The 56,011-nt window shown below is 70.2% G+C and carries 54 protein-coding genes and 1 pseudogene (1 of these 55 cut by a window edge); 31 read left to right on the top strand and 24 right to left on the bottom strand.

The features are described 5' to 3' along the window. Both ACWGLC_RS15695 and ACWGLC_RS15690 read right to left on the bottom strand, forming a co-directional pair. Positions 1-154: the 5' end (the start) of a hypothetical protein gene (locus ACWGLC_RS15695; protein ID WP_452100756.1), read on the bottom strand. The gene continues 848 nt to the left of window position 1, outside the view; only the first 154 of its 1,002 coding nucleotides appear in the window; its start codon is at positions 152-154; its stop codon lies off the left edge, out of view. An 11-nt stretch (positions 155-165) separates the two neighbouring features. Next, on the bottom strand, positions 166-660 hold the full coding sequence (locus ACWGLC_RS15690) for a hypothetical protein (protein WP_452100755.1): 495 nt from the start codon (positions 658-660) through the stop codon (positions 166-168). Between the two features lie 25 nt (positions 661-685). Between ACWGLC_RS15690 and ACWGLC_RS15685 the strand changes: the two are divergent. Beyond that, positions 686-799, top strand: a pseudogene (locus ACWGLC_RS15685) (carboxymuconolactone decarboxylase family protein); the annotation flags it as partial. Positions 800-901: 102 nt separating this feature from the next. On the opposite strand, the gene ACWGLC_RS15680 reads toward ACWGLC_RS15685, so the two are convergent. The 4 genes from ACWGLC_RS15680 to ACWGLC_RS15665 all read right to left on the bottom strand — a co-directional run bounded on the left by ACWGLC_RS15680 (position 902) and on the right by ACWGLC_RS15665 (position 7,370). Beyond that, positions 902-3,136: an NADP-dependent isocitrate dehydrogenase gene (locus tag ACWGLC_RS15680; RefSeq protein ID WP_452100754.1), complete on the bottom strand. Its 2,235-nt coding sequence runs from the start codon at positions 3,134-3,136 to the stop codon at positions 902-904. Positions 3,137-3,410: 274 nt separating this feature from the next. Beyond that, positions 3,411-5,294: an ABC transporter ATP-binding protein gene (locus tag ACWGLC_RS15675; protein ID WP_452100753.1), complete on the bottom strand. Its 1,884-nt coding sequence runs from the start codon at positions 5,292-5,294 to the stop codon at positions 3,411-3,413. Then, a complete protein-coding gene (locus ACWGLC_RS15670; protein WP_452100752.1) occupies positions 5,291-6,880 on the bottom strand; it encodes an ABC transporter transmembrane domain-containing protein in 1,590 nt (529 codons plus the stop codon). Before ACWGLC_RS15670 ends, ACWGLC_RS15675 begins: the two co-directional genes overlap by 4 nt. 49 nt (positions 6,881-6,929) lie before the next feature. Then, a complete protein-coding gene (locus tag ACWGLC_RS15665; protein WP_452100751.1) occupies positions 6,930-7,370 on the bottom strand; it encodes a hypothetical protein in 441 nt (146 codons plus the stop codon). A 206-nt stretch (positions 7,371-7,576) separates the two neighbouring features. On the opposite strand from ACWGLC_RS15665, the gene ACWGLC_RS15660 reads away from it, so the two are divergent. Continuing rightward, positions 7,577-7,738, top strand: coding sequence for a hypothetical protein (locus ACWGLC_RS15660; protein ID WP_452100750.1), 162 nt, complete (start codon positions 7,577-7,579; stop codon positions 7,736-7,738). 88 nt (positions 7,739-7,826) lie between these two features. After that, entirely contained in the window at positions 7,827-8,609 is a 783-nt protein-coding gene (locus ACWGLC_RS15655) for an isocitrate lyase/PEP mutase family protein (RefSeq protein WP_452100749.1), read from the top strand. A gap of 42 nt (positions 8,610-8,651) precedes the next feature. On the opposite strand, the gene ACWGLC_RS15650 is transcribed toward ACWGLC_RS15655, so the two are convergent. After that, entirely contained in the window at positions 8,652-10,130 is a 1,479-nt protein-coding gene (locus ACWGLC_RS15650; RefSeq protein ID WP_452100748.1) for an MFS transporter, read from the bottom strand. Between the two features lie 142 nt (positions 10,131-10,272). Between ACWGLC_RS15650 and ACWGLC_RS15645 the strand changes: the two genes are divergently transcribed. Continuing rightward, complete coding sequence (locus ACWGLC_RS15645; protein ID WP_452100747.1) at positions 10,273-10,737, top strand: MarR family winged helix-turn-helix transcriptional regulator; 465 nt, start codon at positions 10,273-10,275, stop codon at positions 10,735-10,737. A gap of 82 nt (positions 10,738-10,819) precedes the next feature. Next, on the top strand, positions 10,820-11,347 hold the full coding sequence (locus ACWGLC_RS15640) for a DinB family protein (protein WP_452100746.1): 528 nt from the start codon (positions 10,820-10,822) through the stop codon (positions 11,345-11,347). A 68-nt stretch (positions 11,348-11,415) separates the two neighbouring features. On the opposite strand, the gene ACWGLC_RS15635 is transcribed toward ACWGLC_RS15640, so the two are convergent. Then, entirely contained in the window at positions 11,416-12,387 is a 972-nt protein-coding gene (locus tag ACWGLC_RS15635) for a pseudouridine synthase (protein WP_452100745.1), read from the bottom strand. A 189-nt stretch (positions 12,388-12,576) separates the two neighbouring features. Between ACWGLC_RS15635 and ACWGLC_RS15630 the strand changes: the two genes are divergently transcribed. Together ACWGLC_RS15630 and ACWGLC_RS15625 are read left to right on the top strand one after the other, a co-directional pair. After that, on the top strand, positions 12,577-13,479 hold the full coding sequence (locus tag ACWGLC_RS15630) for an endonuclease/exonuclease/phosphatase family protein (RefSeq protein WP_452100744.1): 903 nt from the start codon (positions 12,577-12,579) through the stop codon (positions 13,477-13,479). Further along, positions 13,476-14,087, top strand: coding sequence for a hypothetical protein (locus ACWGLC_RS15625; RefSeq protein WP_452100743.1), 612 nt, complete (start codon positions 13,476-13,478; stop codon positions 14,085-14,087). Before ACWGLC_RS15630 ends, ACWGLC_RS15625 begins: the two co-directional genes overlap by 4 nt. Here the strand turns inward: ACWGLC_RS15625 and ACWGLC_RS15620 are convergent. Then, the gene (locus ACWGLC_RS15620) at positions 14,065-15,432 is read right to left on the bottom strand and encodes a cation:proton antiporter (RefSeq protein WP_452100742.1); all 1,368 of its coding nucleotides are present in this window, start codon (positions 15,430-15,432) and stop codon (positions 14,065-14,067) included. The two genes, ACWGLC_RS15625 and ACWGLC_RS15620, sit on opposite strands and share 23 nt — an antisense overlap. A 51-nt stretch (positions 15,433-15,483) precedes the next feature. Between ACWGLC_RS15620 and ACWGLC_RS15615 the strand changes: the two genes are divergently transcribed. Together ACWGLC_RS15615 and ilvD are read left to right on the top strand one after the other, a co-directional pair. Next, positions 15,484-16,488: an LLM class oxidoreductase gene (locus tag ACWGLC_RS15615; RefSeq protein ID WP_452100741.1), complete on the top strand. Its 1,005-nt coding sequence runs from the start codon at positions 15,484-15,486 to the stop codon at positions 16,486-16,488. A 55-nt stretch (positions 16,489-16,543) separates the two neighbouring features. Beyond that, positions 16,544-18,277 carry a dihydroxy-acid dehydratase gene (ilvD, locus tag ACWGLC_RS15610; RefSeq protein WP_452100740.1) on the top strand — a complete coding sequence of 578 codons (1,734 nt, stop codon included), beginning with the start codon at positions 16,544-16,546 and terminating at the stop codon, positions 18,275-18,277. Positions 18,278-18,353: 76 nt separating this feature from the next. On the opposite strand, the gene ACWGLC_RS15605 is transcribed toward ilvD, so the two are convergent. Further along, entirely contained in the window at positions 18,354-19,040 is a 687-nt protein-coding gene (locus ACWGLC_RS15605; protein ID WP_452100739.1) for a phosphate signaling complex PhoU family protein, read from the bottom strand. A 159-nt stretch (positions 19,041-19,199) separates the two neighbouring features. Between ACWGLC_RS15605 and ACWGLC_RS15600 the strand changes: the two genes are divergently transcribed. The 5 genes from ACWGLC_RS15600 to ACWGLC_RS15580 all read left to right on the top strand — a co-directional run bounded on the left by ACWGLC_RS15600 (position 19,200) and on the right by ACWGLC_RS15580 (position 23,680). Continuing rightward, on the top strand, positions 19,200-19,742 hold the full coding sequence (locus ACWGLC_RS15600; RefSeq protein WP_452100738.1) for a DUF4242 domain-containing protein: 543 nt from the start codon (positions 19,200-19,202) through the stop codon (positions 19,740-19,742). Continuing rightward, the gene (locus ACWGLC_RS15595; RefSeq protein WP_452100737.1) at positions 19,739-20,857 is read left to right on the top strand and encodes an acyl-CoA dehydrogenase family protein; all 1,119 of its coding nucleotides are present in this window, start codon (positions 19,739-19,741) and stop codon (positions 20,855-20,857) included. Before ACWGLC_RS15600 ends, ACWGLC_RS15595 begins: the two co-directional genes overlap by 4 nt. A gap of 74 nt (positions 20,858-20,931) precedes the next feature. Further along, the gene (locus ACWGLC_RS15590) at positions 20,932-21,603 is read left to right on the top strand and encodes an ABC transporter ATP-binding protein (RefSeq protein ID WP_452100760.1); all 672 of its coding nucleotides are present in this window, start codon (positions 20,932-20,934) and stop codon (positions 21,601-21,603) included. Between the two features lie 8 nt (positions 21,604-21,611). Continuing rightward, the gene (locus tag ACWGLC_RS15585) at positions 21,612-22,802 is read left to right on the top strand and encodes an ABC transporter substrate-binding protein (RefSeq protein ID WP_452100736.1); all 1,191 of its coding nucleotides are present in this window, start codon (positions 21,612-21,614) and stop codon (positions 22,800-22,802) included. Beyond that, positions 22,799-23,680: an ABC transporter permease gene (locus ACWGLC_RS15580; RefSeq protein WP_452100735.1), complete on the top strand. Its 882-nt coding sequence runs from the start codon at positions 22,799-22,801 to the stop codon at positions 23,678-23,680. Before ACWGLC_RS15585 ends, ACWGLC_RS15580 begins: the two co-directional genes overlap by 4 nt. Positions 23,681-23,733: 53 nt before the next feature. On the opposite strand, the gene ACWGLC_RS15575 is transcribed toward ACWGLC_RS15580, so the two are convergent. The 4 genes from ACWGLC_RS15575 to ACWGLC_RS15560 all read right to left on the bottom strand — a co-directional run bounded on the left by ACWGLC_RS15575 (position 23,734) and on the right by ACWGLC_RS15560 (position 26,759). Next, positions 23,734-24,216 (bottom strand): FABP family protein, encoded by a 483-nt coding sequence (locus tag ACWGLC_RS15575; RefSeq protein ID WP_452100734.1) that lies wholly within the window; start codon positions 24,214-24,216, stop codon positions 23,734-23,736. A 49-nt stretch (positions 24,217-24,265) separates the two neighbouring features. After that, on the bottom strand, positions 24,266-24,793 hold the full coding sequence (locus tag ACWGLC_RS15570; protein WP_452100733.1) for a DUF488 domain-containing protein: 528 nt from the start codon (positions 24,791-24,793) through the stop codon (positions 24,266-24,268). After that, on the bottom strand, positions 24,793-25,734 hold the full coding sequence (locus ACWGLC_RS15565; protein WP_452100732.1) for a DUF808 domain-containing protein: 942 nt from the start codon (positions 25,732-25,734) through the stop codon (positions 24,793-24,795). The genes ACWGLC_RS15570 and ACWGLC_RS15565 overlap by 1 nt, the downstream gene beginning before the upstream one ends. 134 nt (positions 25,735-25,868) lie before the next feature. Beyond that, entirely contained in the window at positions 25,869-26,759 is an 891-nt protein-coding gene (locus ACWGLC_RS15560) for an oxygenase MpaB family protein (RefSeq protein WP_452100731.1), read from the bottom strand. Positions 26,760-26,842: 83 nt separating this feature from the next. Between ACWGLC_RS15560 and ACWGLC_RS15555 the strand changes: the two genes are divergently transcribed. Beyond that, positions 26,843-27,580, top strand: a complete 738-nt coding sequence (locus ACWGLC_RS15555; protein WP_452100730.1) for a CPBP family intramembrane glutamic endopeptidase — start codon at positions 26,843-26,845, stop codon at positions 27,578-27,580. Here ACWGLC_RS15555 and ACWGLC_RS15550 read toward each other — a convergent pair. Then, positions 27,555-28,814, bottom strand: a complete 1,260-nt coding sequence (locus ACWGLC_RS15550; RefSeq protein ID WP_452100729.1) for a multidrug effflux MFS transporter — start codon at positions 28,812-28,814, stop codon at positions 27,555-27,557. The genes ACWGLC_RS15555 and ACWGLC_RS15550 overlap by 26 nt on opposite strands. 103 nt (positions 28,815-28,917) lie before the next feature. Next, positions 28,918-29,433: an LGFP repeat-containing protein gene (locus ACWGLC_RS15545; protein WP_452100728.1), complete on the bottom strand. Its 516-nt coding sequence runs from the start codon at positions 29,431-29,433 to the stop codon at positions 28,918-28,920. Between the two features lie 96 nt (positions 29,434-29,529). On the opposite strand from ACWGLC_RS15545, the gene ACWGLC_RS15540 reads away from it, so the two are divergent. Next, positions 29,530-30,060 (top strand): VOC family protein, encoded by a 531-nt coding sequence (locus ACWGLC_RS15540; protein WP_452100726.1) that lies wholly within the window; start codon positions 29,530-29,532, stop codon positions 30,058-30,060. 25 nt (positions 30,061-30,085) lie between these two features. On the opposite strand, the gene ACWGLC_RS15535 is transcribed toward ACWGLC_RS15540, so the two are convergent. From ACWGLC_RS15535 to ACWGLC_RS15525, 3 genes are all read right to left on the bottom strand, one after another. Continuing rightward, on the bottom strand, positions 30,086-31,783 hold the full coding sequence (locus ACWGLC_RS15535) for a fumarate hydratase (protein WP_452100725.1): 1,698 nt from the start codon (positions 31,781-31,783) through the stop codon (positions 30,086-30,088). 63 nt (positions 31,784-31,846) lie between these two features. Then, positions 31,847-32,413 (bottom strand): protein-L-isoaspartate O-methyltransferase family protein, encoded by a 567-nt coding sequence (locus ACWGLC_RS15530; protein WP_452100724.1) that lies wholly within the window; start codon positions 32,411-32,413, stop codon positions 31,847-31,849. 63 nt (positions 32,414-32,476) lie between these two features. Then, positions 32,477-32,797 carry a hypothetical protein gene (locus ACWGLC_RS15525; protein WP_452100723.1) on the bottom strand — a complete coding sequence of 107 codons (321 nt, stop codon included), beginning with the start codon at positions 32,795-32,797 and terminating at the stop codon, positions 32,477-32,479. Between the two features lie 169 nt (positions 32,798-32,966). Between ACWGLC_RS15525 and ACWGLC_RS15520 the strand changes: the two genes are divergently transcribed. The 8 genes from ACWGLC_RS15520 to ACWGLC_RS15485 all read left to right on the top strand — a co-directional run bounded on the left by ACWGLC_RS15520 (position 32,967) and on the right by ACWGLC_RS15485 (position 41,269). Further along, entirely contained in the window at positions 32,967-33,881 is a 915-nt protein-coding gene (locus ACWGLC_RS15520; RefSeq protein ID WP_452100722.1) for a siderophore ABC transporter substrate-binding protein, read from the top strand. A 20-nt stretch (positions 33,882-33,901) separates the two neighbouring features. Beyond that, the gene (locus ACWGLC_RS15515; protein WP_452100721.1) at positions 33,902-34,924 is read left to right on the top strand and encodes an ABC transporter permease; all 1,023 of its coding nucleotides are present in this window, start codon (positions 33,902-33,904) and stop codon (positions 34,922-34,924) included. Further along, positions 34,917-35,966, top strand: a complete 1,050-nt coding sequence (locus ACWGLC_RS15510; RefSeq protein ID WP_452100719.1) for an iron chelate uptake ABC transporter family permease subunit — start codon at positions 34,917-34,919, stop codon at positions 35,964-35,966. The genes ACWGLC_RS15515 and ACWGLC_RS15510 overlap by 8 nt, the downstream gene beginning before the upstream one ends. Positions 35,967-35,980: 14 nt before the next feature. After that, positions 35,981-36,847: an iron ABC transporter ATP-binding protein gene (locus ACWGLC_RS15505; protein WP_452100718.1), complete on the top strand. Its 867-nt coding sequence runs from the start codon at positions 35,981-35,983 to the stop codon at positions 36,845-36,847. Between the two features lie 96 nt (positions 36,848-36,943). Continuing rightward, on the top strand, positions 36,944-38,173 hold the full coding sequence (locus tag ACWGLC_RS15500) for a glucose-1-phosphate adenylyltransferase family protein (RefSeq protein ID WP_452100717.1): 1,230 nt from the start codon (positions 36,944-36,946) through the stop codon (positions 38,171-38,173). Positions 38,174-38,263: 90 nt separating this feature from the next. After that, on the top strand, positions 38,264-39,250 hold the full coding sequence (locus ACWGLC_RS15495) for an LLM class F420-dependent oxidoreductase (RefSeq protein WP_452100716.1): 987 nt from the start codon (positions 38,264-38,266) through the stop codon (positions 39,248-39,250). Between the two features lie 41 nt (positions 39,251-39,291). Then, positions 39,292-40,584 (top strand): acetyl-CoA hydrolase/transferase family protein, encoded by a 1,293-nt coding sequence (locus ACWGLC_RS15490; protein WP_452100714.1) that lies wholly within the window; start codon positions 39,292-39,294, stop codon positions 40,582-40,584. Positions 40,585-40,702: 118 nt separating this feature from the next. After that, positions 40,703-41,269 (top strand): hypothetical protein, encoded by a 567-nt coding sequence (locus tag ACWGLC_RS15485; RefSeq protein ID WP_452100713.1) that lies wholly within the window; start codon positions 40,703-40,705, stop codon positions 41,267-41,269. 61 nt (positions 41,270-41,330) lie between these two features. Here ACWGLC_RS15485 and aqpZ read toward each other — a convergent pair whose 3' ends face one another. From aqpZ to ACWGLC_RS15470, 3 genes are all read right to left on the bottom strand, one after another. Beyond that, positions 41,331-42,092, bottom strand: a complete 762-nt coding sequence (gene aqpZ, locus ACWGLC_RS15480) for an aquaporin Z (protein ID WP_452100712.1) — start codon at positions 42,090-42,092, stop codon at positions 41,331-41,333. A gap of 176 nt (positions 42,093-42,268) precedes the next feature. Further along, entirely contained in the window at positions 42,269-43,039 is a 771-nt protein-coding gene (locus ACWGLC_RS15475) for an SIR2 family NAD-dependent protein deacylase (RefSeq protein ID WP_452100710.1), read from the bottom strand. Positions 43,040-43,085: 46 nt separating this feature from the next. Next, complete coding sequence (locus ACWGLC_RS15470; protein WP_452100759.1) at positions 43,086-43,766, bottom strand: Rv1157c family protein; 681 nt, start codon at positions 43,764-43,766, stop codon at positions 43,086-43,088. A 402-nt stretch (positions 43,767-44,168) separates the two neighbouring features. Here ACWGLC_RS15470 and typA point away from each other — a divergent pair, with 402 nt between their 5' ends. The 4 genes from typA to ACWGLC_RS15450 are packed head-to-tail and all read left to right on the top strand — an operon-like array spanning position 44,169 to position 49,291. Beyond that, a complete protein-coding gene (gene typA / locus ACWGLC_RS15465; RefSeq protein WP_452100709.1) occupies positions 44,169-46,079 on the top strand; it encodes a translational GTPase TypA in 1,911 nt (636 codons plus the stop codon). Between the two features lie 22 nt (positions 46,080-46,101). Continuing rightward, entirely contained in the window at positions 46,102-47,997 is a 1,896-nt protein-coding gene (locus ACWGLC_RS15460; protein WP_452100708.1) for an ABC transporter substrate-binding protein, read from the top strand. After that, on the top strand, positions 47,994-48,887 hold the full coding sequence (mshB, locus tag ACWGLC_RS15455; RefSeq protein WP_452100707.1) for an N-acetyl-1-D-myo-inositol-2-amino-2-deoxy-alpha-D-glucopyranoside deacetylase: 894 nt from the start codon (positions 47,994-47,996) through the stop codon (positions 48,885-48,887). Before ACWGLC_RS15460 ends, mshB begins: the two co-directional genes overlap by 4 nt. After that, on the top strand, positions 48,884-49,291 hold the full coding sequence (locus ACWGLC_RS15450; protein WP_452100706.1) for a hypothetical protein: 408 nt from the start codon (positions 48,884-48,886) through the stop codon (positions 49,289-49,291). The genes mshB and ACWGLC_RS15450 overlap by 4 nt, the downstream gene beginning before the upstream one ends. On the opposite strand, the gene ACWGLC_RS15445 is transcribed toward ACWGLC_RS15450, so the two are convergent. Beyond that, on the bottom strand, positions 49,262-50,983 hold the full coding sequence (locus ACWGLC_RS15445) for a PH domain-containing protein (RefSeq protein WP_452100705.1): 1,722 nt from the start codon (positions 50,981-50,983) through the stop codon (positions 49,262-49,264). The two genes, ACWGLC_RS15450 and ACWGLC_RS15445, sit on opposite strands and share 30 nt — an antisense overlap. Further along, the gene (locus ACWGLC_RS15440) at positions 50,980-51,624 is read right to left on the bottom strand and encodes a PH domain-containing protein (protein ID WP_452100704.1); all 645 of its coding nucleotides are present in this window, start codon (positions 51,622-51,624) and stop codon (positions 50,980-50,982) included. Before ACWGLC_RS15440 ends, ACWGLC_RS15445 begins: the two co-directional genes overlap by 4 nt. A 98-nt stretch (positions 51,625-51,722) precedes the next feature. Here ACWGLC_RS15440 and ACWGLC_RS15435 point away from each other — a divergent pair, with 98 nt between their 5' ends. The 3 genes from ACWGLC_RS15435 (at position 51,723) to dapC (ending at position 55,829) form a co-directional block, all read left to right on the top strand. After that, a complete protein-coding gene (locus ACWGLC_RS15435) occupies positions 51,723-54,302 on the top strand; it encodes a bifunctional FO biosynthesis protein CofGH (protein WP_452100703.1) in 2,580 nt (859 codons plus the stop codon). A gap of 85 nt (positions 54,303-54,387) precedes the next feature. After that, on the top strand, positions 54,388-54,711 hold the full coding sequence (fdxA, locus tag ACWGLC_RS15430) for a ferredoxin (protein ID WP_063972054.1): 324 nt from the start codon (positions 54,388-54,390) through the stop codon (positions 54,709-54,711). Between the two features lie 5 nt (positions 54,712-54,716). After that, positions 54,717-55,829, top strand: a complete 1,113-nt coding sequence (dapC, locus tag ACWGLC_RS15425; RefSeq protein WP_452100702.1) for a succinyldiaminopimelate transaminase — start codon at positions 54,717-54,719, stop codon at positions 55,827-55,829. The last annotated feature ends 182 nt before the right edge of the window (positions 55,830-56,011 follow it).

The following is a 56,011-nucleotide window of genomic DNA, read 5'->3' as shown; positions in this document are numbered from 1 at the left end:
AGGGGGAGGCCGCGGTGACGGTCGTGGTGAGGGTGGGACTAGCGGATGAACTCGGGATCTGGCTGGTGGGCTGTTCGCTCTGATCACCGGCCTGCCCGGCCGCGCAGCCCCCGGCCAGGAGTGCTGCGCCGATCATCACCAGCGTTCTGGCCATGCCGGCACCTTTCACGCGTCGGACCATTGTGCTGCCTCCCATCCGGGAGGCGGGGTGATGTCGAATGCTCCGCACCGCCACCCGTTGTGGAACTCATCGAAAGCGGAAGGCGGCGAGCCGAGGGCTTCCGCCTGTCGGCACATCCCGGTGAACCAACCGCAATACTCCCGGTCGTTGAAGTAACCGGCCCCTGTGAGAGGGCCGAGTTCGCGGAGGATCTCGTCCGCAACCTGGTCCACGGTCGTGGAGGGCAGGATCTCGAGCTCACCCACACGCGGGAAGGCTCCTTCCGTTGCCCGGAAGACGGCATTCTCGTCGCGTGCCGGCAGGTTCACGCCAGAGCGCAGATTCGCTGCGGTGGTGATCTCAATCCGCCACCAGCCGACGGCACCTATGGAGGGGACAACCCGAAGGCCGGTCAGCCCACGCTCATAAAGCAGTTGCACCGCGGCGAGCAGCAGACGCCAGCACAGGCCGGAGTCGAGATCGGGCTGGGTTCGGGGCATGGCCTCTCCTCGGTTTGATGGCGCAGCCGGGATGAGCAAGGAAGAGGTCGCCGAGTGTTTCGTGCACCTCATGCCGTACATCGGCGTGCCCAAGACCCTGGCTGCGATGCGGTGCCTGAGCGCAGCGTTCGGCGAGTGACATGAGCTGAGTCGTCGTCGTATTCCTCGTCCCACGACACACCGCGCCCCCGTCGGATCACTCCGGCGGGGGCGCGGTGGGTAGTGAGGGTTCAGCGGGAGATCAGGCGAAGGCGCTGTCGAGGTGGTCGTTGAGCGTCTTGCTCGGACGCATCGCGGACTTCAGCTTCTCGGTGTCGGGCTGGTAGTAACCGCCGAGATCGACCGCGTGGCCCTGGACGACCGTCAGCTCCTCGAGGATCGTGTCCTTGTCGGCGTCCAGCTTCTCGGCGAGCGGGGCGAACCGCGCTGCGAGCTCGGCGTCCTCGGTCTGCGCCGCCAGCTCCTGCGCCCAGTACAACGCCAGCCAGAACTGGCTGCCCCGGTTGTCGAGCTCGCCGGTCACGCGCGAGGGCGACTTGCCGTTTTCCAGCAGCTTGCCGGTCGCGGTGTCCAGCGCTTGGGCGAGGATGGTGGCCTTCGGGTTGTCGTATTTGCGACCGAGGTCGTCGAGGCTCGCACCGATCGCGAGGAACTCCCCGAGCGAATCCCAGCGCAAGTGGTTCTCCTCTACCAGCTGCTGGACGTGCTTCGGCGCGGAACCGCCGGCGCCCGTCTCGTAGAGCCCACCGCCGGCCATGAGCGGCACGATCGAGAGCATCTTGGCACTGGTGCCCAGCTCGAGGATCGGGAACAGGTCCGTGAGGTAGTCGCGCAGGATATTGCCGGTCACCGAGATGGTGTCCAGGCCGCGCCACGCGCGCTCGAGGGTGTAGCGCATGGCGCGCACCTGCGACATGATCTGGATGTCCAGGCCCTCGGTGTCGTGATCCTGGAGGTACTTGTTGACCAGCGTGATCAGGTTGTTCTCGTGCGGCCGGTACGGGTCGAGCCAGAAGACGGCGGGCATGCCGGAGGCGCGGGCACGGTCCACGGCGAGCTTGACCCAGTCACGGATCGGCGCGTCGTTGACAGTGCACATGCGCCAGATGTCGCCGGCCTCGACCTCCTGAGAGACCAGGACCTCACCGGTCGCGGCGTCGACGATGTTGGCCACGCCGCCGGTCTCGACCTCGAAGGTCTTGTCGTGGCTGCCGTACTCCTCGGCCTTCTGCGCCATGAGTCCGACGTTTGGCACGGTGCCCATAGTGGTGGGGTCGAACGCGCCGTTGGTCTTGCAGAAGTTGATGATCTCCTGGTAAATCCGCGCGAACGTGGACTCCGGGATGACCGCCTTGGTGTCCTTCTTGCGGCCGTCGGCGCCGTACATTTTGCCACCGATGCGGATCATCGCGGGCATGGAAGCGTCGACGATCACATCCGAGGGGGAGTGAAAGTTGGAGATGCCGCGGGCCGAGTCGACCATCGCGAGCTCCGGCCGCTGCTCGTGGCAGCGGTGCAGCTCCTCGATGATCTCTTCCTTCGTGGCCGAGGGCAGGGTGTCGATCTTGGCGTACAGGTCGCCCATGCCGTTGTTGACGTTGATGCCGAGCTCGTCGAACAGCTCGCCGTACTTTTCGAAGGCGTCCTTGTAGAACACGCGGACGGCGTGCCCGAACACGATCGGGTGGCTCACCTTCATCATGGTGGCCTTGACGTGCAGCGAGAACATGACGCCGGTCTCCTTGGCGTCATTGAGCTGCTCCTCGTAGAACTCCAGCAGAGCCTTCTTGCTCATGAACATGGAGTCCACGACGGTGCCCTCCCGCAGCGGCACGGTCTTGAGGACCTCGGTCTTCCCGTCGGGCGTCACTACCTCCATGCGGGCGTCGCAGTCGCGGTCGAGAATGATCGACTTCTCGCCGGCGTAGAAGTCGCCGTGGGTCATGTGCGCGACGTGGGTCTGCGAGGCCATGGACCACTTGCCCATGGAGTGCGGGTTGGCCTTGGCGTACTCCTTGACGGCCTTCGGCGCGCGACGGTCGGAGTTGCCCTGACGAAGAACCGGGTTGACCGCACTTCCGAGGATGCCGGCGTACCGCTCGGCGGTCTCCTTCTCCTCGTCGGTCTGCGGGTCCCACGGGAAGTCGGGAATGTCGTAACCCTGCGACTGCAACTCTGCGATCGCCTTGGTGAGCTGCGGGACGGAGGCGCTGATGTTGGGCAGCTTGATGATGTTGGTGTCCGGGTCCTGGGTCAGACGACCGAGCGCGGCCAGGTTGTCCTGCACCTTCTGCTCATCGGTGAGTCGCTCGGGGAACGCACCGAGGATGCGCGCGGCCACCGAGATGTCGCTGGTGGTGACATCGATTCCGGCGGCATCGGCGAAGGTGCTGACGACGGGCAGGAACGCCTCGGTCGCCAGGCGGGGGGCCTCATCCGTGAGGGTGTAGATGATCGTCTGTCTGCCATCGGTCATAGGTATCGACTCTTTCGTTTTGTGCTGATCTTGTTCTTGTGGAACGTCGTCATCTCGCGGCACCATCATCCCCCGTATCGCGACGTTGTGGCAGACGCCACCCGGCGACCCGGAGGACTCGGTCGACATCGCTGTTGGTCGCGGTCGTCTCGGTACCCCGTCCAGTGTGGTCTACTCCACGCCCGCGTGCGTCGAAACGTCGCGCGGCCACCCCGTATGTGTCTGATTTCCCGCCCGTGAGCACGCGAACGACCGCGATGTGGACGAGTGCTGATTAGCCTGGATCGATTCGTCGTCCGACGTCGGTGCGCGTCGTCGAGGGCGCCGTCGTGGTGGACGGCGGGGGCGCGTCCCGGGAGTGCGCAGCGCGGCGGCCGGCAGACCACGCGCCCCACAGACGGTGATAGATGCCGTCCCGGGCGAGGAGCTGGTCGTGCGTGCCGGCCTCGACGATACGTCCGGAATCCATGACGAGGATCCGGTCGGCCCGCGAGGCCTGGTCGAGGCGGTGGGCGACCACCACCGCGGACCTGTCGCGGGTCACCTCGTCCGCGGCGTCCTCGAGGGCCCCGGCGCCGGCCGAACCGGCCTCCGCGGTGGCCTCGTCCATCACGACGATCGCCGGGTCGAGGAGGAGAACCCGGGCCAGGGCGACCTGCTGGGCGGCCACCGGGTCGAGCTGGATCCCGCGAGCGCCGACGACGGTGTCGAGACCATCGGGCAGCCGGTCGTACCACCCCCGGGCGTGGACGCGGTCCAGGGCGGTGAGCAGCTCGTCGTCGCCCGCCTCGGGCCTGGCCAGGGTGAGGTCCTGGCGGAGGGTTCCGGAGAACACGTGGACCTCCTGGCTGACGGTGGCCAGGCGCGCGATCCGCTCGCGGTCGGACAGTGTCGAGACCGGATAGCCGTCGACCAGGACCTGGCCCTCGTCCGGGACGAGCAGCCCGGCGAGAAGCGCGGCGACGGTCGTCTTTCCCGCCCCGGAGGCGCCGACGATCGCCACGGTCGTTCCGGGTTCGACGGCGAAGTCGATGTCCCGGACCGCCCACTGCCCGCCGTAGCTGAAGCTGACACCGCGAAGTTCCACCCTGCCGATCGGGGCGCCGACCCCGACATCAGGGAGCGGGACCGGCGGATCGGCCACGACGCCGACGATGCGGGACAGCGAGGCGTACCCGGACTGGACCACATCGAGCACCCGCATGACCATATTCAACGGCCCGCGCAGGCGGATGATCATGAGCACCGCGCCGGTGAGCGCGCCCACGGTGAGCGCCCCGGCCCCGACGAGGTGGTATCCCAGGAGAAGCGCGATCGAGAGCATGAGGAACTCGGCGACGAGCATCCACACGTTGAGGATGAGCATCGTGGTGCGCGCCCGGATGCCCTTGGTGACCACGCTCCAGGAGGCGTTCGCGATCTCGTGATGCATGCGCTCCTCCATCGAGAACGCGCGCACGGTGGCCCGGCCCCGGATGGCCTCGAGGACGCGGTGGGCGCGGTCGGCCATCGCCGCCCGTTCGTCGGCGTAGCGTCCCGGTGCCTTACGGAGGTACAAGCGGGCGGCCAGGACGTAGACGGGCGCGACCACCACCGGGATGAGGATGAACTGCCAGTCCAGCGTGAACAGCGCGATCACCGTCGCCGCCAACGTGAACACCGAGCTGGTGAGGATCGGGATGGTCTCGGTCACCGCGGACGACAGCTCGGAGACGTCGTCCGTGGAACGGCTGACGAGGTCGCCGGAGCCGGCGTCCTCGACGCGGTGGGTGGGGAGGCCGAGTGCGGTACCGACCATGTCCTGACGCAGGTTGGCGATCACCCGTTCGGCGACCCGCGAGACCAGGTAGAAGCCGCAGGCGCTGAGTACCGCACCGGCGACCGCCGCGCCGAAGAGGACGGCCCCGAGTTGCCAGAACGGTCGGGATGACGCGCCGGTGACCAGGTCCACGATCTGGCCCATCACCCGGGGCACCGTGACGGTGGCCCAGGCTCCGAGGCTGAGCAGGATCAGCGCGGCCAGCAGCGCCGGACGCGCATGCCTGACACGGCGGAGCTGGGCCCCCATCTCACGGCGGACCTGACCGGCGGTCGCCAGCGGGAATCGCAGGGCGGTGTCGCCCTTGGCCCGGGGAGGCGGAACATTCGCGACGCTCATCGGGCGACCTCCGTCAGGGCGCCGATGAGCCCGGTCAGGTCCTCCGTGGTCATGTGCGTCGTCGCGACGGCGCTCCAGGCCGGCGCCTCGCTGAACACGAGCGTGATCGCCTCCGTGCGATGCCGGGCCACCTGGTCGGCGATCGTCTGCTCGGTCACCGAGTCGACCGCGGTGGTCGGGTCCTGCAGCACCAGCACCTCGGAGGCGGCGGCCAGGGCGCGCGCCAGGGCGACCCGCTGGCGCTGACCACCGGACAGCATGCGGCCGTTCTCGCCCACGCGTTTGTCGGGGCCTTCGGGAATGTCGTCGCAGGCGGCGATGTGGAGCGCCTGCTCGGCCAGGGACCGGTCCGGGTGGACGTTGTCGGAGACGGTGCCGTCGAACAGGTCCGCGGCGTGCGGGGCGACGATCACGCGGGTGCGGGGCAGGGCCTCGAGGTCGTGCACCAGGGCGGGGTACGAGCCGTGGACGACGGTGATGCCCGTGGGCAGGGCGCCGATAACGTGATCGGCGCGTCCGCTCTCGATCCCCGAGGGACGCTCGAATCCCGCACCGAGGACCTCACGGATCCGCTGGCCCGATGCCTCCGCCGAGGCCCACCTCGAGGCGAGGTTGCGACCGAACATGGTCATGGGGACGACGAGGAACTGCGTCAGGCCCACCACGGTGATCAGTTCGCCGACGGTGATGTGCTCGCCCAGCGCGAGAATGCCGGCCCCCAGGCCGAGGCTGGAGACGAACAGCGCGCCCGCGGCGTCGGTGGCCCCGTTGAGTCGGGCTTCGGCGCCATTGGCGTGAACGGTCTTGGAGTATGCGGAGTCCGACACCGCGTCGTAGCGCCCCCGGACGGTCACGATCGCACCCAGTCCCTTGAGGATGCGTAGGCCCTGCACCACGTCGGTGGCGGTGGCGGCGGCCTCGGCGATCGCCTGCTGCCGGGCGACCGACCGCGTCTGCAGCGGCCGCGCTACGCGGAGCGCCACGACGGCCAGCAGTGGACCGCCGACGAGCGTGGCCAGACTCAGCCACGGGTTGATGGTGAACATCACTGCCGCGCCGTAGACGATGGCGGCGAGCTCGGCCACCGGCATGACGGTCATCATCACGATGTCGCCGACCCGGGTGGTGTCCGAGGAGGCGATGGACAGCAGCCCGCCGGGCGTGCGCTCCCGTCCGGCGAACCCGCGCGGGTCCTGGATGCGGTCGGTCACCAGCGTGCGCAGGTCGTGGCTCACCAGTTGCTGGCTGCGCACGAGCATGAAGCGCGCGGTCCAGTTCGCGGCGATCGCCACCGCGAACACACACGCCAGCATGCCGATCCAGAACCACAGGCTGGCCAGCGACGCGGTCGCCACGGCGTCGTCCACGGCGAGGCCCACGACCACCGGGGTGATGCCGTTGCAGACGAACGCCACGGCCATCGCCCCGGAGGCGAGGAAGCTCCACGGCCGCTGGGAGAGTGCGACCTTGAGAGTCCACCAGCGCGCGTCGACGGGCGGGATGAGCGACCTGTGCCCGCCCGGGCCGGGGAGCGCCGCGTAGTCGACGGTGTTCGCGCGCCCGGTGTCGGAAGAGTTGTCGGGCATGACCGACGATGTTACCGCCGCGCGCCGGGACGCCTGCTCCCGCGAGCGCCTACCCGGCCTTCGCGCCGAGACTGCCGTTGTGTGCCGCGCGACCGCCCACGATCTCGACCCCGCCCAGAAACGCGACACCGAACGCGAGCAGCGACTGCCCGGAGGCGTCGAGGGTGTCCTCGACCGATCTCAACCACCCCCGTACGAGCGGGTCGGGCAGTCGGTGCCGCGCCGAGAGCGCGATGACGAAGCTCGGGGCCGGGATCTCGGGGAGGATCCTCATGGACTCCTGGCGGTCGCAGGCGGGTTCGGACCAGTCCGCGTCCGCGGCCAGCAGGGGCGCGGGCAGGCCGACGTCGTACTCGTCGCACGGGAGGATGAGCAGGGAGTTGCGTAGCCGATCTCGGTAACCCACCACCAGGTCTATGACACCGGCGGCGAGCGGCCCGTCGTCCAGGGGCATCGTGTTCCAGTTCTCGGGAAGCTCTTCGAATCTCATGCGATCGAGTCTTCATCCGATGAACAGGCGGGAACACCCCTGTAAGCCGATCAGTGGATTTCGCGATCTCGCCTGTGGAAGCCGCGATCCACGGGAACCACGAGCTGCGCTCGCGCGTCGTCGCCCCCGGTCTCGCCTGCCGGTTCCGAGGGTGACTCCATCGCGCAGCCCGACGCCGACTGGTTCAGCCGTTCAGCCTCGTTCTCATGCCCACGGCGGACGCCGAGGGGCACACGCCCCCGCTGTTCCAATCCTCAGCCGACGCGGAGCCCGCCCCCGTCGAGTTCGCGTTCCGGTCCGCAGAGCCGCTCTCCGACGGCAGTGTCTGGTTGCGCTATGACGTGGTGGGCGAGATCGAAGCGTCCTGAATCGAGACTTTTTTCGCCGTTGTCCAGCGGGTCGGTCCCGTAGGGTCTGCCCCAGAGTGCAGACGCGGACACCGCGAGGAGGATTGCGATGACGGATGTAGCGGCGCGCGCGAGGGCGCTGGCGGAATGGCACGGCTCGGGGGAGCTGGTGGTGTTACCCACGGTGTGGGACACCTGGAGTGCGCAGGTCGCGGTTGATGCGGGCGCCGTCGGACTGACCGTGGGCAGCCACCCCGTCGCCGACGCGATCGGCAGCTCCGATGGCGAGAACATGGACTTCTCGGAGTACCTGTCGGTGGTCAGCGGTATCTCCGCGGCGGCCGGGGTTCCCGTGAGCGTGGACGTCGAGTCGGGCTATGGCCTGGACCCGGCCGAACTCATCACGCGGCTGCTCGAGGCCGGTGCGGCCGGCGCGAACATCGAGGACGTCGTGCACGGCGAGGGCAAGCGAGTGCGTGACCGGCGGGAGCATGCCGACTACATCGCCGCGGCCCGTGCGACTGCCGACGAGGCCGGCGTGGACTTCGTCATCAACGGCAGGACGGACGCGGTGAAGCTCGGCACCGGCACCTTCGACGATCCGGTGGGCGAGGCGGAAGCCCGCATCACGATGATGGAGGACGCCGGAGCCCGCGCGGTCTACCCGGTGGGGTTGTCGACCGCCGACGAGGTGAGCCGTCTCGTGCAGGCGGTGACGGTACCGCTGAACGTGACCGCGCACCCCGTCAACGGGCACGGTGCCGGGGACCTCGAGGCGTTGCGTGGACTCGGCGTGCGACGAGTGTCTTTCGGCCCGCTGTGGCAGAAGTGGCTCGGCGAGGTGTCGGCCGGTGAGCTCGCGGGATGGGCGCCGGGAGACAGGAGGAGCTGACGCCCCCCGCAGCTCAGATCCCCCGGCGGGCGCCGGGAGACGTCAGCGGACCCGGGCGAGTGCCTCCTGCCCGGTGCCCTCCGCGGACGTCGGTGAGGCGACCGGCTCGGCGCCCGTGCCGGACGGCCGATGCCCGCTCTTGATCAGCAGCACGATGACGGCGCCCGCGACGGCCGCACCGGCACCGATGAAGAAGCACAGTCGGAACATCTCCTGGGTGGGAGCCTGGACGCCCGCGCCGATGTCGGTCATCCGGCTGGTGAGGACGATGGCCATCACCGATCCGGCGATGGTGGTGCCCATGGAGCGCATCAACGAGTTCAGACCGACCCCCGCCCCGGCCTCGGAGGCGGGGGAGTTCTCGAGGATCAGAGTCGGCATGGCCGCATAACCGATGCCGACACCGGCGGAGGCGATGCACGTCGAGACGAGCAGCTGCCACGGGGCATGCGCGGAGAAGGCGGCGACGAGGTATCCCGCCGCGATCACCGCCGCCCCCAGGGCGAGCGTGGTGCGGCCGCCGAACCGGGTGAGCATCCGGCTGGAGATCGGGGTGAACGCGAGCATCATCAGCCCGCCCGGGGCCATCCACAGGCCGGCCTGGAGCATCGTCTGACCGAGTCCGTATCCGGTGGATTCGGGGAGTTGGAGGAGTTGGGGAACGACTATCGACTGCGCCATCATGCCGAACCCGATGAGGAGCGCGGCGATATTGGTGAGAAGGATCGGCCGCCGGGCCGTTGTCCGGAGGTCGACGAGCGGCTGGTCGTGGCGGGTCTCGTAGAAGCCCCACGCGAGGAGGATCGCGGCGCCACCGATGATCGCGCACAAGGTGGCCGGCGAGGTCCATCCCCAGTCGCCGCCCTTGGAGATGCCGCCGAGGATCGCCACGATGCCGATTGCCAACCCGATGGCGCCGACGGAGTCGAACCGGGCCCGGTCCACCGGTCGCCGGTGCGGCAACACGACCAGCGAGAGCACGGCCATGACCGCGGCGAGCGCGCTGGAGACCCAGAACAGGGCGTGCCAGTCGTGGTCTTGTGCGATCCACGCGGCGAGGGGGAGTCCGAGTGCGCCGCCGACGCCGAGCGTCGCGCTGATCCCGGCGACCGCCGAGTTCTGCATGGCGGGCGGGGCGATCTCGCGGACGAAGCTGATCGCGACGGGGACGTACCCCATCGCGAGTCCCTGGAGGGCGCGACCGATGAGGACCGGCACGAGCGAGGTCGACAGGGCGCAGATGAGCGAGCCCACCAACAGGATGAGCGCGGAGGCCACGAGGACCGGCTTGCGCCCACGGATGTCGGCGAGTCGGCCGGCCACCGGCATCGCGACACCCCCGGCCAGCAGGGTCGCGGTCACCACCCACGCGGCATTGTCCGGTGCGGTGTCCAGGAGCCTCGGTAGTTCAGGCTGGATGGGGATCACCAGCGACTGCATGAGCGAGGCGCACATGCTTGAGAAGCCGAGGACCAGGATGACGGCCAGCGGCGCCGCCGCGCGGTCGCGGGAGAGATTCATCAGTTCCTTTCAGGGGTTCGCGCCCGAATATGTATGTTACATACATATTCCGACCTGTGTAGGCTACATATCGCATACGGGCACGGCAAGCAGGCGGTCAGCCGTCCCTCGTCGAGGGCGCGTCCGCGAAGGAGGACTGCAGGTGACGGCATCGCGTGAGCACTGGTTGGGGCCTGACGCGCCCGCGGAACGTCGGCTCGCTGCCATCCTCAGCCGACTCGACGGTCAACGCCGTGCCATGGAGGGCGCCATGCGGCTCGGCACCGCGGATCTGCGGTTGCTGTGGCTGCTCGCCGATGGCCGTGCGCGAACCCTGAGGGAGATCGCCGACGAGCTCCGGTTGGAGCAGTCCACGATCAATCGCCAGGTCAACGCAGCTCTGGCCTCGGGGTACGTGGAACGCCGGCGGCGAGATGGCGGCAGCGCCCACGAGTTCGAGCGCACAGACGAGGGCCGCCGGGTGTTCGACGCGGACACGGCCCGTTCTCTCGGCGCCTACGCGTCCGCGCTCTCGCATATGGGGCCGCAGGGCTCCGAGACCTTCCTGGGCCTCGCGCACGAGTTCCTCGACCACTATCAGCGCGAGGTCGAGAACGCCGCCGGCTGAACCGACGCCACGCAGGGCCGCGTGACAAGTGACCGGCCCGCTATGCCTGCACGCGCGTTGACCCGGTGGAAGAGTGACGCCCATGGATGTTGAACCCGAACCGGGCATGCCGGACAACCGCGATTGGACCACCGTGCTCGACGGCGGATGCGATGAATGTGGGTACCGACCGCACGATCCGCTGACCACCGACGAGAGGCTGGCCGCCGTGGCCGAGCGGTGGGCCGTGGTGCTCGCCCGGCCGGACGTCGCCACCCGACCGGCCCCGCGGGTGTGGTCGCCGCTGGAGTACGCGGGCCACAGTCGCGACCTCATCGAGGTACTGGGAGACCGGCTCGCGGCGATGCTCGAGGCCGACAACCCCACATATGCGGACTTCGACGGCGAGGCCGCCGTCCGCGAGCGTGAGTACTGGCGAGCCCGGGCCGCGTCGATCGCCGAGCAGTTGGTCCGTGACACCGGCCGGACGCGCGGGATCCTCGGACGCGTCGGCGACGCCGACTGGGATCGCACCGGGCGTAGGGGTGACGGGTACGTCTTCACCGTCGCAACGCTGTGTCAGTACATCGTCCATGACGTGGAGCATCACCTCCACGACGTCGACGGTTGACGTTCGACGACGGCGTTCGAGGTGACGCGGTGTGCTGAGCCGGCGGTCGCCCGGTTCGTGCGTACCCGTCACACGCCGACCGGTACCTCCGACAGTGTGCGCCGACTCCGGAAGCGCCGGATCTCGCCGCTGACCGGGTCGGTGAACTCGAGCTCGCGGGCGAGGAGCTGGAGGGGGAGTGAGCCGTCGTCGGCTGCCTCGGGCAACAGCTCGGGATAGCGCCGGTCGCCGAGGATCGGGATAGCGAGCGCGGCGAGCTGCACGCGCAGCTGATGTAGCTTTCCGGTGCGCGGTCGTAGCAGCGTGTGCAGCACGGGCCGCCCGGTGGCGCTGGTCCCGTGACCCAGTACGTCCACGACGGTCTCGGCGTTGGGCTCGAGCCCCTGCCGTATGACGGTCCGCTGCGGGCCACCGGGGGAGTGGAGGTGGTCGCGGCGCACCAGCGGCATCGGTTGCCCGTGGAGGGTGCCGGCGTCCGGGTCCCAGCCGACGGGCAGCGCGGACACCGCCTCGTAGACCTTGGTCACGCGCCGCTGCTCGAACAGCGATTGGTACGCGCCGCGCATCTCGGGCCGGGCGGTGAACATGACCAACCCCGCGGTGGGCCGGTCGAGTCGGTGCACCGGCGTGATGTCCGGGTTGCCCAGGCGCACCCGCAGCCGGACGAGGGCGGTCTCGCGTAGGTAGCGGCCGGACGGGGTGGTGGGGAGGAAATGCGGTTTGTCGACGACGACGAGGTCGTCCTCCGCGAACAGGATCGTCTCCTGATAGGGCAGTGGCCGCTCATCGGGCAGCTGCCGGTGGTACCAGACGAACTCGTGGCTGCCCGGCGTGGTGTGGCGATCGATCGGCCGACCGTCCCCGCCCACGATCTCCCCAGCGTCGATCCGGCGGAACAGCTCATCCGGGTCCAGGTGCGCGAATCTCGACACCATGTACTCGGCGATCGTCGTCCACGGTCCCGACACAGGGATGCGGAGCCTGGTGGGTCCGACACCGTGTCGTACCGGGAGTGGCGGGGGTGTGGGCACGGACCACATCGTCTCATCCCGCGCCGGGCGGTCTGTGACTTCCGCGCGCAGGGCGTACGCGCACGGTGCTGACACCTAAGGTGGCAGGAAGGAGCGGCGTCGCGAGCTACCGGGCCGGACGGGGCCGTCACACGGGTGGTGGGCCGGGGGCGGGGCCGACGCCGCGCCCGGCGACGAAGAAGGGCGGTGACTCCGGCGATGACCGAGCGGGACTCGGAGACCCACCGCACGACGCGGGCGGTGATCGGGCCGGCGCGGGCGCCCGAGCTCCACATCATGAGCTGGAACATCCGGCGGCGGATGCCGCGCTTTCTGGCGCGGTCGGCCGATCGGTGGTGCCGCCGCGCTCCCGGGATCACCGCTCTGCTCACCACGGAGCGTCCGACGGTGCTCTGCGCCCAGGAGGTGCTCCCGGATCAACTGGGGGCGCTCTACGAGGGACTCGGTCGCGGGTACCACCACGTCGGCTTCGGTCGGTCAGCCGACGGCGGCGGCGAGGCGTGCCCGATCATGTACGACGCGGACAGGCTCGAACTCGAAGGGTGGGAGCAATCCGCGCTGTCGGACACCCCGCGGCTCCCCGGTTCGACGTCGTGGGGCAACCCGTTCCCCAGGATTCTGGTCGGTGCACGATTCCGGGACCGGGCCACGAGTCGGCGGATCCACGTGATGAATACTCATCTGGATCCGTTCTCGGCGAGGTCGCGGCTCCGCGCGGCCGTAGCGATCGGGGATCTGGTCGGTCCCGGCGAGCCGCCGACGGTGCTGGCCGGGGATCTCAACGCCGGGCCGTCGAGCGATGCCGTGCGGGCCCTGTTCGCGGCCGGACTGGTGGACAGCTGGGACGGTGCGCGCTCTCGTGCGACCGGGGAGTGGGGCACCTACGGTCGCTACCGTCGTCCGCGTCGGCATGGCGATCGGATCGACTGGATTCTCACCTCATCCCGTCTCCGGGTGACCCAAGCCGCGATCAATCCGTTCCGTCATGACGGGGGCTGGCCTTCCGATCACCTGCCGGTGCAGGCCGTGGTGAGAACAGAGAGTCCATCAGGTCCATCAGGTCCATCAGGCCCTGTCGTGGCCGGGGCAGGACCGCTGTGATCGACAATTTCCTGCGTCCTGCCGGTACCCGCGGACAGGTCGTCGCGGATGCGGTCCGGCTCCTCGGCGTGCTGAGTGTGGTGCTGGCGCTGGCGGTGTCCGGGGTCACCGACGCGGCGATCGTGGCGTTCTGCACGCCAGGGCTCATGCTGCCATGGTTCCTCGGAATGCGGCCGGGGGCCGACGCCGCGGTGTGCGTGGTGCTGCTCGTCGCGGCGTGGAGCAACGTACTCGATCTCTATCGAGCAGTCTGGTGGTGGGACATCCCCGTCCACGTGGCGACGGCCGGCGCCCTCGCGGTCATGGGGTACCTGGTGCTCGCCCGCCGGGACATCGTGCCGCCGCCGGCCTCGCCACGATTCACCGCCATCGGAGCCGTGGTGCTCACCACCGCGCTGGGGCTGGCCCTCGGCGCGCTCTGGGAGATGGTCGAATGGTTCGGATATGCCGCGATCACCGCCGACATCCACGTGACCTACCACGACACGATCGGCGACATGGCCGCCGGCGCGTCAGGGGCGCTGCTCGGGGGCCTGCTGATGGCCCGCACGCCTCAGCTGCTGGTCCCGTCGATCGCTGTCACGGTCACGGGGTGCGAGTCCCGGTGATGTCACTGGTCGTGATGCCGCCGCCGTTGTCGTCGTCGCCATCGGAGACACTGCCGGGCGGCGACGCGCCCGCCCTCGGCGCCCCCGCACCGACGCCCGGGGCGTGCACCACGTCGGCGAGCAGTGGGAACAGCAACACCGTCACCGCCCCGGCCGCCACCAGGACCGCGGCTTCCTCGGCGCGCATCAGATCGCCGGTCACGGCCACGTCCGTCACCGCCACGATGATCGGCAGACCCGTCGCCGCGTACAAACCGACCCGGGCGCGGTCGCGCGTCGTCGCCAGGCCGGGGCTGACCCGCAGCCACGTCTCCGAGAGCCACACGCCACCGCCACGCAGGATCAACATGCTCGCCACCCCGGCGACCAGCAGCCACGGGGCCGCCGCGACCGCATCCACGCTGATCCCCATCCCCGACACCACGAAGAACACCGGGATGAACAAGGAGTATCCGACGGTATCCAGGCGGCCGAGCAGCTCGCCGAGCAGGTCGCGGGGCGGCGCGTGGGGAGCTGCGGAATCCGACCGGACGGCCACGAGTTGCCTGCCGTACGCCTCGACGAGGCTGCGCAAGATCATGCCCGCCGCGAACGCACCCAGCACCACGTCCAGTCCGAACACCGACGCCACGGCCATCATCGCGGCCAGCAGCAGGAACACCGTCCGCACCACGAGCTGTCCGGTCGAGGTGTTGCCCTGCGCCAGTGCGCGCCCCATCGCGGGGACGTAGAGCAGGCGCCGCGGTACCGCGAACAGGAACAGGGCGGCCAGCAGGAACAGGGCGACCGCCACCGCGGACGAGCCGATGTCCCGGGTGCCGAGCAGTAACGCCATGGCCAGGACGGGGCCGAGTTCTCCGACCGCGCCGTGGGTGAGCACCGCGCGGCCGACCGGGGTGGTGTCGTGGCCGCCTCCCTTGAGGATCGGCAGCAGCGTGCCGATCGCGGTGGAGGTGAGCAGCAGGCCGATCGCCACGGCGGTCTCCCAGCGGTCCGAGACCAGGTACCCGACGCCGGTCGCCAGGATCAGGCTCACCACCCAAGTGCCCGTCGCGCCCGCGCCCCGACGGCCGGCGAGCGTGGACGTCCGGAGTTCTGCGCCCGCGAGCAGGAACAGCATGCCGAGTCCGATCTCCGACAGCATCGCCACGCCGCCGCTCTCCTCGGCCAGGCCGATCCCGTTCGGGCCGATGAGCATGCCGCCGACCAGCAGCAGGACGACCGCGGGGATGAACGACCGGGCCATCCAGGACAGCACCGGCGCGACGCAGATGACCAACACGATCCAGAACAGCGAGAGTAGTTCCGTCGACGAGGTCCCCAAAGCCAGGAGGGTGGTGGTCACGTCCGGCCTTTCGTCGGAGGGATGAGCGTGAGCCTAGTGCAAGGTGGGTGCATGACGACCCCGCTCTGCACGCGCTCCGACGACGACCCGCACCACCTCCCGGGCTTCCGTCGCACCTTCGCGCCCGGGCATCTCACGCTCGGCCTGGGGTTCCCACTACGAAGCCGGGGCGACGACGCGCCGGTCGGGGATCTCGCCGCGCAGATCGAGGCCGCTCGCGCCGCCGAGGCCGGGGGCTTCGCCGCCCTCTACGTCCGTGACATACCGCTGCGGGTGCCGTCGTTCGGAGACCTCGGGCAGGTGTACGACCCGTGGATCCATCTGTCCCACATCGCGGCGCACACCTCGCGGATCGCGCTGGGGACCGCCGGCATCGTCCTGTCGATCCGACACCCGCTGCACGTGGCCAAGTCCGCCGCCAGCCTCGACCGGATCACCGGTGGTCGCTTCCTGTTGGGGCTGGCCTCGGGCGACCGGCCCGAGGAGTTCCGTGCGTTCGGACTCGAGCAGGGGGAACGCGGCGAGCGGTTCCGCGAGAACCTGCGCGTACTCCGACACGCGCTCAGCACGGAGATGCGCGGCATCCGCTGGCCGGGGGGCTGGATGCACAGTGCGGACGTGGTGCCCAAGCCCACCGCGGCGTCCGTGCCGATCCTCATGATCGGTTCGTGTCAGCAGAGCGTCACCTACCTCGCCGAGCACGGGGACGGCTGGATGACCTACCCGCGCGACTTCGACGCCCAGCGCCGCACCGCCGCGCGATGGAGGGAGCTCGTCGAGGCGGCAGGAGTCGCGGACGCCCCCTTCAAGCCCTTCGCGCAGTCGCTGCAGGTCGATCTGTCCGAGGACCCGGACGAGACGGCGTCGCCGATCAACTTCGGGTTCCGGCTCGGCCGGCGTGCGCTGGTACAGCACCTCGACGATCTCCGACAGATCGGTGTGAACCACGTTCTGCTGGGTGTGGGCGCGAGCACGCGACCGATCCGCGAGGTGATCGACGAACTCTCCGAGCACGTGGTGCACCGGTTCCCCGCTCTGGGTTCGTCGTCGGGCTGACCCCGTCCGCCTCGTCCGGCGGCGCGGGTCCGGCCCGAGTACCTAGGCTGGCCCCATGAACTCCGGAACCGATACCCCCCGATCCGAGAACCCGACGACGGAAGTCGACATCAAGCCACGCAGCCGCGACGTGACCGACGGCCTGGAGAAGACCGCCGCGCGCGGGATGCTGCGAGCGGTGGGGATGGGCGACGACGACTGGGTCAAGCCCCAGATCGGCGTGGCGTCGTCGTGGAACGAGATCACCCCGTGCAACCTCCCGCTGGACCGGCTGGCCAAGGCGGTCAAGGAGGGCACCCACGCAGGCGGGGGGTACCCGCTCGAGTTCGGCACCATCTCGGTCTCCGACGGCATCTCGATGGGCCACGAGGGTATGCACTTCTCGCTGGTGTCCCGCGAGGTCATCGCGGACAGCGTGGAGACGGTCATGAGTGCCGAGCGGCTCGACGGTTCGGTGCTGCTCGCCGGGTGCGACAAGTCGCTGCCCGGCATGCTCATGGCCGCCGCGCGTCTCGACCTGGCCAGCGTCTTCCTCTACGCCGGGTCGATCATGCCCGGTTTCGCCAGGATGTCGGACGGGACCGAGCGCCAGGTCACGATCATCGACGCGTTCGAGGCGGTCGGGGCCTGCTCGCGGGGACTGATGAGCCGCGAGGACGTGGACAGTATCGAGCGCGCCATCTGTCCCGGCGAAGGCGCCTGTGGCGGCATGTACACCGCCAACACGATGGCCAGCGCCGCCGAGGCCATGGGGATGTCCCTCCCCGGCAGTGCCGCGCCGCCGGCGCCGGACCGTCGTCGCGACGGGTTCGCCAAGGCCAGCGGCGAAGCCGTGGTGGAGATGCTGCGGCGCGGGATCACCGCCCGCGACATCATGACCAAGGAGGCGTTCGAGAACGCCATCGCCGTGGTCATGGCATTCGGTGGCTCGACAAACGCGGTGCTGCACCTTCTGGCGATCGCCAACGAGGCGGAGGTGGAGCTGAGCCTCGACGACTTCGCCCGCATCGGAGCCAAGGTCCCGCACCTAGCCGACGTCAAGCCGTTCGGTGCACACGTGATGAACGACGTCGACAAGATCGGCGGCGTGCCCGTCGTGATGAAGGCACTACTCGATGCCGGGTTGCTGCACGGTGACTGCCTGACGGTCACCGGCAGGACCGTCGCCGAGAACCTGGCGCACATCTCGCCGCCGGACCCGGACGGCCTGGTGCTGCGTGCGATGAACGAGCCGATCCACCCGACCGGTGGCATCACCATCCTGCGCGGCTCCCTCGCCCCGGAGGGTGCGGTGGTCAAGTCCGCGGGCTTCGACTCGGATGTCTTCGAGGGCACCGCGCGGGTCTTCGAGCGAGAGCGCGCCGCGATGGACGCGCTCGAGGACGGGACGATCACCGCCGGCGATGTCGTCGTCATCCGTTACGAGGGGCCCAAGGGTGGTCCCGGAATGCGCGAGATGCTGGCCATCACCGGGGCGATCAAGGGCGCGGGGCTGGGCAAGGACGTGCTGCTCATGACCGACGGCCGCTTCTCCGGAGGGACGACCGGCCTGTGCGTCGGGCATATCGCGCCGGAGGCAGTCGACGGCGGTCCGATCGCGTTCGTACGCGACGGGGACCGGATCCGCCTGGACGTCTCGAACGGCACACTCGAGCTCCTGGTCGACGAGACGGTGCTGGAGGGACGCAAGGACGGATGGGAGCCGTTGCCGCCCCGCTACACCCGTGGCGTCCTCGCCAAGTACTCGAAGCTGGTCCAGTCCGCCTCCGAGGGCGCGATCTGCCGCTGAGGGTGCATCGATCAGACGACTCGCCCCGCCGGCTGATGATCAGCCGGCGGGGCGAGTCGGTGGCGGCGGCGGGGGATCAGTCGAGGACCGTGCCGTCGTCGAGGTGGGACAGCGAACCGTTGTCGGGCAGCTCGCCGGTGGCGAGGTAGACGAGACGGTTCGCGATGCTCACGGTGTGATCGGCGAAGCGCTCGTAGTAGCGGGCCAGCAGCGCCAGGTCCACCGCCGCGACCGAGCCATAGGGCCAGTCCTCGTTGGAGAGCTGCTGCATCAGCGTGGCGTGGAGCCCGTCCACGGCATCGTCCTGGGAATCCAGGAGCAGGGCCTTGTTCACGTCGCGGTCGCTGAACAGGTCGGTGAGCTGACGGGACATCGCGATATCGCGCTCGGCGAGCTCCCGGATGAGGGGGACGACCTGCTCCGGGACCACGGCTTCGGGGTGGCGGCGACGGGCCACGCGGGCGATGTGGCCGGCGAGGGCGGCCATCCGTGTGAAGTGCTCGACGATATAGATCCCCGAGACGACCTGACGGAGATCCCGCGCGACCGGCGCCTCCAGGAGGAGCAGCTCGAACGCGTGCTGTTCGCTGACCTCGCGGAGCTCTTCGAGCTGGGTGGCGCCGTCGATGACCTCGGTCGCCGCCACCTCGTCGCGCTCCAGGAGCGCCACGGTCGCGCGTTCGAGGAGCGTGGTGTTGGTCTCGCAATAGCGGACAAGCTGGTCGGAGAACTCGTCGAGCTTGGAACGGAAGACAGTACGCATGCCTCCGACCGTAGTTATCACGGCGGCCCCGGGCAGCGCCGTTCTCCCAGTGTTCACCCACCTGACCCGCAAACGGGGGCGATCGGGCGCGCTAGTAGACAGAACGGTCTGTCCCTGCCTACCCTGGCCGACACGAGAAGTCCCCGGAAAGGACACGACATGACCCTCTTCCTGTACGAGACCACCCCGTCCCAGGAGCAGCAGGCCGATCCCTCTGCGCTTATCGACGCCATCGCCGCCACGCTGACCGAGGCGGGCGTCGAGGTCATCGAGACCCAGATCACCAAGGGTGCCGCCCGGATCTTCACCATCGTGGAGTTGGCCGACGGCCCGGGCGGCGCCTGCGCCACCGAGGCCCCCGCACTGGACGCCGCGAAGCTCGGCGTCGCCGAGGTCACGGAGCCCGCCCAGGTCCGCCTCGTGGGCACCGACCTCGAGACCATCAAGGCCGCCCGCCCCGAGGCCGGCTACCTGGTCGAGTGGGACATCCCGGCCGAGATCGACATGGACACCTACCTCACCCGCAAGAAGGAGAAGTCCCCGAAGTACGCCGAAATCCCCGAGGTCTCATTCCTGCGCACCTACGTCCGTGAGGACACGGACAAGTGCCTGTGCTTCTACAACGCCCCCGACACCGACGCGGTCGTCCGGGCGCGTGAGATCGTGTCCACCCCGATTTCGCGTCTACACGAGCTGGCATGAGCGCACCCACGGCCAGCACTCTCACCCCGGATCTCGGCGCCCCGCGGGCGCGTCTGATCGCCGGCGATTTGGGTTCCGTCGACGCGACGGAGCTCCTCGCGGTGATCGACTCGATCGCCGCGCGGGCCTCCGCCCTGGACCGCGCTGACGCGGACCTGCGGGAGGACATCGCCGCACTCGCCGGTCTCGGACTCTTCGACGTCGACCGCACGCCGGTCCCCGTCGCCGCGACGATCATCGAAGCCGTGGCGACGGAGAGTCTGGCCGTGGCGTTCGGCGCCTGGGCGCAGCGGATGACCGCGGCCTACCTCCGACATGCCGCTGACCGATCCGAGGCCGCTCAACAGAGCTACCGGGCGGTCGCCGACGGCGTCCGGCCGGGGGTGACCGGCATGGCCGCCGCGCAGCGGCAGGTCGTCGGACTCGGCAACGTGCCCATCACCGCCACCCCGGTCGACGGTGGCTACCGGATCGACGGACCGATCGCGTGGGCGTCCAACGTGTACCCGGACAGCACCATCGTGCTGGCGGCCAACACCGAGGACGGCCGCAGCCTCGTCCTGACCTTCGGGGCCTCGACCCCCGGCGTCGAGATCCGTACGGCTCCCGACCTGCTCGCGCTCAACGCGACGGCCTCCACGATGATCGGACTCGACGGCGTCGTGGTGCCCGATCAGCAGGTGTTGGGCGAGGACCTCGGCGACTTCCTGTCTGGCGTGCGACCGCAGTTCCTCGTCCTCCAGGCGGCCTTCTGTTCCGGCGTGGGCGCCCGCTCGCTCACCGAGGCCGAGGGGCGGCTCGAGGGACTCGGGGCCTTCTACTCGGACGAGCACGAAGCGCTGGCGGGCCGGCACGAGCACATGCACTCCGAGCTCCACCGCCTCGCGGCCGCGCAGCACAGGGCGTCGCTCACCGACCTGTTGCTGCTGCGTCTGGATGGCGCGGAGATCGCACCCGCCGCGACCCGGCTCGAGGCGATCCTCTGCGGCGGGATGGGCTACGCGCAGGGGGCTCCGGCCAACCGCCGTATGCGCGAGGCGGCCTTCCTTCCGGTGCAGTCGCCGTCGCAGTCCCAGCTCCGCTGGGAGCTGGACCGCCTCGGGGTGGTCGCGTGAGTTCAGCGGTCCTCGAGCGACCGGTCGCCGTGAGCGTGACCGGTCTGCAGCACCGGCTCCCCGGCGGGCGGACCCTGTTCGACGACCTCGAGCTCCGGGTCCGCGCCGGTGAGTCGCTGGTGCTGCTCGGGCCCTCCGGCGTCGGCAAATCGACCCTGCTGCGCATGCTGGCCGGCCTCGAGGAGCCGGCGGGCGGTGCCCTGCGGGTGGGCTCGCAGTCCATGGCGGACGGCAACGAGCACTCCTATGCCGTGGTCTTCCAGAAGCCGCTGCTCTACCCGTGGTTGTCGGTACGCGAGAACGTCGCCCTGGGCGCCCGGTTCCGTGCCCTCCGCGGACGGGTGACCTCCGGGCATGTCGACGAGCTGCTCGAGAACTTCGGGATCGCGGAACTGGCTGATTCACGACCGGACCAGATCTCCGGTGGTCAGGCACAGCGCGTCGCCGTCGTCCGGGCCGCGGCGACGCGTCCGGAGATCCTTCTCCTCGACGAGCCGTTCAGCGCGCTCGACCCGGTGACCCGGGCCGACTCCCAACGCTGGCTGGTCGGTGTGACCGCAGACCTCGGCGTCACCACGGTCATGGTGACCCACGACGTGGACGAGGCGTTGGTGGTCGGCTCCCGCATCGCCCTGCTGGGCTCGTCCGGTCGGGTGCAGCGGGAGTGGACCAACACCTCCCACGGCGCCACCGACTCGGACCCGGCGCTGCGTGGGGAGATCCTGGCCGCGTACCGGACGGCCTGACAACGGCGATGAAGAATGATCCGGGGGCGCGCGGCCCCGTACTCGACCGACGCTCGCTGCTGCGTACCGGCGGCGCACTCGCGGTGGGGGCCGGAGCCCTCGGCGGCGCGGCGACGTTGGGCAACCTCGTCTCCGCGGCGACCGCCCCGCGCGGGGTCGCGACAGAAGAGCTGCGGATCGGCTACCTGCCGATCACCGACGCCGCGCCACTACTCGTCGCACACGGGGACGGATACTTCGAGCAGCAGAAGCTCATCGTCGGGCGACCGGTGCTCTTCCGCTCCTGGTCGTCGCTCATGGAGGCCTTCCTCACCAAGCAGGTGGATCTGATCCATCTGCTCATGCCGTCGGCGGTGCAGCTGCGCTACGTCCTCGGCGCCGACGTGAAGATGGTGAGCTGGAACCACACCGGCGGCGGCGCGATCACCGTCGCGCCGCATATCAACGATGTCTCGGAGCTCGCCGGCACGCAGGTCGCGATCCCGGGCTGGTGGTCGATCCACAACATGCTCCTGCAGCGGGTGCTGCGGGCGAATGGCCTGACCCCCGTCGCGCGAACGGCTCCGAGCCGTGGGGACGGAACCGTCGAGCTCGTGGTGATGGGGCCCGCCGACATGATCCCGGCGTTGGCCACCGGGTCGATCTCGGCGTTCACCGTGGCGGACCCGTTCAACGCCGGCGCGGTCGCCAGGGGAGTCGGCTCCCTGCACATGCTCCTGGATGAGGTGTGGCGCGATCACGCCTGTTGCGTGACGGTCGTGCACGAGGATCTCATCGACAACCGCCCGGACACGGTCCAGGCGTTGGTCGACTCGGCGGTCGCCGCGCAATTGGGGATCCGGGCCGATCGCTCGGCCGCCGCCGCGATCCTGTCCGGTAAGGGGTACCTCCCGCAGCCCCCGGCGGCCGTGGAGGTCGCCATGGCCGGGACGGTCGCCGATCCCGCGGGAGGCCCCGACAGGCCCCGGATCGACTTCCACCCGTACCCGTTCCCGAGCTTCACCGAGGAGCTGGTCCGCCAGATGCGCCAGACGGTCGTCGACGGCGAGACCCGATTCCTGGACGGCCTCGACCCGGCGAGGGTTCACCGCGAACTCGTCGACGACAGGTTCGTCCGCGCCTCGATCGAACGACACGGCGGACCGGCCGCCCTCGGACTCCCCACCTCGCTCACCCGACACGAACGGTTGCTCTCATGACCCGCACGCACACGACCTCCCACCCGGGCGGGGGCCCGGACACGGATGGGCTCGCGGCGTCGAGCCCCCGCGAGGCACGCCGCCGTCGCGGCGATCGCTCCAAGGGTGGTCCCACGACGGCCGGCTCGGCCCTCGCTGCGCGGTGGGGGGCGGGACTCCTGGGCCTGGTGCTGGGGCTCGGCGTGTGGGCGCTGCTCACCTCCGGGCTGGTCACCGACGACCCGGTGATCAGCGGCATGTCACCCGCCCGCACCTGGTTCGGCCTCGGCGATCTGCTCGATCGAGGGGTGCTGCTCTCCGACGCCTCGGTCAGCCTCTACCGGCTCGTCGCCGGCCTCGCGGCGGCAGCACTCCTCGGCGTCCCGCTCGGACTGTGGTTGGGGCTTCGGCGCCGCGCGGAGGCGGTCGCGGGCCCGCTCGTGCAGTTCCTCCGCATGATCTCGCCACTGTCATGGGCACCGGTCGCCATCGCGGTGTTCGGCATCGGGAACGAGCCGGTGATCTTCCTCGTCGCCGCCGCCGCGATCTGGCCGATCATTCTCTCGACCTCCGCCGGCGTCCAGGCCATGGACCCCGGATACCTCGACGTGGCCCGGACGATGGGAGCGAGTGGCTGGGAGCGGCTCACCCGCGTCGTGATCCCCGCCGTTCGGCCGTCGATCCTCGGCGGCATCCGACTGGCACTGGGTACCGCCTGGATCGTCCTGGTGCCGGCGGAGATGCTGGGCGTGCGTTCGGGACTGGGTTACCAGATCCTCAATGCCCGTGACCAGCTGGCGTACGACCAGGTGATGGCGGTGATCCTCGTGATCGGCGTCCTCGGCTTCGCGCTCGACTCCCTGTCCCGACTGCTACTGCGGGGCGGCACCGCGCGCTAGCGCCATCAGCGCGGCCCGGCCGGGGCGCGCTGGATGCGACCCGGCGGTGACGGTCAGGATCGGCGCATCTCGGAGCGCAGATGGTGCGTCATCGGTTGCCCGACGGCGGCCATGGCGAACGTGGTGGTGACCGCGTCGCCGACGAACTCGTAGCGCCGCCGGGTCGAGGTCACCTGTTTGGCGGTGGCGCTGTTGAGCAGGCTCGCGGCGAACTCGAGGACCACGGAGCCCGCTTCGGCATGCACGGTGCCCTCACAGAGTTCGGCCTGCCCGGTGGGTTGGGCGATCACGAACTCGGCGGTCCCGTCTCCGGGGATCCGCAGAAACCCTGTTTCGGTGTGCATCGGGTTCCCTGCGGGGCCCCGGGTCTTCTGGACGTAGTGCAGGAACGGCTTGCCGACGTCGGTGAAGGTGATCTCCTCGGTATAGGAGAAGTCGTCGATCGTCGGGTAGGAGCCCGCCCCCTGTCCTGTCCAGGTTCCGAGGATCATGCGCACGGGGGCCAGGTTGGGGGCGAGGGACGCGGGGGAGTTCATGCCTTCAGAGGGTAGGCCACCCCGGCGCCGCCCATTTAGGGCGGCGGTGTCACCTGTCCCAGACCGGCTCAGCGCCCTCGTCCAGCCGCAACCCTTCGCTGGGGGTGTGCGTGTTGATCCGGCCGGAGTGCATGAGGTGGCCGACGGGCAACTCGTGCACCGTCGAGACCACGTCGGCGACGATCCGCCGGTGGCACCGCCACCACACGGATTCGGAACACATCACGACGGTGCGTCGCGTGCGGGCGTCGGCCACCACCCGGTCGAGGGCGGACCGGAACGCCGGGTCGCGGGTCCACGCGCTGTAGGCGCGGAACGCCTCGACCCGCCACCATGTGTCCGGGGAGGCCCGGCGCTGGGCGGCGGTGAGGGTCCGCCGACCGCCGAGATCCTCCTCCCACCGGTAGTCGATCCCGGCGTCTGCGGTGATCTTCGGGACCGCGCCTCTGGCCGCCGCGGAGTTGGCACGGCTCCCGGGGAAGCGCCGGATGTCCACCAGCAGCTCGATTCCGGCGCCGGTGAGGAGCGCGGCGAGCTCGTCGTGCTCGAGGCGCCCGTGTCCGACGGTGAGCAACATCAGGCGGCGGGGTCCGGCTCGCCGCCCCGGCGCGGGACGAGATGGGTGACGGCGACGATCACGGCGCCCACGATCAGGCCGAAGACCGCCGAGCACACGGTGCTGACGAGCCAGCTCAGGAATGCCCCGACCCCGGCGATCCCGGCGGCGGGATCCGCCAGGACGTGAACCAGGTGGTAGGGGCCGGTGACCCCGAGCTCGTCGAGGCCCACGAGGAGGATGTGCCCGCCGACCCAGAGCATGGCGAGCATGCCCACGAACCCGATTACGTTGAGGATGGTGGGCATGGACCTGACGAGGCCGTGGCCGAACTTCTGCACACCGGGGGAGTCCTTGCCCGCGAGATGCAGCCCGAGGTCGTCCATCTTCACGATCACGGCGACCACACCGTAGACGAGGGCGGTGATAGCCAGGCCCACCACGACAAGGATGACCGCCCGCGACCAGAACGCCTCGCCGGCGATCTCGTTGAGGGCGATCACCATGATCTCGGCGCTGAGGATGAAGTCGGTGGTCACCGCGCTGCGGATCAGCTTCTTCTCCGCATCGGGCCCCCTCTCGACCACCGGGGTCTCATCCTGATGGTGGCCGGAGACGCGCTCCCACACCTTCTCCGCGCCCTCGAAGCTCAGGTAGAGACCGCCGAGCATGAGGATCGGGGTAAGCAGCCACGGAACGAACTGGCTGAGCAACAGCGCGAAGACGATGATGACCGCCTTGTTGCCCAACGACCCGGTCGCGATGCGGCGGATGATCGGCAGCTCCCGCGACGGCTCGACGCCCCGGACGTACTGCGGGGTCACCGCGGTGTCGTCCACCACGACGCCGGCCGCCTTGACCGATGCGCGGCCGGCGGCGGCCGCGACATCGTCGACACTGGCCGCGGCCATGCGGGCGAGTACCGCGACGTCGTCGAGCAGTGCTGCGAGTCCTCCGGCCATCATGTCCTCACTGATCTGGGCGGGGCCACCCCGCTGTGGTGCCCGGCCTGTGAAAAACAGGCGGACCGTCACAGGGTATCGCCGCGATGCGACATCCGCTGCCGGCCACTGTGCGACGCGGCGGATGACCGACGTCAGTCGTCGACCGCGTCCAGTACCCATCGCAGGGTGGAGACCCCTGTCCGGCCGAGTGCCACGCCCAGGCGGTGCGACCCCCGCGGGCCGTCCGGCAGCTCGAGCATCCGTCGGGCCCACTGCGGCAACGCGGCCACCGCGCCGTGGCGCAGCAGGGTGTACACCGGCTTGTCGGTCCATCCGACGGGCGGTTCGTCGAGGATGAAGTGCCGGGCATCCAGCGCGGCGGGGGAGGACTCGAGCTCGGGGAGATATCCCGACAGCGCCCGGTCGAGTTCGTGTGCGGTGGTCGGGACGTCGCGGGCGCCCAGCATCAGCCCGGTCCGTGCGGACTGGCGGACGTAGTCGTCCCGCAGCCCGGGGGTGAGCCGTTCCCGCCCGTACAGGCGGTGGCATTCGAGGAAGCTCCAGATCTCGGCCACGTGCACCCACCGCAGCAGGTGCGGGTCCCGTGCGTCATACGGTCGCCCGCGGTGGTCGACGCCCACCACCGAGCGGTGCACCCCGTTGATGGTGCGGATGAGCTCGGAGGCGTCGGCGATCGTGCCGAACGTCGTGGTGGCGATGAAGCCGGACGTCCGCTGCAGTCGCCCCCACGGATCCCCCCGGTAGTCGCTGTGATCGGCCACTCCGGCCATCGCCAGTGGATGCAGCGACTGGAGCAGGAGCGCGGTCAGGCCCGCCGCGAACATGGACGCGTCGCCGTTGACCCGGCAGATCGCGTCCCCGGGGTCGTTCCATCTCGCACCCTCGGAGTGCCAGATGCGCTGCCGACCGGCCGCCGCGTCGTCGCCCGCGATCCGCGACCGCACCACGAGACCCACCTGTCGCCGGGCACCGGTCAGCGCGCCGCTCAGCGCACGCGACGCGGTCGTCGTCACCGTCGTCATATCTGGAATCCCGTCTCACCGAAGGACGTCGTGTGGGTCACGATACCCGCGGTATGGACGTCGGGAGCGGTATGGTCGCGCTGATGAGCTCGCCGCACCCGCTCCCGTCCCGCCGCCTCCGCCTCCGGGGGGTGGCCGGGGTCGTCGGGGTCCTCGGCGCGTTGGCGGCGATCAACCTCACCGCGAACCTCGCCGATCTCGCCCACCGCGAGTGGGTCATCCCGATCTCGGTCCTCGCGCTCGTGGCAGTGGTCAAGGCGCGCGGGATGCACTGGTCGGAGCTCGGTCTGTCTCTTCGGCACATGCCCCGCGGGCTGGCGTACGGCGTCGCGGCGACCGCCGCCGTCGCCGCGGTGGTCACGGCGGGCTGTCTCATCCCCGCGACGAGCCCGTTCTTCCTGTCGGAGCGCTACTCGGACCTGCGGATGGCGGTATTCTCCGCGCTCGTGCTCATCCCGCTCATGACCGTCCTGCCGGAGGAGTTCGCGTTCCGCGGCGTGCTGCAGGGAGCGCTCGAGCGCACGTTCGGCACCAAGGGTGTCTTCGTGGTGGGGTCGATCGCGTTCGGCCTGTGGCACGTCACCACGTCGCTGGGGCTGACCTCGGGCAACGCCGGCCTGTCAGGACTGTTGGGCACCGGCCTGGGCGGTCAGCTCGCGGGAATCGCCCTGGCCGTGGTCGCGACCTCGGTCGCAGGTGCCGGCTTCATCTGGTTCCGCCGTCGCAGTCGGAGCCTGCTGGCCCCCATCGGCCTGCACTGGGCGTTCAACGCCGTCGGTGCGCTCGCTGCCGCGCTCACGTGGCGCGCAGTGGCCGGCTGATCATCGCGCGCACCGCCAGCAGGACGAGCGCGGCGCTGACTCCCATCACGAGGAGCATGGGGATCGCCGAGTGCGGTCCGGCGAGGCCGGTGAGCGGCGAGACGATCGCGGCGAGGAGGAACTGGGCGGCGCCGAGCAGCGCCGATCCGGTGCCCGAGCGCCCGACGGTGGCCTGCATGGACAGGGCCGCGGCGTTGGGGAGGACGGCCCCGATCGACAGGGTGAGCAGGATGAACCCCGCAGTGACCGGTACCAGCCCCAGGGTGCCGGCGGGGGAGAGGGCCACGACGACGACGAGGTAGACGATCGCCGTGACCATTCCGACCACGCCGGTGTACAGGATCTTCTCGGCGGCGAACCGACCGGCCAGTCGCGCACTGGCGATGTTCGACACGAGGATGCCCAGGGAGTTGACGGTGAACGCCACCGAGTACGCACTGGGAGACAGGCCTGCCATGTCCTGATAGATGAACGGGCTGGCCGAGATGTAGGCGAACAGCACGCCGAAGGTGAACACGAAGGTCGACACCCGGGCGAGGAAAGGGCCGAACGTGGCCACCTCGCGCATGTCGGCCAGAGTCGACCTGAGGTCACCGGCCCGGCGGTCCTCGACGCTCAGCGACTCCGGGATGGCGGCGATCACGCCGACGAGCGTGATGGCGGACAGCCCGGCGAGCAACCAGAACACCCCGCGCCAGCCGCCGAAGGGGACCACGGCCCCGCCGAACAGCGGCGCGATCACCGGCGCCACCGACTGGATGGCCATGAGCGTGGCGAAGGCCTTGGTCACCCCCGGCCCGCGGCCCACGTCCACCACGATGGCCTTGCCCAGCACGATGCCGGCGGCGCCGAAGAAGCCCTGGGCGACCCGGGCGAGAACGAGGACCCAGATCGACGGGGCGAGCGCGCACGCCACCGCTGCGAGGAGGGTGCCGACGGATCCCGCGATGAGTAGCCCGCGGCGACCCAGCCGGTCCGACAGCGGGCCGATCACCAGCTGACCCACGGCCAGCGCCACCATGAATGCGGTGAGCGTGAGCTGCGCAGTGGAGGCCGTGACGTCGAACTCCTCGACGATCAGCGGTAGCGCCGGCAGATAGGTGTCGGTCGCAAACGGCCCGATCGCGCCGGCGAGGGCCAGGGCGACGAGCATCGTTCCGGGCAGCGTGCGCGTGGCAGTGGGTTCTGCGGAGCGGTCGGGCCGGGCGGGGTCGGGCGAGGGGGTCGAGGTCACGAGGGGGCACGTTACCGCCGTGGCACCCCATCCGGGACGCCGCGCCAACCCGGCCCCACCCCCGGCCGGGCGCGTGTCCCCGGACAGGCGACTGTGCGGCGGATCAGTTCAGTTCAACCTCGGCGACGCCGTCGAGATAGGTGATCACGCCGCCGTCGAACGTGGAGATCCAGCCGCCATCGGTCGTGGCCTCATCCGCTGTCGGGAAGCCGAGCTCACCGCCGGGGCCGCCGGCCTCGAGGTAGGCGGTGAGGATCTCGCCCTGGACCAGGAAGGCCCTGCCCGAGGGCGTCTGGACGAGCGCGCCCCGTTCGAACCCGGTGATCGATCCGCCGTCGACATCCTCGGCGGGGCCGGTGGCGCCACCGAGTTCGCCCTCGACGCCGCCGAGCTCCGCCCAGCGCTCGGCGACAGCGCCCGGGACGCGTACCTCGTCCCCGGCAGGTCCGGGCACTGTGGCCGAACCGCCCGGCGGCGTTGTCGTCGTCGTACTCATCGCCGCCGTCTCCGACGCGGCGGTGTCACCTGATCCCCCATCGCCACCCGCACAGGCGCTGAGGCCCGCACCGGCGACCGCGGCGAGGGAGAGGGCGGCGAGGACGCGCGTGATCCTGTCCATACCCGCCGATCTTAGTCGCCCGGCCCCCACCGGGTCTGTGGCCGGATCGCAACCGGTACCCCCTTCCCGGCGTCGACCCCGCGGAGCAGACTGGGGGTGTCGGAGCGCCGCCGGGTCCGCGCGGCGGCCGGGGAGGAGAAGACCCCGATGGCCGAGATGACGACATGCCTCTGGTTCGACGGCACGGCACGCGAGGCGGCCGAATTCTACTGCTCCGTGTTCCCCCGCTCGCGGGTGACGTTCGTGGACACCAGCCCCGTCGACACGCCGGGGCAGAAGGCCGGGGAGGTGGCGCTCGTCGAGTTCGAGTTGGACGGCCGGCCGTTTATCGGACTCGACGGCGGGCCGGGGGTCGAGTACACCAACGCGATGTCGCTCGAGATCCGGTGCACCGACCAGTCCGAGATCGATCACTACTGGAACGGCCTGCTGGCCGGCGGTAGGCGGGCACTCCAGTGTGGATGGCTGATCGACCGCTACGGGGTGCGCTGGCAGGTCGTCCCGGTGTTCCTCTATGACGTGTGGCGCTCGGGCGACGGTGAGGCCGCGCGCCGCGCGTTCGCCACCATGATGGACATGGTCAAGCTGGACCTCGAGCCCCTGGAGGCCGCCGCCCGGGCAGGCTGAACCGCCTCCCCGGGCGCTGCCGGTCCTACAGGCCGGGGCGCTTGCCGATCGTCAGCGTGACCTCGCCGGTGTGGGCGAAGAAATCCTCGCCCTTGTCGTCCACGACGATGAACGCGGGGAAGTCCTCCACGTCGATCTTCCACACCGCCTCCATGCCGAGCTCCTCGTACTCGATGACCTCGACGTGCTTGATGCAGTCCTGCGCCAGGCGGGCCGCCGGGCCACCGATGGACCCCAGGTAGAAGCCACCGTGGGCCGCACACGCGTCCGTGACCTGCTTGGAGCGGTTGCCCTTGGCCAGCATGACCATGGAGCCGCCGGCGGCCTGGAACTGCTCGACGTAGGAGTCCATGCGGCCGGCCGTGGTGGGGCCGAAGGAGCCCGACGGCATGCCCGCGGGGGTCTTGGCCGGGCCGGCGTAGTACACCGGGTGGTCCTTGAGGTACTGCGGCATCTCCTCGCCGGCGTCGAGGCGCTCCTTGATCTTGGAGTGCGCGATGTCGCGGGCCACGACCAGCGGGCCGGTCAGCGACAGGCGGGTCTTGACCGGGTGCCTGCTCAGCTCGGCGAGGATCTCCGGCATCGGCTTGTTCAGGTCGATCCGCACCGCGGCGCCCTTGCCAGTGCCCGAGATGCCGTCGGTGGCGGCATCCAGCTCGGCGTCGGTCGTGGCGGGCAGGTACTGGCCCGGGTTGAACTCGAGCTGCTCCAGGAACACGCCCTCGGGGGTGATCTTGGCCTTGGCCTGACGGTCGGCGGAGCAAGACACGGCGATCGCGACGGGCAGCGAGGCTCCGTGCCGGGGCAGTCGGACCACGCGCACGTCGTGGCAGAAGTACTTGCCGCCGAACTGGGCGCCGATGCCGATCTTCTGCGTGAGTTCGAAGACCTTCTCCTCGAGCTCGAGATCGCGGAAGCCGCGGCCCGTCATGGCGCCGGAGCTGGGCAGTTCGTCCAGGTAGTGGGCCGAAGCGAGCTTGGCGGTCTTGACCGTGTACTCGGCCGAGGTGCCGCCCACGACGATCGCGAGGTGGTAGGGCGGGCAGGCAGCGGTGCCGATCGAGCGGATCTTCTCCTCGATGAACTGCATCATCCGCTCGGGGTTCAGGATCGCCTTGGTCTCCTGGTAGAGGAACGACTTGTTGGCGGACCCGCCGCCCTTGGCCATGAACAGGAACTTGTAGGAGTTCTCGTGGCCGGGAGTGGTGTCGGCGCCGATCTCGATCTGGGCCGGCAGGTTGTGGCCGGTGTTCTTCTCGTCCCACATCGTCAGCGGGGCGTTCTGCGAGTACCGGAGATTGAGGCGGGTGAACGCGTCGTAGACGCCGCGCGAGACGGTCTCCTCGTCGGGACCCTGGGTGAGTACGCGCTGGCCGCGCTCGCCCTTGACGATCGCCGTGCCGGTGTCCTGACACATGGGTAGGACGCCACCGGCGGCGATGTTCGCGTTCTTGAGCAGATCCAGGGCGACGAACTTGTCGTTGTCACTGGCCTCCGGGTCCTCGAGGATGCTCGCGACCTGCTGCAGGTGGTCACTACGGAGGTAGTGGGAGATGTCGTGCATCGCCGTCTCGGTGAGCAGACGGATGGCCTCGGGCTCCACACGCAGGAACGTCGTCCCGTCCGGACCCTCCACGGTGGATACGCCCTCGGTGGTCAGGAGGCGGTACTCCGTGGTGTCCTCCCCGATCGGGAGGAGGTCCTCATAGACGAACTCGGCCATTGACGCTCCTGGATTCTCGAACGGGTAAAACCACCGTTCAGGATAAGCGTCAGCGGGCGCAGGTCAGAATCGGGTGTGGATGAGGGGCACGAAGGTGTAGCCGCCGTGTTCGGTGATCTCGATCCGGCCCCCGACCCGGCGTACCCGGTGCATGACCTCGTTCCACGGCGCCACCATGATGCCGCCGTCGGCCAGCTGGTCCATCAGCTGAGCGGGTGCGTCCTCCGCCATCGCCGAGACGAGGATGCGGTCGAACGGCGCCAGCTCCGGGAGGCCGAGTGCGTCAGACGAGGCCCGGTGCACGGAGACCCACGGCTGGTCGATCGCCTCGCGGGAGCGCTCGACCAATTCGGGGATGCGCTCCACCGCGAAGATGCGGGAGTCGGCCCCGCCGAGTTCGCCGAGGATCGCCGCCGTCCACCCGCTTCCGGAGCCCACGTCCAGGGCGCGCATCCCGGGGAACGGCTCGAGGAGGTCGAGCATCGCGGCCACCGTCGACGGCTGGGAGTTGGTCTGGCCGTACCCGATGGGCAGCGGACGGTCACTGTCGTGGAACTCGGCGACCTCGGACGGCAGGAAGCGGCGACGATCCTGGGCGCTCATGGCCTCCGCGATCGATTCCTGCTGCATTGCTCGGCACTCCCTCCCGACATCGGTCCCTGTGATGAGCCAGTCGGCGGTCGCGCGCCCGACTCAGTTCTCGCCCAGGACGCGTGTCTCCCCTTCAGGGTCGAGGTCATCTATCGGGTCGTGGCGCTCCGCATCCGGCTCGGCGTCCGCCGTCCCGGCTTTCTCGTCGACGTCAGGTCGTTCGGCTGCAAGTTTGTCGTCGAGGTCGTGGTGCTCCTCGGCAGGGATCCACGTCTCGGGGGCCTCAACGGTGAGGTCCTCGCCGTCAGTGGTGATGACGTCGGCGTCGAGCCCCTCGCTGCCGTCGAGGGTGTTCTCGTCATGGTCGCCGACCGTGTCCGGGTCGTAGTCGCGTTCGCGGTCGTCCTCATGCTCGGTGTCCATGCTCGTGAGTCTGGGGCAGTCCGCGTCTGTTCGCATCCGCTCGAGGAAAGCTCAGGCGTGTTCCGCCCCACAAACGTCCTGGTAGTCAGGTTAGGCAAGCCTGAATTTTGCCCCACGGCGAGCCATGTGGTTAAGGTGAGCCTAACCTTCCGCCAATGTCTGGAGCGAAATGAAGCTAATCCCCAAGATCGTCGCCGCCGCCGCCGCGCTCGCGTTGACCGGCGGTGCACTGACCGCCTGCGGTTCCTCGGACGCGCAGTCCGACGGCGCCGAGAGTGAGGGGCCGAGTCGCGTCGTGCTCACCAGCCATGCTGCGGCAAACACTCTCGACGAGCTCGATCTTGAGGACAACGTCATCGGTCTGACCAAGACCGGCGTGTTCCCGGATGCGCTCTCGACCTACTCAGGCGATGAGTTCACGGATGTCGGCAGCCTCAAGGAGCCGAAGATGGACGTCATCGCCGAGCTCGGGCCCGATCTCATCCTCTACGGGAACCGCACCCTTGCGATGGAGCCCGAGTTCGCCAAGATCTCCGACCAGGTCGTGGCCGGCGACCCCGACACCTCGGACACGATTGCCTCCAACCGCGCCAAGGTCGAGGAGATCGCCGGGCTGTTCGGCGCGGAGGACGCCGCCTCCGACAAACTCGCCGAGATCGACGACCAGGTCGCCGCGACCCGTGGCAAGGCCGAGAACGCCGGCACCGCGCTGGTCCTCATGACCTCCGGCGGCAAGGTCACCGGATACGGCCCGGGCTCGCGCTTCGACCTCATCTACAACGAGCTGGGCATGGAGCCCGTCGCCGGCAACCTCGAGACCGAGGGTAGCCACGGCGCCCCGCTCAGCTGGGAGCAGATCGCCGAGCTGAACCCCGACCACGTCTTCGTCATCGATCGTGACGCCGCCATCGGCTCGGAGGGCGAGGCCGCCACCGCGCTGCTCGACAACGCCGTCTTCAACCGCACCGCGGCTGCTACCAACGGCAACGTCCACATCCTCGACGGCCAGAACTGGTACCTCGTGGGCGGTGGCCTGGGCGTGCTCAACTCGATGATCCTCGAGATCGACAACGCCGTCTCCTGACGGCCGGAGAACACGCCCACATGACAACGACCGCGCGTGAGAGCCGGTCACAGCGATTCTCGCTGTGGCCGGCCTTCGGCGTCCTCGCGCTCGTCATCTCGCTCGTCGCGAGTGTGTTCGTCGGCGCCGCGAACATCACCGTCTGGGACGTACTCACGGGCGGTCTCACCGAAGCGCACGCCGTCTACCTGGTGGAGGCCCGCCTTCCTCGAACGGCGGCCGCAGCACTGGCCGGGGCCTCGTTGGCCATCGCAGGTCTGCTCATGCAGCTGCTCACCCGGAATCGATTCGTGGAGCCGTCGACGGCCGGCACCGTCGAATCCGCGGGGCTCGGGCTGGTGCTGGTCGCCATTCTCGCCCCCGGGGCGCCGATCGTCGTCAAGATGCTCGCCGCGATGCTCTTCGCGCTGGGCGGCACCGCTCTGTTCCTCGCAGCGATCCGTCGGGTCCCGACGTCGGACACGTTTGTCGTGCCGCTGATCGGGATCATGCTCGGCTCGGTGATCGGCGCGGTCGCGGCGTTCCTCGCGATGACCCGTGACCTGCTGCAGATGCTCAACTCCTGGATGTTGGCCGACTTCTCCGCCGTGCTCGCCGGGCGGTACGAGTTGCTCTGGCTCGTCGCCGGGCTGGGCGTGATCGCCTACATCGCCGCCGACCGGTTCACCGTTGCCGGCCTCGGCGAAGACGTCTCGACCGGACTCGGGCTGAATCACCGTACGGTCGTCGCGTTGGGGATGGCCATCGTCGCCGCGGTCGCCGCTGTCGTCGTGGTGACCGTCGGTGCGCTCCCGCTGCTGGGGCTCGTCGTCCCGAACGTCGTGTCCCGTCTCGTGGGTGACGACGCCCGGCGCGGTCTGCCTCTGGTCGCGATGCTCGGTGCAGTCACTGTTCTCGTCTGCGACATCGTCGGCCGGTCTCTCCCGGGGCTGTTCACGGACGGCGCTCCCGGTGCGGGCGAGATCCCCGTCGGGACCATCGTCGGAGTCCTGGGCGGGGCGGTCTTCCTGGCGATGATGCTCAAGGGGGTGCGCAATGGCTGACTCCGCAACTCTCGTCGCCCCGCCCGAGGGCCGGGCCCCTGTGCGTACACGGGCGGAGTCCGATCGCCGTCGACGCTGGGCCGTCGTTGTCGTGTGCGCAATGCTGGCGGCCGCGTCCCTGACGGCGCTGGTCCTCGTCGGTCTACCGGATACGGTCGGCTCCAAGGCCTGGAGCTACTCGCTCGACCGACTGTCACGCCATGCCGTGGCGATCGTCCTCGTCTCGGTCGCCGTCGGCGTGTCCACCGTGCTGTTCCAGACCGTCACGGGAAATCGGATCCTCACCCCGGCATTGATGGGCTTCGACTCGCTGTATCTGCTCATCCAGACGCTGCTGGTGTTCTTCATGGTGCCGCGCGATGCCGCGATCATCGGCGGCCTCACCAGCGGCGGACTGTCCGGCTTCCTGTCGCAGACAGCGATCATGGTCATCGCCTCGACCTCGCTGTACCTCTGGCTGCTCGGTGGCCGCAGGACCGACATCCACCTGCTGCTTCTCGTCGGGGTGGTGTTCGGGGTCTTCTTCCGCTCGGTCTCGTCGTTCTTCCAGCGGCTGCTGGATCCGGCCGCCTACCTGCAGGTGCAGGACGCTATGTTCGCCAGCTTCCGCGGCGTCCAGGTGGATGTGTTGATCGCCTGTGCCGCGATCGTCGTCGCCGGCCTCGCGGTGGTGATGATGCTCGGTCGTCGCCTCGACGTCATGCTTCTCGGCCGGGACCCCGCGGTTGCGCTGGGCGTCAACCACCGCCGGGTCACGGTCATCGTGCTGGTTGTGGTGTCGTTCCTCGTCTCGGCATCGACGGCACTGATCGGCCCGGTGATGTTTTTCGGACTCATCGTGGCGAACGCGGCCTACGCCCTGCTGGGTACGACCCTGCACCGTTTCACCCTCCCCGTGGCCTGCTTGCTGGGCGTGATCGCGCTGGCCGGCGGCGAGCTGGTACTCGGCGTCCTCGGCGTGGAGTCCGCGCTGAGCATCATTATCGAGTTCGTCGGTGGATTGCTGTTCCTGTTCCTGCTCCTGACCAACCGCGCTCGCTGAAAGTGAGGCACATCATGTCCCTTCTCCCGTTCCGACGCCGCGACGACCGTTCCGGTGGCCAGTGGGTACAGGGCTGCGGCATCGAGACGCAGTCGGTCTGTTCGTCGTACGGCGACACGCAGGTCCTCCACGACGTGACGGCGTGTTTCGCCCAGGGTGGGGTCACCTCGCTCATCGGACCGAACGGGGCCGGCAAGTCGACCCTGCTCGGCGTGATGAGTCGCCTGCAGACCGCGGACAAAGGCCACGTCCTGGTCGACGGCGTGGACGTCTCGAAGAACGCCGGGCGCGAGCTTGCGCGCCGCCTCGCGGTGTTGCGCCAAGAGAACTCGATGGCCATCCGACTCACGGTGCGTGAGCTCGTCGGGTTCGGCCGCTTTCCGCACAACGGCGGGCGCCCCGCCCCTGACGACATCGAGCACGTGGAGTACGCGCTGTCGGCGATGGAGCTGGAGGAGTTCGCCGACCGCTATCTCGATGAGCTGTCGGGCGGTCAGCGTCAGCGGGCGCACATCGCGATGGTCCTGGCCCAGGACACCGACTACGTGTTGTTGGACGAGCCGCTCAACAATCTGGATCTCCGCCACGCAACGTCGATCATGCGACTGCTTCGTCGGACCGCGGCCGAGCGCGGCAAGACCATCGTGCTGGTCATCCACGACATCAACATCGCGGCCGCCTACTCGGACCGGATCATCGCGATGAAGGAGGGGCGGATCATCGCCGACGGCGCGCCCGCCGACATCATGCGAACCGACGTCCTGGGTGAGGTGTACGACATGGATATGCAGGTCACGCAGGTCGCGGGCCGCTATGTCGCGCTGTATTTTGACGGGGAGGACGAGGCGGCCGCCCCCGATGTGGCCGTGGTCAGCGCCTGACCGGGCGAGCGGGTGCGCGCGACGGTCGTGTGTCGATAGGCTGACGCAACCGACCCGCATCTCACGGGCTGTCCATCCACGGGAGGAGCCGAGCCCATGGCCCCGTCCTCTGTCGTCACGCTCGTTCTGGCCGGCGGTGCCGGCTCGCGGCTGCGTGCGCTCACCAGGGACCGCGCCAAGCCCGCCGTCCCGTTCGGCGCCGGCTACCACCTGGTGGATTTCGCACTGAGCAATGCGGCGAACTCCGGATTCCGGGACGTCTGGGTGATCCAGCAGTTCCATCCCGTGTCGCTCGGCGCCCACCTGCGCAGCGGCCGCCCGTGGGATCTGGACCGTCTCGACGGGGGACTGCTGGTCCTGCATCCGTCGCAGGGCACCGGCCGCGACGGGTTCCACTCCGGTACGACCGACGCGCTGTGGAAGCAGGTCGAACCGCTGCGCAGGGCGGCGCCCGAGGTGACCGTCGTGGTCAGTGCGGACGCGGTGTACCGCCTGGACTACGACGCGATCGTGCGCGATCACCTGGCGTCGTTCGCGGAGGTCACGATGGTGACCACGCGCGTGGATCCGCGCGATGCCGGTCGGTACGGGGTGGTGGAGGTCGACGACGACGGCGCCGTCACCGCTTACAGTCACAAACCCGAGGACCCGTCCTCCGACCTGGTCTGCGCCGAGATCTTCGTCTTCAACACCGCGGCCCTGATCTCCCGGCTCGAGGCCGCCCATGAGGAGGCTCTCACCGCCGGGGACGGCGATCCCGGGGATCTCGGGGAGAACGTGCTGCCGGCGATGGTCGCCGCCGGGCATGCGCGTCAGTGGCGGCACGACGGTTACTGGCGCGATGTGGGCACGGTCGCGTCGTACTGGGCCGGCCACATGGACCTGTTGGGGGAGCCGCCTGTCCATGAGCTCGACGTTCCGGGATGGCCGCTGCGGACGGCGTCGTCGTTCAGCGGGCCGGCCAGGACGGGGCCACAGGCGGAGGTCACCCGATCGCTCCTGGGGCGCGGAGCGGTGATCCGCGGCACGGTGGAGCACTCCGTGATCGGACCCGGGGCGGTCGTCGAGCACGGCGCGGTGGTCCGCGACAGCGTCATCCTGCCCGGGGCCGTGGTGCGGGCCGGTGCCCGGGTGGAGACCGCGGTGGTCGATTCCGGGGTCGAGGTCCCGGTCGACGCCCGGATCGGTGAGCACCAGGCCGATGCGGACGAGGCGACAGTGCAGGTCGCGCTGCTGTGGCACGCCCAGGACGGTCCGCGTCCGAGTGGGTTCACCGTGCGTGCGGGCGAGATGGACCCACCCGACGACGAGGACCCACGCACCTGAACCGTGGGGGCGACCGCCCCGGGCACCCGGGCAGCTGAACGTGAGGTGACTTCGGGGCGGAAAGGACCGCGCGGCGCTAGGCTCGCGGCCATGCGATTCGGACTGTTTCTTCCCCAGGGCTGGCGGCTCGACCTGGTGGACGTCCCGCCCGCCGGGCACTGGCCCGCTATCTCGGAGCTCGCCGCGCGGGCCGACTCGGGCCCGTGGGAGTCCGTGTGGGTCTATGACCACATGCACACCTCCCCGCTGACCCGGACCGAGGCGACGCACGAGGCGTGGAGCCTGATGTCGGCGCTCGGGGCGGTGACCTCCCGCGTCCGCCTGGGGCAGATGTGCACCTGTATCGGGTACCGGAACCCGGCGATGCTGGCGAAGATCGCGGCGACCGTCGACGTGATCTCGGGCGGCCGCGTCGAGATGGGGGTCGGCGCCGGGTGGTACGAGCACGAATGGCGGGCCTACGGCTTCGGGTTCCCGTCCGGCGGCGAGCGGCTGGCCATGCTCGACGAGGGTGTCCGGATCATGCTCGACGCGTGGTCGGACGGTGTCGCCTCCCTGCACGGCGACCACTACCGGGTGGACGGTGCCATCGTGCAGCCCCGACCCCTGCAGGAGGGCGGCATCCCCCTGTGGATCGCCGGTGGCGGGGAGCGGAAGACCCTGCGGATCGCGGCCCGTCACGCGGACTACACGAATTTCGACGGCACCCCGGACGGGTTCGCCCACAAGTCCGAGGTGCTGCGGGGCCACTGCGCCGACATCGGTCGAGATCCGGCGGAGATCACCCGCACCGCGAACTACAACGTGGCGATCGGCGAGACCGAGCGGGAGGTCGCCGACCGGCTCGCGTTCATCCACGATCGGATGGCCCGCCACGTCGGTGTCGAGGAGGCCGACCGGCAACTGGGCGCCTATCAGGGATTGCCGGCAGTGGGTACCCCCGAGCAGATCATCGAGAATCTGGCCGGGCTCAGGGCGCAAGGGATGGAGTACGGGATCTTCTACTTCCCGGAGATCGCCACCGATACCTCGGGACTCGAGCTGTTCGAACGGGAGGTCATCCCGGCCCTGAGCTGAGTCACCGCCCGTCGATCCGCCTGACCGAGAGCAGACTCCCGATGAGGAATGCCGAGTACGAAGAACTGCCCCCCGAGGCGATCCTCGATCACGTCGCGGCGGGGATGCACATCATCTCGCCGATCCAGAACGGCGCACCGCCCGCCCTGTTGCGCGCCCTGGACGACGGGGCCGACCGGCTGGAGGACGTGACGATCCATCACATGGACCCGTGGGAGTCCCTGCCCTTCATGGAGGGTGCGTACCCGGGGCGGCTCCGGCACGTCGACTACTTCCTGGGGCCCGGGTCGCGGAAGAACTTCCATGACGGTCACTGCGACCTCGTGCCGGTCGACTTCGCCCAGGTTCCCGCGACGATGCGGGAGTTCTCGCCGCCGGGGCTGGCGATCACCACGGTGTCGGAGATCGACGAGCACGGCTACTTCTCGATGGGAACCAACGCCGACTACGTCGCGTCGTTCATCGGTCAGGTGCCGTTCTTCGTCGAGGTCAACGCCAACATGCCCCGCACGTTCGGCCGCAATCACATTCACCTCTCGCAGGTCGTGGGGGTGACGCGTAACGACGCACCGATGATCACCGTCGAGCCGCCGACCCCGGGCGAGGTCGACGACACGATCGCCGCCCTCATCGCCGAGCAGGTCCCCGACGGCGCGTGTCTCCAGCTCGGGGTGGGCAAGCTGCCCAACGCGTTCCTGTCGAAGCTGACCGGACACAAGAACCTCGGCATCCACACCGAGGCGCTGTCCGACGGGGTGATGGACCTCGTCGAGGCCGGGGTGATCGACGGGTCCCGCAAGACCGGGCACCCGTTCAAGCATGTGACGACGTTCGCCGTCGGATCCGGGCGGCTCATGAGCTGGCTGCACGACAACCCGTCCGTCGCGATGCTGCCGGTGGACGTCGTCAACGACCCCCGGGTCATCGGGCAGGAGCGCAATCTGTACTCCGTGAACGCCACCAGCGAGGTCGATCTGTACGGGCAGGCGGCGTCGGAGACGATCGCGGGACACTACTGGTCGGGCGCCGGGGGTCAGGCCGACTTCGCCCGCGGTTGCCGGTTCTCTCCCGGCGGTCGCGGGTTCATCGTCACGCCGTCCCAGACCTCCAAGGGGGTCAGCCGCATCACCCTGTCGCTCACGCCGGGCAGCCCGGTGACCACGCACAAGAACATTATCGAGAACGTGGTCACCGAGTACGGCATCGCCTCGCTGCGGGGCAGATCGGTGGCGGACCGGGCCGCCGCCCTCATCGCCGTCGCGCATCCCGACCACCGCGATCGGCTGAGCCGGGAGGCGCGGGACGCAGGTCTGACCCGCCGGGCTCTCATCTGAGCCGGGCGTTGACGGGCACCGGCCGTCGGTAGTCCGGTAGCGCCCCGCGGCGGTCGGGATTAGGTTCCGGAGGCACTGAAGACCCTGCACGAACAGTGACCCGGAAAAGGAGACCGCCATGGATCCCGTGATCTGGATAGTTATCGCGGTGATCGCGTTGATCATCGTCATCGCGCTCATCGCTCTGGCCGCCCGGAACAACAATCGGAAGAAGCTGACGGAGGCGTCGGAACTTCGTCGCGACGCCCGTCAACGCGAGAAGAGGCTGGATCATCAGGAGGCCGCCGCTCGCGAGCAGGAGCACCGGGCAGGCGCCGCCGAGCAGGAGGCCAGGGCCAAGTCCGCGGAGGCGGACATGCTCCGCGCCGAGGCCGACCACCGCCGTGGGGCCCTCGACGAGCAGAAGAGCGACGTGCGGAGGATGGAGCGCACCGCGGAGAAGCTCGATCCCCGCCACCGGGCTGACGACGAAGCCCGGCTCGGTGACCGACTCCGCGATCGGGGCGCCGGCCCGGGCCACGACCAGGGGCGCCACCGCGTACGGACCGACGGCGCCGACGATCCGCTGGAATCGGGCGCGGGCGCGGGGATCAGTGGACCGGGCGCCGGCCCGGACGGCCGCCGGGCCCCGGGTCCGCTCGATGATGCGCCCGGCCATATCGATCCGGACGCACCTCGACGCTAGGAGGCCGCAGGCTGGTCGGTCGTCTCGTCGGAGGAGGCGGCCGACCCGCTCCAGGCCTGTGTCAGGCCGGTACGGCCCGGCGCGACCGGCCGCCGAACAGTGGCTCGTACAGCGCGCCTGCGATGAGCGCGCCCACGATGGGTGCCAGCCAGAACAGCCAGAGCTGTCCGGGGGCCCCGTCCCCGTTGAAGAACGCCACGGCAGTGGAACGGGCCGGGTTGACGGAGGTGTTGGTGATCGGGATAGAGATGAGGTGGATGAGGGTGAGGGTCAGGCCGATGGCGGCCGGCGCGAACCCGACGGGAGCACGACGGTCTGTTGCGCCGAGGATCACCCATACGAACAGGGCTGTGAGAACGATCTCGATGATCAGCGCGGAGAGCAGGCTGTACCCGTCGGGGGAATGGGCGCCGTAGCCGTTGGCCGCCATCCCGCCGGTGGCCTCGAAACCGGCCTTGCCGCTGGCGACCACGAAGATCAGCGTGCCTCCGAGCAGTCCGCCCACCACCTGGCTCACGATGTAGAGCGGAAGTCGCGACCAGGGCAGACGTCCGGACATCGCGGCGCCGACGCTGACGGCGGGATTGAAGTGGGCACCCGAGATGTGGGCGACGGCGTAGGCGCCGGTCAGGACGGTGAGGCCGAAGGCCAGTGCGACGCCGAGGTAGCCGACCCCCACGGGGACGAGCGCACCGGCCTCGCCGTCGGCGACCTGGATGGCGGCGAAGACCGCGGTGCCGCACCCTCCGAGGACGAGCCAGAACGTGCCGATGAGTTCGGCGGCCACGATCGCGGGAGTGGACGGTGGTGTTGGGTCGGACATGCGTCGGATTCCTCCTCCTGGAAGTCCCGGGCCACTGCCGGGCAGCGCTGTCACCGCGACGTCGCTGATAACAGAACGCTAGACGGCCGGCCGGGCTGCGGAGGTCGGAACGACGATCCGCGGGTCCGCCACGTTCGGAAGAGCGCCGCGATGGGGGAGTGCAGCACGGGCCGCTGTCAGTCGGACAGCAGATCGGGGAGCACCCGCCCCGCGGGCGCGCGGAGGTGGACGTCCACCTCGCGGCCCAGGCCGGAGGGGCCGGGATTGACCTCGATGACGGGTATGCCTGTCTCCGCGGCGAGCGCGGGCAGTGACGCGGCGGGATGGACGAGGCCCGACGTGCCGACGACGACGACAGCCGAGGCCCCGGTGACGGCGGACACCGAAGCCTCCCACGCGGCGGACGGCAGCATCTCACCGAACCACACCACACCGGGCCTGGCCCGCCCGTCGCCACGGGGGCAGCGGGGCGGTTCGAGGTGATCCACCGGCGCCGCCGACGGCGGGCCGGGGTCCATCGGTTCCCCGCAGGTGTCGCAGCGGTGCGCGAACAGGCTGCCGTGGATGTGGTGGACCACCGTCGAGCCGGCGCGCTCGTGTAGATCGTCGACGTTCTGGGTGACCACCACGACCTGGCGGTGCCTCTCGGCCCGGGCGACGGCGATATGGCCGGCATTGGGTGGGGCCGTGGACACGAGATGTTCGCGCCAGCGGTACCAGGCCCACACCCTGTCCCGGTCGTGTAGCCAGGCCTCGGGCGTCGCCAGTTCGGTGGGGTCATAGCGCTCCCACAACCCGGTCTGGGCGTCGCGGAAAGTGGGTACTCCGCTCTCGGCGCTCATACCGGCGCCGCTGAGAACGACGAGAGGCCCGCCGCCCGAGAGGGCGCGGCGGGCCTTGCTCAGCGCGGCACGGGACTCCTGTGTGTCCGGGGTGTCAGTGCTCATCAGCGCAACGGGACCGGCCCTCGACCGGGGCGGCGACGATCCGGTCTCAGCCGACGAACGCGGATCCCACGGTCGGGAACGGCACGCAGTTCACGTCTCCACCGCCCTCGAGCTTGGTGGTGACACCACCCTGAAGGACCATCAGCACGTGGCCGGGGCCGGTGTCCGCGACGCCGTTGAGCGTGGCGGGGCCGCCCTCGTTGATGCCGTTGTAGGTCAGGACGGTCGAACCGTGACGGCCGTTGTGGATGTTGACCCAGTCCACGGTCATGGGCTGCACCTGGTGCTCGGCCACACCCTCGGTGCCCAGCGCGGTGAACACGAAGCCCAGCTGGCTCTGCGGGACACCCGGGAGCGGGAGGTCGGCCGGGCCGGGGATGGCGGTCGCGGCCCCCACGGCGGTCTGCTCGCCACCGATGCAGTTCTGCATGATGGTCGGATAGGCGAACTGCGCGATGACCGGGCCGTTCTCCGGGAGCGGGGTGCCGGGCTCGCCGGTGCCGCGGAAGAACCCGACGAGACGCAGGATCGTGCCGCGGGTGTCCTCGGGGATCCACTGCTGCTCGGCCAGGCCCTCCATGGCCTGCAGGACGGGCTCGGTCGGGCGCCCCAGTTCGTCGAGCGACTGTGCGCTGGCGGCGGCGGGTGCGGCCAGGCCCATGGCCATGGCGGCGACGGCGCCGATGCCGAGGGTCCGGAACGAGGTCCTGAGCGAGTGGCGGATCACTGGCGAGTCCATTCTTCGGATGAGGCGGGCGGACCGGTCGGCGGAGACGACCAGTCGACCGCTCGATGTTCTCACAATGCCCCCTGATGTGGACACCGGGGAGGTGGTGACGTGCTCGGTCTGGGGCCAGTGTTGCAGATGGGGCGTGTGTTGTAAATAACAGTCAGACCATGCGGCGGGTCCTCCGGGTGCCGCTGACGTGCGCACGGAGACGACCGGCGCGACGTGGCCGGGCCTCGGCGGATATAACACGGGGGCATGCAGCGGGTAATGTGGGTCCGCACGCGCGGCCTGTCCGGACGCGCCTGTGGATCTTGCGGAGCGAATCCGCCGATTCCCGTCATGCGCCCGGCGGTGTACAGCCGACCCGGCGCCGAACGCCCCTGAGGGAGAACCCAGCGTATGGCCCTGACCGAGTTCCGTAACGTCGCCATCGTGGCGCACGTCGACCACGGCAAGACGACTCTCGTCGACGCACTGCTGCGTCAGTCGGGGGCGTTCGACGAGCGGGCGGAGCTGGTGGACCGCGTCATGGACTCCGGCGACCTCGAGCGCGAGAAGGGCATCACCATTCTCGCCAAGAACACCGCCGTGCGTCGGCCGGGTGCGGGCGCCGGTGGCGGGGATCTCGTCCTCAACATCATCGACACCCCCGGTCACGCCGACTTCGGTGGCGAGGTCGAGCGTGGACTGTCGATGGTCGACGGCGTGGTGCTGCTCATCGACTCGTCCGAGGGGCCGCTGCCGCAGACCCGGTTCGTGCTCCGGAAGGCGCTCGGCGCGTCGCTGCCCGTGATCATCGTGGTCAACAAGACCGACCGCCCGGACGCGCGTATCGACGAGGTCGTCGAGGAGGCACAGGACCTGCTGCTGGACCTGGCCGCTGATCTCGAGGACCCGGCCGCCCAGGCCGCGGCCGAGCACGCGCTCGAGCTGCCCGTGGTGTTCGCCTCCGGTCGTGCCGGCAAGGCGTCGACCACCCAGCCGGCGAACGGCCAGGAGCCGGACGGCGAGAACCTGGACGGTCTCTTCGAGCTCCTCTACGACGTCATCCCGGCCCCGAAGGGCGACGTCGAGGCCCCGCTCCAGGCCCACGTCACCAACCTGGACGCCTCCAACTTCCTCGGCCGCATCGGCCTCGTCCGTATCCACAACGGCCGTCTCCGCAAGGGGCAGCAGGTGGCATGGATCCACAACACGCCGGACGGTGAGCAGGAGACCAAGACGGTCAAGATCTCCGAGCTGCTCAAGACCGACGGCGTGGAGCGGGTCCCGACGGACGAGGCCGTGGCCGGCGACATCGTGGCCGTGGCCGGCATCAGCGAGATCATGATCGGCGACACGCTCGCCGACCCGGACAACCCGGTCGCGCTGCCCGCCATCACGGTCGACGAGCCCGCGATCTCCATGACGATCGGCGTCAACACCTCGCCCATGGCCGGCCGGAACGGCGGCAACAAGCTGACCGCCCGGATGGTCAAGGCCCGCCTGGATCAGGAACTGGTCGGCAACGTCTCGCTCAAGGTGCTCGACACCGAGCGTCCCGACGACTGGGAGGTCCAGGGGCGTGGCGAGATGGCACTGTCCGTCCTCGTCGAGACCATGCGTCGTGAGGGCTTCGAGCTCACCGTCGGCAAGCCACAGGTCGTCACCAGGACGATCGACGGCAAGCTGCACGAGCCGTTCGAGCACATGACGATCGACGTGCCCGAGGAGCACCTCGGTGCGGTCACCCAGCTCATGGCCGCCCGCAAGGGCCGCATGGAGCAGATGAGCAACCACGGCAGCGGCTGGGTCCGTATGGAGTTCACCGTCCCCGCCCGAGGCCTCATCGGGTTCCGCACCATCTTCATGACCGAGACCCGGGGCTCGGGCATCGCCAACTCGGTCTCCGCCGGGTACGAGCCGTGGGCCGGCGAGATCCGCGCCCGCCACACCGGCTCGCTGGTCGCGGACCGCTCGGGCAAGGCCACCACCTTCGCATTGCTGGGTCTGGCCGACCGCGGCGACTTCTTCATCGAGCCGGGCGCCGAGGTCTACGAGGGCGTCGTCGTGGGCGAGAACCCGCGGTCCGAGGACATGGACGTCAACATCACCAAGGAGAAGAAGCTCACCAATATGCGTGCGGCGAGCTCCGACGCCACGGAGACCCTCTCCAAGCACCGCAACCTCAGCCTCGAGGAGGCCATGGAGTTCTGCGCGGGCGACGAGTGCGTCGAGGTGGCCCCCGAGGCGATCCGCGTACGCAAGGTCCTGCTCACCGCCACCGAGCGTGCCAAGGCCCGCAGCCGCTCCAAGGCGCGCGACAAGTAGTCGGCGCACCGAGGGGGCACACGTGACCACGAGGGGGGCGTCAGGGCGCCGCCGGGCCACCGCGGGACTGGCCGCGGCGGCGGCCCTCGTCGTCGTCACGGGGTGCGTGGCCGACCCGCCGCCACCCACGGTCGTCGGCGGCGAGGAGGGCTCCGGCTCCGGTACGGACGTCAGTCTCACCGCCGGCGGACTCCTCCTCGCCCTGGACCGTGTCGAGAGCGGCTTTAACCCGCACCTCCTCGCCGACCAGGGCGTCGACACCGACCTCGTCGCGGCCCTCCTGCTGCCCAGCGCGTTCGTCCCCGGGCCGGACGGCGAGCCGGTTCTCAACCGCGACCTGCTGGTCTCGGCGGCGCCACTGCCCGAGGCGCCGGCCACGATCCGCTACACGATCGACCCCAAGGCCCAGTGGTCCGACGGAGTGCCTGTGGCCGCCGAGGACTTCGAGTACCTGTGGCGCCAGATGGTCACCCAGCCCGGGGTCGTCGACCCGGCAGGATACGAGCGGATCGTGGCGGTCCGCGCCGGCGCCGGCGGCAAGGTCGTGGACGTGCTCTTCGATTCGCCGCCCGAGCACTGGCGGACCCTGTTCGCCGACCTCCTGCCCGGGCACATCCTCAAAGACGCCCCCGACGGGTTCCAGGGGGCGATGGCGGGACTTCCGGTCATGAGCGCGGGCCCGTACATGATCCGCGCCGCCGACCTCGGCCGCGGGGAGATCGAGTTCGTCCGTAACGACCGCTTCTGGGCGCGGGCGCCGGAGACCGGCCAGATCGTCGTCCGGCGCGAGAGCGGCCCCGGTCAGCTGGGGGCGGCCCTGCGGGACGGCCCCGGGGTCATGGCCATGGTGGCCGACGCACCGGTCGTCGCCGACGTGTCCGCGACGATTCCGGGCGTCACCGACACGACGGTCACGGCCTCGGCGCAGCTCGAGCTCGCGTTCAACACCATCGCGCCGGCGGTCTCGAACCCCGGGGTCCGCCGGGCCCTGGCCGCGGCGATCGACCCCGAGGTGGTGGGCCGGATCGTCACGGGTGAGGCATCCCCACAGATCACGTCGTTCCCGTTCCCGGCCGACGCCGCGACCACCGCGACCTCGGACGACACGGTCACCGAGTCGGAACTCACCGCCGCCGGATACGTCCGGGACGGGGGCCGGTGGCAGCTCGCCGGCACGCCGCTGACCGTGACGCTCGGTGTCGAGGCCGCGGATGACCGGGCACGTACCGCCGCGTACACGCTTGCCGACCAGCTCCGCGGAACCGGGGTAGGGGCACACGTGTGGGAGCTCGAGCCCAGCGAGCTCTACGCGGACGTCCTGCCGCACGGCCTCGTCGATGCGGTGGTGGGCTGGCAACCCGTGGAGGGTGATGCCGAGGTGGCCGCCGTATCGCGCTTCGCCTGCGCGGCAGGGCGCCAGCCGGCCGCGGCCGGGTCCGGGTCCGCGACCCAGACGGAGGCTTCGCCCTCGCGGCCCCGTACCACGGTGTCGAGCCTGGTGCCGCCCACCTCGACCACGATGACCCCTGCGCGCCCGGGCCGGGCCCCGGACAGCGAGGCCACCGGGACGGAGGAGGCGGGGACGACGACCACACCCACGACGCCGGCGCGCACGCTCGGAATCGATGCCCCGGCGCGCGCCTCGGACACCGCCGGCCTGTGTGATCCCCGTATCGACGGTGCGCTCGGGGTCGGCCCGGGCGACGGGGTCGACCTCGTGGAGGCCGGGGATCTGGTCGCGGAGCAGGCCGTCCGCGTTCCGCTCGTGCGGCCGACGATGCTTCTGGCTGATGATGGGGTCGAGCTGTCCGGTCGGTCGTCCGCCGGATCATCCCCGGACGACGCCGCCGGGGCGCGGGTGCCCCTGACGGTCACCGACGTCTTCGATACCGCACCCACCTGGAGGAGGACCGGATGACTCCGACGGCCACGACCCCGCCGGCAGCGGGGATCCGCGCACTGTTCGTCCATGCGCATCCCGACGACGAGGCGATCACCACCGGCGGCACCATCGCGGCCCTCGTGGCCGCCGGCGCCGAGGTCTGCGTGATGACGTGCACCCTCGGCGAGGAGGGCGAGGTCCTGGGGGAGAGGTTCGCGGGCCTCGTCTCCGACCGCGCCGACCAACTGGGCGGGTACCGCATCAGCGAACTGGCGACCGCGCTGCGGGCGCTGGGCGTGGGCCGGCCCCGGTTCCTGGGAGAGGCCGGCCGGTGGCGTGATTCCGGAATGGCCGGGACCCCCGCGGCCGAGCATCCGCGCGCGTTCGTCGGATCCGGGGCGGAGGCGGTGGCCGCCCTGGTCGCCGTGATCGATGAGTTCCGACCGCACCTCGTCGTGACCTACGACCCGCGCGGTGGCTACGGGCATCCCGACCACATCCGTGCGCACGAGGTCGTCCACGCGGCGGTCGCCGAAGCGACGCACCGGCCGACCCGGCTCGCCTGGACCGTCACCGCGCGGTCCGACGTCTCGCGGGAACATCCGGACCCCCCGGCACACCTACGGCACGCCCACGCCGACGAACTGCCGTCCGTCGCCGACTCCCGGCTCACCCACCGGGTGCCGCTGGACGAGAGCGCATATGCGGCCAAGCTCGAGGCGCTCACCGGGCACGCCACCCAGCTCGAGTTGGTGCCGACCGTGGACGGCGACCCCTGGTTCCTGGCACTGACCAACGGCGTACTGCAGCCCGTGGCACAGGCCGAGTGGTACATCGGCCACGATCTCGACGAGCGCGGGGAGAACTACGACCGGTGTGCGCCGGGCGTCGCCCACCTGCTCAGCGGGCTGGGGCGGGACGCGTGACCGCGCCCGTGGTCGGCACCGGCGGGCGGGCGGCGTCAGGCGTCGAGCTGGCGGGGGCGCTGGCCCTGCTCGCGGCGGGAGCGGTGACCGGGTGCGTTCTCGCCGCGGCGTGGCTGACCCTGTACGTGGGCCCCGTCCCGTTCCCCATCACGGTCCTGGTCGCCGGTGCCTGGTCGCTGGTGCTGGTCCGGGTCGCCTCGATGTGGTCGGACCGCAAGCCTGTCGCGGCCTTTCCGGCCCTGGTGTTCATCCTCACGCTGATCGCGCTCGACATGGGTCCCGGCGGCGACATGCCGGTGCCTCTCGGTCTGCGAGGCCTCGCCCTGCTGGTGTTCGGTGGGCTCATCCCGCTGTGGGTGGCCGCCTACGGCCGCTCAGTGTCGGCGGACACCCATCGAGGGTGAGGTTCGGCCGGCGTCCTCGGGGGCGCCCTCGTACTGCCACACGTCCGTGATCCCGGGGGTCAGCGCCTCGGCGAGCGCCCAGACCTCGTCGGCATCCATGTCCATGACGGAGTAGCCCCCGGCCCCCGCCGGGGTGGCCGCGGTGACCGTCGCGACCCTCGCCGTGCGCTGGAACACCGACTGGCTGACGGTCCAGGCGATGATGCCGTCGGATTCGAGGACCGTGCGCTTGGCGCCCCACGACCCGTGCGAGGACACCAGTGTGTCTGACAACAGGGCGTGCCCTAGCATGCGGATCCGGTCGATCGACAGCAGGATGAACAGGACGAAGGCCGCGGGGATGCCCCATCGCACCCACACATCCGCGGACGGCCCCGAATCGATGCGGATGAGGATGAGCAGGGCCGCGACCACCCAGAACGGCATGAGCCCGCGGGTGATGCGTCGGCGGGCCGCCTTCCACGGGTGCCGGCGCAGCCGCACGGTCACCGGAGTCTCGTCGCCGAGGATGCGCGTGGCCACGCGCCGGACGTCCTTCATCGGCGCCTGGGGCAGCAGCGTCGACGCCTTGCCACCCGACTTGGTGCCGGTCATGATCGGCTCGAGTCGGCCGCCGCCGATCATCCGCAGGTAGATCGGCGCCCGGACCTCGACGCCGCGCAACCGCGCCTTGTCGAGCGCCTGGTGCTTGCGACGTAGGATGCCGTTCTGCACATAGAGCACGGACCCGCGCTCGGTGAGGGCGTATTTGCCGTACCGGATCGCGTAGGTGATGATCGCCAGGACGCTGGCGACCAACCAGATCGCGATGCCCTTGCCCACCATGGCGAACGGCTCACCGAGCGAATCGAGCCAGGCGATGGTCCCCTCGACCACGGCCAGGTCCATGATGCGCTGGTGCATGTCGCCCATCTGCCACGTGATCAACCACAGCGACATCAGGACACCGAACCCGATGAACGAGAACGGGGCGAACCGGGACCAGGTGACCCGCCAGCGGGCGATGTCCTCGCCATACTTGGAGCCCCACTGCTCCTCGTCCTCGATGCCGAGCGACGGGTCGAGCGCACGACGATGCTTGAGGAGCTCGTCGCGCAGCGGCTCGACGTGCGCGGTGTCGATCGCGTTGAGCCGGAATCGTTCGGCACCGGACTTCCCGGCGTCGGACCGCCCTGTGCCGACCTCCACGATCGATACCCGCATGACCCGGTGGAACAGGTCCGATTCGGTGTCCACACTGCGGATCCGGTTGCGGGCCACCGTCACCACCTGGCGGCTGAAGAAGCCCTTCCTGAGGATGATGTGGGTCCGGCCGACCTGGTAGCTCGTCGACAGCCAGCGCAGCACGCCCGCCAGGACGACGAGCGAGATGATGATGAACTCGAACCAGTAGTTGCTGCGGTTCGACCCCAGCCACAGGGAGATCAGGAACAGCGGCGCCAGCCGGGTCAACGATCCCAGCGGGTCGACCAGCAGCATCCGCCACGACAGGCGCTCCCACGGCGCTTCCGGGTCGACTGCCTCCGCGACGGGCACGCTCCCGGACGCGGGCGCGGCGTCGGACCCGGCGTCGGCTCCGGGGGACGTGGACGGTTCCGGGCGGGAGCCCTCGTCGTCGTCGCCCTCGACCCGGGTGACCACCGTCGGCATGTCATCGACGGCGGTGGGGTCCCCGCCGCCTGGTGCGGTCACGTCCCGTCCTCCGTGTCCAGGTTCGCGATCGCGATGAGGTGCTGCGCCAGCGCCTCGGCGTCCGCCACGGCCAGTCCGCGGATCTCGACCGTGCCCTGCGCGGAGGCGGTCGAGGCGTTGACGGTGGCCAACCCGAACCACCGCTCGAACAGGGTGCGCGTGGTGTACACCGTCTGCAGGCGCACCAGCGGAGCGATCCGGAACTGCGTGGTCCACCAGCCCTTACGCGAACACACCGCGGTGTCCGAGACGTCCCAGCGCGCCACGACGTAGCGCCACCACGGCGCCACAACGATGGCCATGAACGCGAACGGGATGGTGGCCGCCAGCGCCACCCAGTTCCAGAACCCCATCACGTTCTCGCCCCAGAAATACCAGGCGACCTGCAGGCCGGCCAGGATCGCCCACGACCAGATGCCCTCGATGATGAACAGGAACGGGGTGCGTTTCTCGATCCGGTGGCGGGGCGCCGAGATGAGAATCCGGTTGGAGGTCAGCAACTCGTCGCCGGTGTCCACCTCCACGGGGGCGTCGGGCAGACGCGCTGGCTCGCGCAGTGCGTGCGCGCCCCCTGTCACGGAGGGCGGGCTGGCGACCAGTGGGTCACCGTTGGCGCGGAGAGCCTGGGCGGGTTCGGACATGGCCACCAGACTAGTGGGGCGGCCCGCGCGCGCTGGTGAGACCGGCCGACAGGCACCGCCCGCGCGCGGAACGGGCGGGGTGGGGCATCATCGCGGATATGATTTCCGCCTCGACCCCCGCTGATCCCGAGCCCACGACGTCGGCCATGAGGCGCGCCCTGCGCCGCGCCTCCGACGGACTGACTCTGGACGCCACCGAGGCCGCGGTGCTCCTCGCCGCGCGGGGCGAGGACCTCGGGCGGCTCACCGGCCTGGCCGCGGCCCGCCGCGACGCGCGCCTGGCCGACGAGGGGCGCCCCGGGGTGGTCACGTACTCCCGCAAGGTCTTCGTCCCGCTGACCCGACTGTGTCGGGACCGGTGCCACTACTGCACGTTCGTCACCGTGCCGGGCAAGCTGCGCGCCGCGGGCGAGGGCCTGTACCTGGAGCCCGACGAGGTGGTGGACCTGTGCCGCCGCGGCGCCGAGGCCGGGTGCAAGGAGGCACTGTTCACGCTGGGGGACCGCCCCGAGGAGCGGTGGCCGGAGGCGCGCGAGTGGCTCGATGCGCGCGGCTACTCGTCGACGTTGGACTACGTGCGGGCCGTGGCGATCCGCGTCCTCGAGGAGACCGGTCTGCTGCCGCACCTCAACCCCGGCGTCATGAGCTGGGCGGAGCTGTCCAAGCTCAAGCCGGTCGCGCCGTCGATGGGCATGATGCTCGAGACCACCGCGACCCGCCTGTTCACCACACCCGGCGAGGCCCACTACGGCAGCCCCGACAAGGATCCGGCGGTGCGGCTGCGCACGCTCACCGACGCCGGCCGGCTGGCGGTGCCGTTCACCTCGGGGATCCTGGTGGGGATCGGGGAGAACCGGACGGAGCGCGCGGAGAGTCTGCTGGCCCTCGCCGCGCTGGACCGCGAGTTCGGCCACCTGCAGGAGGTGATCGTCCAGAACTTCCGCGCCAAGCCGGACACGGCGATGCGGTCCGCAGACGACGCAGACAGGGACGAGTTCCTCGCCGCGATCGCGGTGGCGCGCCTGGTCCTGGGCCCGCGCGTGGCGGTGCAGGCACCGCCCAACCTGGTCGACCGGGCCGACGTGCTGGCGCTGATCGGCGCGGGGGTCGACGACCTCGGCGGGATCTCGCCCCTGACGCCGGACCACGTCAATCCCGAGCGTCCGTGGCCGCACCTGGACGAGCTCACCGCGGACCTCGCCGCGAGTGGGTGGGACCTGCGCGAGCGCCTCACCGCGCATCCGCGCTATGTGGGCGGGGGAGACGCCTGGATCGACCCGCGGGTGGCGGGCCACGTCCGCGCGCTGGCCGACCCGGCCAGTGGGTTGGCCGCGCCGGGCGACGACGACGAGGTCGTCCGCCCGCAGGGACGGCCCTGGCAGGAGCCCGACGACGACTGGGACTCGTCCGGGCGGACCGATCTGCACACCGCGATCGACTCCGAGGGCCGCAATACGGACACGCGCTCGGACATCGGCGAGGCGTTCGGCAACTGGGACGTCATCCGGGCGCGCGCCGCCGAGATCGGGGCGGCCGCGCTGGCCCCGGAGCGCGCGGACTCGGAGGTCCTCGCGGCACTGCGGGCCGCCGAGTCGGACCCGGCCGGTCTCACCGACGACCAATACCTCGCGCTGGCCACCGCGACCGGGGACGGGTTGGCGGCGGTCGCCGGCCTGGCCGACCGGATCCGCGCCGACGTGGTGGGGGAGACGGTGACCTATGTGGTCAACCGGAACATCAACTTCTCCAACATCTGCTACACCGGCTGCCGCTTCTGCGCGTTCGCCCAGCGCAAGGGCGACGCGGACGCGTTCTCGCTGTCCGCGTCCGAGGTCGCCGACCGCGCGTACGAGGCGTACGTGTCCGGCGCCTCCGAGGTGTGCATGCAGGGTGGTATCGACCCGGACCTGCCGGTCTCCGGCTACGCGGACCTCGTTCGCGCGGTCAAGGCGCGGGTGCCGTCCATGCACGTGCACGCGTTCAGCCCCATGGAGATCTCCAACGGTGCCTCGCGCTCCGGGACCGGGGTACGTGAGTGGCTGACCGAGCTGCGGGCCGCGGGCCTCGACACCATTCCCGGCACGGCCGCGGAGATCCTCGACGACGAGGTGCGGTGGGTCCTCACCAAGGGCAAGCTCCCGGCCGCCGAGTGGATCGACATCGTCACCACCGCCCACGAGGTGGGGCTGCGGTCGAGCTCGACCATGATGTACGGGCACGTCGACACACCGGCGCACTGGGTGGCACACCTGCGGACGCTGCGCGGGATCCAGGAGCGTACCGGGGGCTTCACCGAGTTCGTGCCGCTGCCGTTCGTGCACCGGAGCGCGCCGCTGTACCTGGCGGGCGCCTCGCGGCCGGGCCCCACGCGCGAGGAGAACGTCGCCGTGCACGCGTTGGCGCGGATCATGCTGCACGGCGCGATCGACCACGTGCAGACCAGCTGGGTGAAGCTCGGCGTGGCCGGTACCCGCACGATGTTGCGGTCCGGCGCCGACGATCTCGGCGGCACGCTGATGGAGGAGACCATCTCGCGGATGGCCGGCGCCGAGAACGGGTCGGCCAAGTCGCCGGAGGAGATCGAGGAGATCGCGACGGGGATCGGGCGGCCGGTGCGTCGGCGGGACACCCTGTACGGGCCCGCCTCCCGACCCGTCGGAGTGTCCGTCGTCACATAGCCCGTGGCCGGTGGGGGCGGCATCGCCGGTCGGCGGTGAGGTGGCTTACGATACTGGTGATACCGCTACGAGGAAGGTGGCTGACGTGACCTACACGATCGCAGAGCCGTGCGTCGACGTGATGGACAAGTCGTGCGTCGAGGAGTGTCCTGTCGACTGCATCTACGAGGGTGGCCGGATGCTCTACATCCACCCCGACGAGTGTGTCGATTGTGGCGCCTGTGAGCCGGTCTGCCCCGTGGAGGCCATCTTCTACGAGGATGACGTCCCGGACGAGTGGACCGAGTACAACGCGGCCAACGCCGACTTCTTCGTGGAGCTGGGGTCGCCGGGTGGTGCCGCCAAGGTGGGCAAGGTGGACTACGACGTCCCGTTCGTGAAGGCCTTGCCTCCTATGAACCAGGAGTGATCCGGGTGGCACCACGCCCGGAGCGCCGGCCGCCCGGGCGGGTTCTGCCGGTGTTCCCGTGGGACACCCTCGCAGAGACCCGGGCCCGCGCCTCGGCGCACCCCGACGGGCTTGTCGACCTCACGGTCGGCACGCCCGTCGATCACGTGGCGCCGGTCATCAGGGACGCTCTGGCCGCGGACTCCGCACAGTCCGGGTACCCGACGACGGCCGGGACCCCCGCGCTGCGCCGGGCCGTCGTCGACTCCATGGCGCGGCGCCATGGGGTCACCGGCCTGACCCCGGACGCGGTCCTGCCCGCGATCGGGACCAAGGAGCTCATCGCCGGACTGCCCGCCCAGCTGGGACTGGGCGCGGGCCACACGGTCGTGATCCCGGAGGTGGCGTACCCGACGTACGAGGTCGGCTCGCTGCTCGCCGGATGCACCGTCGTCCGCGCCGACTCGCTCACCCAGCTCGGCCCGTCCACGCCGCACCTGCTGTTCCTCAACTCGCCGTCCAATCCGACCGGCAAGGTCCTCGGCGTCGAGCACCTGCGCAAGGTCGTGGGCTGGGCACGCGAACGGGGCGTGATCGTGGCCTCGGACGAGTGCTACCTCGGGCTGGTGTGGGAGGGCCGGGCGCCCTCGATCCTCGACCCGCGGGTCTCCGACGGCGACCACACCGGGCTGCTCGCACTGCACTCGCTGTCCAAGACCTCCAACCTGGCCTCGTACCGGGCGGGGTTCGTGGCCGGCGACCCCGCGCTGGTGGCCGAGCTGCTCGAGGTGCGCAAGCACTCCGGGCTGATGATGCCGCTACCGATCCAGTCGGCCATGGCGGCGGCACTCGTCGACGACGCCCATACGGCCGAGCAGCGCGAGCGCTACCGCGTCCGCCGGGAGCGGCTGCTCCCGGCCGTCGAGGCGGCGGGCTTCCGGATCGACGACTCGGAGGCCGGACTGTACCTCTGGGCGACCCGCGACGAGCCCTGCCGCGACACCGCGGACTGGTTCGCCGAGCGTGGAGTGCTCGTGGCGCCCGGCGAGTTCTACGGCCCGCGCGGCGCCCGGCACGTCCGCATCGCCCTCACGGCCACGGACGCGACCATCGCCGAGGCGGTCCGTCGCCTGGCCTGACCCGGCCGGGCCGCGCTGCCCGGTCGCCGCTCAGCCGCTCTCCGGCCCCCGCTCCGCCGCTGCCCACCCGCGCGCCCCCTCATCGACAGCCCCTCATCGACAAGAGCGTTCCGCACACCTTCTGCTCGGTGGTCTCAGGGAGCTAGTGCAACACCCTGGCTGGATCGGGGTATGTGGTGGCG

The sequence above is a fragment of the Dietzia sp. NPDC055877 genome (assembly GCF_053615975.1).
This window is presented reverse-complemented; position numbering and strand designations above follow the sequence as displayed.

Coding starts and splice junctions, on each gene's coding strand:
- ACWGLC_RS15690 (WP_452100755.1), bottom strand. CDS start 660: ATGCCCCGAACCCAGCCCGATCTCGACTCCGGCCTGTGCTGGCGTCTG.
- ACWGLC_RS15680 (WP_452100754.1), bottom strand. CDS start 3,136: ATGACCGATGGCAGACAGACGATCATCTACACCCTCACGGATGAGGCC.
- ACWGLC_RS15675 (WP_452100753.1), bottom strand. CDS start 5,294: ATGAGCGTCGCGAATGTTCCGCCTCCCCGGGCCAAGGGCGACACCGCC.
- ACWGLC_RS15670 (WP_452100752.1), bottom strand. CDS start 6,880: ATGCCCGACAACTCTTCCGACACCGGGCGCGCGAACACCGTCGACTAC.
- ACWGLC_RS15665 (WP_452100751.1), bottom strand. CDS start 7,370: ATGAGATTCGAAGAGCTTCCCGAGAACTGGAACACGATGCCCCTGGAC.
- ACWGLC_RS15660 (WP_452100750.1), top strand. CDS start 7,577: ATGCCCACGGCGGACGCCGAGGGGCACACGCCCCCGCTGTTCCAATCC.
- ACWGLC_RS15655 (WP_452100749.1), top strand. CDS start 7,827: ATGACGGATGTAGCGGCGCGCGCGAGGGCGCTGGCGGAATGGCACGGC.
- ACWGLC_RS15650 (WP_452100748.1), bottom strand. CDS start 10,130: ATGAATCTCTCCCGCGACCGCGCGGCGGCGCCGCTGGCCGTCATCCTG.
- ACWGLC_RS15640 (WP_452100746.1), top strand. CDS start 10,820: ATGGATGTTGAACCCGAACCGGGCATGCCGGACAACCGCGATTGGACC.
- ACWGLC_RS15635 (WP_452100745.1), bottom strand. CDS start 12,387: ATGTGGTCCGTGCCCACACCCCCGCCACTCCCGGTACGACACGGTGTC.
- ACWGLC_RS15630 (WP_452100744.1), top strand. CDS start 12,577: ATGACCGAGCGGGACTCGGAGACCCACCGCACGACGCGGGCGGTGATC.
- ACWGLC_RS15615 (WP_452100741.1), top strand. CDS start 15,484: ATGACGACCCCGCTCTGCACGCGCTCCGACGACGACCCGCACCACCTC.
- ilvD (WP_452100740.1), top strand. CDS start 16,544: ATGAACTCCGGAACCGATACCCCCCGATCCGAGAACCCGACGACGGAA.
- ACWGLC_RS15605 (WP_452100739.1), bottom strand. CDS start 19,040: ATGCGTACTGTCTTCCGTTCCAAGCTCGACGAGTTCTCCGACCAGCTT.
- ACWGLC_RS15600 (WP_452100738.1), top strand. CDS start 19,200: ATGACCCTCTTCCTGTACGAGACCACCCCGTCCCAGGAGCAGCAGGCC.
- ACWGLC_RS15595 (WP_452100737.1), top strand. CDS start 19,739: ATGAGCGCACCCACGGCCAGCACTCTCACCCCGGATCTCGGCGCCCCG.
- ACWGLC_RS15585 (WP_452100736.1), top strand. CDS start 21,612: ATGAAGAATGATCCGGGGGCGCGCGGCCCCGTACTCGACCGACGCTCG.
- ACWGLC_RS15580 (WP_452100735.1), top strand. CDS start 22,799: ATGACCCGCACGCACACGACCTCCCACCCGGGCGGGGGCCCGGACACG.
- ACWGLC_RS15575 (WP_452100734.1), bottom strand. CDS start 24,216: ATGAACTCCCCCGCGTCCCTCGCCCCCAACCTGGCCCCCGTGCGCATG.
- ACWGLC_RS15570 (WP_452100733.1), bottom strand. CDS start 24,793: ATGTTGCTCACCGTCGGACACGGGCGCCTCGAGCACGACGAGCTCGCC.
- ACWGLC_RS15565 (WP_452100732.1), bottom strand. CDS start 25,734: ATGGCCGGAGGACTCGCAGCACTGCTCGACGACGTCGCGGTACTCGCC.
- ACWGLC_RS15560 (WP_452100731.1), bottom strand. CDS start 26,759: ATGACGACGGTGACGACGACCGCGTCGCGTGCGCTGAGCGGCGCGCTG.
- ACWGLC_RS15555 (WP_452100730.1), top strand. CDS start 26,843: ATGAGCTCGCCGCACCCGCTCCCGTCCCGCCGCCTCCGCCTCCGGGGG.
- ACWGLC_RS15545 (WP_452100728.1), bottom strand. CDS start 29,433: ATGGACAGGATCACGCGCGTCCTCGCCGCCCTCTCCCTCGCCGCGGTC.
- ACWGLC_RS15535 (WP_452100725.1), bottom strand. CDS start 31,783: ATGGCCGAGTTCGTCTATGAGGACCTCCTCCCGATCGGGGAGGACACC.
- ACWGLC_RS15530 (WP_452100724.1), bottom strand. CDS start 32,413: ATGCAGCAGGAATCGATCGCGGAGGCCATGAGCGCCCAGGATCGTCGC.
- ACWGLC_RS15525 (WP_452100723.1), bottom strand. CDS start 32,797: ATGGACACCGAGCATGAGGACGACCGCGAACGCGACTACGACCCGGAC.
- ACWGLC_RS15520 (WP_452100722.1), top strand. CDS start 32,967: ATGAAGCTAATCCCCAAGATCGTCGCCGCCGCCGCCGCGCTCGCGTTG.
- ACWGLC_RS15515 (WP_452100721.1), top strand. CDS start 33,902: ATGACAACGACCGCGCGTGAGAGCCGGTCACAGCGATTCTCGCTGTGG.
- ACWGLC_RS15510 (WP_452100719.1), top strand. CDS start 34,917: ATGGCTGACTCCGCAACTCTCGTCGCCCCGCCCGAGGGCCGGGCCCCT.
- ACWGLC_RS15505 (WP_452100718.1), top strand. CDS start 35,981: ATGTCCCTTCTCCCGTTCCGACGCCGCGACGACCGTTCCGGTGGCCAG.
- ACWGLC_RS15500 (WP_452100717.1), top strand. CDS start 36,944: ATGGCCCCGTCCTCTGTCGTCACGCTCGTTCTGGCCGGCGGTGCCGGC.
- ACWGLC_RS15495 (WP_452100716.1), top strand. CDS start 38,264: ATGCGATTCGGACTGTTTCTTCCCCAGGGCTGGCGGCTCGACCTGGTG.
- ACWGLC_RS15490 (WP_452100714.1), top strand. CDS start 39,292: ATGAGGAATGCCGAGTACGAAGAACTGCCCCCCGAGGCGATCCTCGAT.
- ACWGLC_RS15485 (WP_452100713.1), top strand. CDS start 40,703: ATGGATCCCGTGATCTGGATAGTTATCGCGGTGATCGCGTTGATCATC.
- aqpZ (WP_452100712.1), bottom strand. CDS start 42,092: ATGTCCGACCCAACACCACCGTCCACTCCCGCGATCGTGGCCGCCGAA.
- ACWGLC_RS15475 (WP_452100710.1), bottom strand. CDS start 43,039: ATGAGCACTGACACCCCGGACACACAGGAGTCCCGTGCCGCGCTGAGC.
- typA (WP_452100709.1), top strand. CDS start 44,169: ATGGCCCTGACCGAGTTCCGTAACGTCGCCATCGTGGCGCACGTCGAC.
- mshB (WP_452100707.1), top strand. CDS start 47,994: ATGACTCCGACGGCCACGACCCCGCCGGCAGCGGGGATCCGCGCACTG.
- ACWGLC_RS15440 (WP_452100704.1), bottom strand. CDS start 51,624: ATGTCCGAACCCGCCCAGGCTCTCCGCGCCAACGGTGACCCACTGGTC.
- ACWGLC_RS15435 (WP_452100703.1), top strand. CDS start 51,723: ATGATTTCCGCCTCGACCCCCGCTGATCCCGAGCCCACGACGTCGGCC.